Below are 55833 nucleotides of genomic sequence, written 5' to 3' on the forward strand. Positions count from 1 at the left end.
CATGATATGCGGGAAGTCTTTCTTGAAAATATAGGTGTAGTTGCTGTAGTAAGGAGTACCATATCCCTCCACCTGCCAGTTGGACGGCACACGGATGAGGTCCCATTTGCTGACATCGTAGTCGGGTTTGTAGAAGTCCACGGGCCGTTCTTCGGGCCTTGACACCCAGTGAAAACGCCACATGCCGTTCAACCGGAGCGCATAGGAAGACGCGGCCCGGTCAGCCTTCTGTGCCTCCGCGAGGTTCGCATAGGGCATCAGCGTGGCGTGGGCGGGTTCCTTGTGGATGCCCAGACACAGCGGGTCTTCGATCTCAGGGGGAAATCCGGTAGAGTCAGTCAGGGAGCCTGCAAAAGTTTTAGCATTCGCGAAGAGGAGGATGGCCAGGAGGACGGTCTTGATACTCATGGCAGCTAATTTACTACATCTGCCCTAATCTTTCCTTCTTTGCCGACTGTTTATACTGAGAGGGGGTCAAACCGGAAAGTTTTCTGAACTGAGTGGACAGATGAGCCGCGCTGCTGAAGCCGGTTTCAAAGGCTATATCGCTCAACGTTAGTTGATCATACGCCAGCAGCTGTTTTACCTTTTCCAGACGCTGCATCATAAAATACCGCTCCACGGTAGTGCCTTCGACGCTGGAGAACAGATCGCTCAGGTAGCCAAAATCATAGGACAGCCTGCCCGAAACGTAACTGGATAGTTTGTATTGCTGCGCGTCGAAGCCCAGCGCCAGATAGTCCCGGATACTTTGTCTGACCCGCCCGATCAGGAGGTGAACGCGGCTCTCGATAATTTCAAGACCCACTGCACGGAGCCTGTCGGCCAATTGCTGTTGCCGGTCGGCTTCGAGCTCCTGTTCAACAGTTATTTTCCCCAAAACGACGTCCGCATCATAGACCCCGACCGAGGCCAGGATATTCCTGACGATTAAATCAACTACAATGTCTCTTTATACGTTTTCAAAAGTCGACCATTTCCCTGCCCTCGAACCGATTCCCGGGCTGCATATCGAAGTGTCCAATGACCCTTTCCTGCTTGCTCTTACGGGCGACCTGGCGGAGGGTGAAGTGGCGAGACGGCTGGCCAGCGAGAATCTTCAGTTTATCGCTTTTGTATACGGCCAACCCGCGGCATTCGGCTGGATGGCAAGGGGAAGGCAAGGATCGGCGAATTGAAACATGAATTTACGCTGCCCGAGGGCAACCGGTATCTTTGGAATTTCCGCACCTCGGCGGGTTTTCGGTATACGGGAAAACTGTATGCAAGAGAAGACGGCCTCGCCGGGTTTGAAGCATCGGTCCTGTCTCCGGAAGAGCAGGACCTCATCCTGTCAATGGGCTTTCATCTCCCGGATGACCCTGCCGCCAGCTTGCTGGAACTGCAGTAGCCCGTGGCTCAGGATCAGGTCTGCCACCTGCTGCTGCACCGCGGCTGGGGGAACTTGTACGGCCCACAATCCGCAGGCGGCGTAGTCTATAACTTCGGCCTCGCGGTGAACATTCCCCGGTAGCAGGCGCGGTAGCCCCAGCCAAGAAGCAAATTCGGGACCAGCAGCAGAACCCCCATCAACCAGCCCGGAAGGGACAAGAAGGAGTATGGAACAGGAACACATTGACGCTGATAGGGAAGAGGACGACCGCCGAAAAAGGCGCGTACCAGTTGGCCAGCAGAGAAAGCCCCCCGACTATTTGTATCACTTTCTGCATCGGATAAAAATAGCCTGCCGCAACGAGGCCGGCTTTGAATACTCCCGCCGCACCGGGATGCAGCGGCGGCTGGTACGGGATAAACTTGAGAAAATAATCGAGCCCAAAGACCAGGTAGAGAAAACCGAGGACCAGACGTGAGACAAGCACGGTAATTTTCATGGGACAAGATAAATAATAATTCCCCATTTTAGCGCTAACTTCATCTAGAGCCATGGCAAGCGCATTCCTTCCCATATTTTATGACCATCATCAAAGTCTAAAGGCCGGCAAACCTCCGGCGGATGTAGAGGACTTCGCGAGCATCGAAGACATTTGGATGGGTATGTATGGCACTGGGGAAATTCGAGACCTATGCATTTATGTATAACGAATGCGCTGACCTGAAACATTTCGAGGAATGGATGGTCCGCTTAAAGGGCGAAAAGCAGCTGGCCGATGCGGCCGCGGCCTTCGATGAGTGGGCGAAAGGAAATGCGATCGATGCGGGCAAGCCCGAAAGCGCAATACTCAGCGAAGAACAATGGCAAAGCTGGGGAGACAAGGGCTTCCTCAAAATAAGCGGACTCGTCGATGGTAAATTATGCGACGCGGTCACCCGTCTCATCTGTTCGAGACTTGGCGCCGATCTTAGCCGGCCCGGGACCTGGTATAACAGCCACCCCGAATGGCATGGGCTAATGCTGCAGGTATACCAGGACGAGAGCATCAATGCTATCAAAACACTGCCAGCGGTCCGAAAGGTCTTTTCAGAGCTTTACGACACGACAAACATCATTCCGAATACCGAGAAAGTTAGCTTTAACCCCCTGGAATCCCCGACCTGGAAATTCGGGCACAATCAATTACACTGGGACATAGATTTTTCACGCCCGAATCTGCAATACATCCAGGGGCTGGTCTACCTCAACGATGTCCCGGAAGACCGGGGGCCTTTAACCGTGGTGCCGGGTTTTCACCAGCGGTTTGAAGAATGGATGCAGACATACCCCGACCCGGACGAGGCAATCAAAAAAATACGATCCACCGTCACCGTCACCGTCGTACCCGGAAAGAAAGGAGACCTCGTCCTCTGGCTGCAAACCTTGCCCCACGCCGCCAGCGCCAATCACTCCGACCTGCCGAGATTTGTTCAATATATCAGTTTCTCAAAATGTTGTGGAATCTGACAGCCCCCGCATCTCACGGGCTATGTCCGACAACCAAATCCGCTCCGCGCTGCGCTCTCTTACCCATCACAAGGGTTACACCGCCATAAATATCCTCGGACTGACCCTGGGTCTCTGCGCCTGCATGGTCATTTACAATGTCGTCAGCTACGAGGTTTAGTTTTGACCGGATCTACCCCCGACCGCGACCGCATCTACCGCGTCGGCGCCCGCATCCGTGAGGACCACGGCAACGGCACCATTGCCGAAGGATACGGCCGGGAGATCCCCGCACCCACGCCCGCCGCCATCCACGCAGAGATCCCTTCCGTCGAAACGATCGCTCCCTTCTATCCTTATCGCGCCGACGTCAGCATCCCGTCGGCAAACCGCAAAATTGCCGCCCCCAATACGGGCGGCGCCATTTCTCGCAACGCCAGACTATTTTGGAGTTTTGACCCATGTCTGGCTCGCGGGCAGCCCGGCGCAGTCCATGTCCCAGCCATATAGTGTAGTACTCACGGAAACCCGGGCACGGGAATATTTCGGAGACCTGCCCGCCAGCCGGTATCTGGGCAAAGCGCTTATTTATGACGACTCTTTGAATCTCCGCGTCTCCGGTGTCATAAGGACTATCCCGGCAACACCGATTTCCCTTTTACCGACTATATTTCGATGTCTACGATCAGTCATAGTTTCTTAAAAACCACCTACCGCAACGATACCTGGCATTTTGACCCCAGGATACCCGGGGTCAACGTCATTATCAAACTGGCGCCTCATGCCAATCCCCGGCGCGACGAGGCCCGGATCAACGCCATCCTCCAGCGCAATATCGGCGGCGACGCGTTTCTGCGACTGCTCAACTACTCACTGGTCCTCCAACCCCTGAGCGAGATTCACTTCGACGCACGCTATGATTTCGACGGCATCCGCAAAGCACACAAGCCCGCGCTGTACGGGCTCGTCGGAGCAGCAGTATTTATATTGTTGCTGGCCGTCGTCAATTTTATCAACCTGTCCACGGCACAAGCCCTCCAAAAAGCAAGGGACCTCAGCATCCGCCGCATCCTCGGTGCTTCCCGTCTGCGCCTTGTCAACAGGTCACTGACAGAGACGGCGATGCTGACCTCGCTCGCCGGAATCATAGCGCTGACACTGGTCCGGCCGGTGTTACGTCTTTTTCATGACTATATCCCCGAAGATCTGCCATTCAACCCGTTTAGCCCTGGCATACTCGGACGTACACTCGCTATCATCACCGGCACCACGCTACTGGCCGGTCTCTATCCCGCGGTCAACAGCACAGGCGCGCGTCCTTCCCAAAAAATCACTATCCGAAGGGTACTCGTCGTCTTCCAGTTCACCATTTCGCTGCTCTTCATCATGGCTTCCTTAACCGTTGGCAAACAGCTCGGGTATATGCTCGATGCCGATATGGGCTTCAACAGCAGCGCTATCCTGACGATCGATAATTTTTCGGCTCAGCCGCAGCAACTCGGCAGTTTTGCACAGCAGGCCCTTCATATTCCCGGAGTGGAACAATACACCCTCCAGAACAATCCGCCCGCCGGCATGCACGGCATGGAGTTTCCGATGAAGGCCGACAACCAGACGGGCTCCATGGAAGTAAGCCTGCAGACGGCGGACCAGCGATTCATACCCCTTTATCATATGCGTCTGCTTGCCGGCCGCAATATCTCCGCCGGCGACAGCCTGCGGGAGTTCCTGATCAACGATACCTATCGCAGGGCGCTTGGCTTTTCCCGCCCCGAAGACGCCGTCGGTCATTTCCTCACGTGGCAGAATAAGACCCGCCCCATCGCCGGCGTCGTGGCGGACTTCCACAACAGCTCGCTGCATGCGCCGATTCCCGCGATGGCCCTGGCGAATATATCCGACTTCGACCATAGCGTGGGCCTCCGCATCACTCTCGGAAATACGCACACACTGCCGCAGCGGCGGCTTTATGGAAGGAGAATTTTCCCGACCGCCCCTTCAGCTACAGTTTCCTCGACGAAAGCATTGCAGATCTTTACAAAAGCGACCGGAAGATGTCGTGGATGGTGAGAGTGTTCACCGGCATTACCATCTTTGTATCCAGCATAGGGCTGCTCGGGCTGATCCTATTTACCGTCGAACGCAAAAGAAGGAGATCAGCATCCGGAAGGTGCTGGGTGCAAGCGTCGCGAATATCGTCTTCTTATTAAATAAGGAATTTATGATATTGGTGGGGATCGCCCTCGTCATCGCATCGCCTATAGCGTTCCTGGGTATGCGCCGCTGGCTGCAGGACTTTGCCTATCGCGTGACCTTGTCCTGGTGGATCTTCGTGCTGGCGGGTCTGATCACCCTTGCGATCAGCCTTCTCACCATCAGCCTTCGCGTCGTCCGCGCGGCGCTGGTCAAACCAACCGACAATCTCCGGTCGGAATAGCTGGGCGGCACCGGGCAGAAATGCAGCGTTTCAAGGACCGATCCCAGCATCTCCGGTGTCGGGAAATTCCTCAGGAATTGACCATTGCGCAAAATAAACCTGTCGTTTCGATCAAATACTATCGGGTTCGTCATCATTGAATAATGCTTTTAAGGTTTGTGAAGGATAAACAGCCGAAATCGATTGACCAGCAAATACCGGTCTTCGCCGAGATAGAAAGGGTCAAGCGCGACACCGATCGCTTCTTCTGCAATTTCCTTTGTGGTGTATTCAGCGGCCTCGGCGGCAGGGGCCGTACCCATAAAACTGTCTATCCCTTCCCGGACACTATGAAATAGCATTGGGCATTCGACGGCTGAGACACTGTCCACCCGAAAGTCATGTGCCTCACAGATGGCCTCGATCGTTCCCGGTTCCGACAGGGCAAATGGACCTCTGCTGCCGGGCGGGGGTGGGAGCACCAGGGTCGCGAGAGCCTTCAGCACCTCGGATGCATCACTAAGTTCGGGCTGGTCCCAGATCGCTATAACCAGCTCGACCACCGATCCGTAATACCCGCCTGGCTTCCTTCAGGGCTTTGTCAGGGCTGGCCGCATACTGTAGCGAATTAAACGCGGTAATTGCGTCAAAACTGTCATTTCCAAAGGGTAATGACTCCGGACCGTCTGCCACACGAACGGTCGCGCCAGTCCTGGCGGCCATCATACTGAACAGACCCGGACGGTGGCCGAAATCCAGCAGGGACCGGCGTTTGGTCAGCTGCAGCTGTTCGAGCGACCGCTGGTAGACCGGAATGAAAAATTGCTCAAAATGCCTCACACAGAAAGGATTGAAATTATTTCGCAAAGGTATTGTCCCCTGCGCAGGGCGACTATGTTCAAAGGTTCATAGTATCGTCTGGAAAGTCCAAAATTGTCCCGGTCCGGATATTTTACGACCTTTAATGGGGATTCGTTGTTATTCACCCCACATATTACCAGGCATCGATCATGTTAAATCTCCTCTCTGTAATAAGATCCACCGATAGATTTCCTAAAATGGAGGTCAGTTCTCTGCTGTTTGTGGAATACACCTGTATGCAGGAAGAGACCAGGTTCGGGATCTGGTCCGACAACAACTATTTCGCTTTCATTTCGTCCGGCAAAAAGATCTGGCGGACCATCTATAATTCCTACGAGGTGTATGAGGGGGATATCCTTTTCATAAAAAAGGGCGCCAATCTGGCCCACCAGTTCTTTGACGATAAGTTTTGTGCCATATTTGTTTTTATCCCTGACGAATTTATCATGGACTTTGTCAGAAAGAATAACGCACTTTTAAATACACAAAAAGACGTTTCAGGTCAGGATGCCGTCCTTGTCGTTAAACCTGACGAGCTGCTTCAAAATTATTATCACTCCATCCAGTCCTATCTGTCGCTGTCCCAGAAGCCGAACGAGCAGCTGCTGATCCTCAAATTCGAGGAATTGTTGTTGAGTTTGTTCGCTAACAAAGACCACGAGGCGCTAACGGACTATTTTGTTTCCCTGTGTCAGGGACAGGAACACCAGATGACCCGGATAATGGAGGCGAATTTCGCTTACAATTTGAAGCTGGAGGAATATGCGGAGTTGTGCAATATGAGCCTGTCGACTTATAAACGATACTTCAAACAATATTTTAAGGTTACTCCCGCCAACTGGTTAAAGAGGAAAAGACTCGACCTGGCCTTTCACAAGCTGATGACCACGGAATCGAGCATCAGCGAGATCTCGTTTGAATGCGGTTTCGAAGACACCTCACATTTTATCAGGGTGTTCAAAGAGAGATATGACCAGCCGCCGCTGAAATATCGCCAGGCCAATTCCAACCGTCTTCCCTCCAATAGTTGAACTCCGTAGTCGATTTATAGGACTTTTCGGTCTATAGCCCGGCGCCCGCCGGGCCTACCTTTGCTGCACACTAATCAAATAATGATGAAAAATGCAGATGCGCTACTGGCGCCGCTAACCGCCGAACAAGCCACAAGGGAATTGCTGGGACGGCATTTAAGATCGTTCAAAGAGAATGACCTCGAGGCGATAGTGAGTGACTACATGGAAGAGTCGGTACTTGTCACCCAAAAACGAACTTACACCGGCATCGCGGAGATAAGGGCCTTTTTTAGCAATCTGATCGTCGATTTCCCTTCGGAGAGCACAACATTCGATCTGGACATACTTGTCGTCTACGATGAAGTGGCACTTATTGTCTGGCACGCGAAAACGCCAACGATCCAGGTCATTGTCGGTACCGACACGTTTATAGTCAGTGGCAACAAGATAAAACAACAGAGTTTTGTCGACATGATGAAATTTGTCTAAATCCACCCATCATAAAGTCCATACAGCACCTGCGCGATATCCCGTTAAAACGGCATCTTTGTTCTGAAAACTCATAACAATATGACAACCCAGGAAGTCGCCAGCCGTTACAACGAACTCGCCCAGCAGGAACAATGGTTTGAGATACAGGACGAATTATTCTCCGCCGATGTCAGGAGCATCGACCCGCCGACATCGCCCTATTTTGGATACGCCGAAGGCAAGGCAGCGGTCCGCAGGAAAGGAGAGGAATTTGTGAGCAGGATCGAGGCCGCTCACGGTGCTTCCACCGGCGATCCCATCATCTCCGGCAACCATTTCGCAGTGGCAAGATCTGTGGACATAACGGTGCGGCCCCATGGCCGGATCCAGATCAACCAGATCATGCTGTATGAAGTGAGGAACGGAGAGATCATTTCGGAACAATTCTTTTATTAATACAGCAGCCCCCGACCATTATGCGACCCGCCGGCAATCGGCGGGTTTTTTTGTTCCGGGGAGGCTCCGAAAAGAGCACAATGCGTATATTGCTGGAAATTGCCGGGTCCACATGAAAAATCTCTCCCTTGTATTTTTGGTCCTTTTCTTTGCCGGTAACGCCCACTCCCAGGCCACCACCACCGTCAACAAACAAACCCTCAGGCTTACCTGGGCGACCGGTCCGTCCACGAAGGCGACGATGATCCTCGACCTCGAAAAGAACCACCCCCTGATAAAAAGTATCAGCACCGGAACGAGAACGATAGCCACCGGCCTCGACCCGGCCTGGGTCCTGACAGTGGGCAAGCGAACCCTCAGCCCCTCCAGCGGCGGGTGGGACGTCTTCTTCGATAAGGTACCCGACAGACCGTACCAGTCCTACAGAGTGGAATTTCAAAAAACGCGCGCCAAACTCACCACCAGCGGCAGCCACACTATCATAAAGATCGGGGAGCTTCACGCCGCCAGTTTCAAAGGGGACCTGGAGATCACCATCTACAACGGCACCCCCTGTTCAATATAGCGGCGGTCATGTCGACTCCGGAGGATTCTACCGCTATCCTCTACGACGCCGGCCTGGTCACCCCCAGCCCGATATTCAAAAACATTGCATGGGCCGACGTGAGTGGAAAGGTCCGGCGAGAAGCAGTCTACCACGCCAAAGAGAGCGAAGACCTCCCAGTTAAATACCGCTCCATCATCGGCGAAAGCGAAAAAGGCAGCCTGGCGATATTCCCTGCGCCGCATCAATTCTTCTATCCCCTCGACGAAGCCTTCAATCTTAAATTTACCTGGTACGGAAAGAACTATCACCGAGCTGATTCCGGAATTTGGCCTGGGCATCCGGCAGGAACCGCTTGGCGACAAACGATACGTCCCCTGGTTCAACGCACCGCCGAATACCCGCCAGCGGCTAAATTTCTTCTGTCTCGTCAGCAGCGATGACGCGGAAAAAACGATGGAGAAGGTAAAGAAATTTACGCACGGCGACAGCTATCGCCCCCTGCCCGGCTATAAAACGATGGAAAGCCATTTCCACAACGAGTTCATATCAAAAGTTGTACTCGCCGGCAAGCCGGTCCCCGACGACCCCAGTTTTGTAAAGGTCTTCCGGGCGACGGGCGTAGATATCGTCCACCTGGCCGAATTTCACGGACCCGGACACCCGAAGGGACCCGATAGCCTTCGGCTCCCCGAACTCGACGCACTCTTCAAAGAGTGCAGGAGGCTTTCGAACAGTCAATTCCTGCTGATACCCGGCGAAGAAGCCAACAATTTTTACGGTGGCCACTGGCTGGCGCTGTTTCCAAAGCCGGTCTATTGGGTGATGTCCCGCCCCGGAACCACTCCGGTCGAAGAGCAGAACAAGACCTATGGGAATGTCTACCACATTGGCTCATCGGAAGAAATGCTCGACCTCCTGAAAAAGGAACATGGACTCGCATGGACGGCCCACGCCAGAACCAAGGCTTCCACCGGCTACCCCGATATCTACAAAAATGAACCGTTCTTCCTCTCGGAGACCTTTCTCGGCGCGGCACGGAAGGCCCTGCCCGCGGACCTGTCCATCCCTACACTCGGGCAGCGCGTGCTACGACTCATGGACGACATGAATAACTGGGGACTCCATAAACATATCATCTCTGAATGCGATATTTTCTCGATCGAACCCGAGAACGAGATGTACGCCCACCTCAACGTCAATTATCTTAGACTGGATAAGATACCCGATTTCGACGCGGGTTGGCCGCAGGTACTCGACGTGATGCGGCGCGGCGATTTCTTTTCGACGACGGGTGAGGTGCTGATCCCCTCTTTCACTGTCAATGGCAAACGCTCCGGCGAGACGATCACTCCAAACAACGCCGGCGACAACGTTACCTTCCAGCTCGACTGGACCTTTCCCATGAATTTCGCCGAGATCGTTTCCGGCGACGGCCATCAGGTATACCGTGAACATATCAAGCTCGATACCACCACGGCATTCGGCTCGCAGACCTTTACCCGGCATATCAGTCTGAAAGGCAGAAAATGGGTCCGCCTCGAAGCCTGGGACATCGCGGCCAACGGCGCCTTCACACAAACCATCTGGATAGAATAAAACCATCTGGGTATACTAAAACCAACCATATGCTCAACCAGGTACTCGCCAACTTATACGAAAAAGACCTCCGCAAGCTGATCGAAGAGGTCAACCTCTTTCAGAACGAAGAAAACCTGTGGAAAATACTGGGGACCGTCAAAAATTCGAGCGGCAACCTCACACTCCATATTGTCGGCGGCCTCAACCATTTCTTCGGCGCTATCATCTCCCGCAACGGATACGTCCGCAACCGCGACCTGGAATTCTCGGAAAAAGGCGTAGCGAGAAAAGACCTCGTAGCCAGGCTCGAGGCAGCCATCCCGATGGTCAGGGCCGCGATCGGAGCCGTTCCGACGGAACAGATGGACGCACCATATCCGATACCCTTCGACGACGCCAACAACTCCAATAGTTATGTAATAATACGCCTGCTGGCGCATCTGGACTATCATCTCGGTCAGGTCAACTACCTCCGCCGGATCCTCGAACAGGGTTAACGAGGAGGGCTAGTGGCCCGGCGTTGACCGGCCACACCGCGAACGGGATCGATCCAGGCCTGTGTGCCCAGGCGCCGCCGTGTCCGAAAGTACCGGGCGAGAGCATCGAGGCCGGGGCTCCATTAGCATAACGATTTAGTCTCCATCGGGATCGACCACATCCGTCTCCGCAACCCTCCCGATCTGCCCATCCTCCAGCCTGACCTTTATTCCACGGGAATGATAAGCCGCGGAAGTCAGAATATCCTTTACGATACCATAGGTCAGTCTGCCGCTTCGCTGGTCCTTCTTGAGAATGATAGCAACTTCGAGTCCGGGATGAATGTCTTTTCTGTTTTGGCCGTTCATACCCAAAAATATCTATTTTTTGTCATCGCCGGCCGGGAGCACCTTCTTTAAAAATTCATTCTTATATACCCTCCCGATGGGTATCGCCACGGCCCCGATCATCACCTGCTCGGCCTGAAGGCTGTTGATCTTCCCCAGCGCAACGATAAATGACTTGTGGACGCGGGCAAACTGCTTCTCCGGCAGTTTCTCCTCCATATAGCTGAGCCTTTCGGAAGCGACAAAGACCCGCTCGGCCGTATGGACCCTGATAAAATCCCGGAGCCCCTCGATATACAGGATGTCCTTCAGATAGATCTTTGTCAGCCCCTTACCCGCTTTGAGAAAGATATAGGCCGAGTCCCAGCTGCTCGCGACAGCGGGTTTCTCCGCCTGGGCGAAGGTGAATCTCGATATGGCTTTCATAAAACGCTCCTGCGTTATGGGCTTGACCAGATAGTCCATTACTTCCAGCTCAAAAGCTTCCACCGCATATTCCCTGTAGGCGGTTGTCAAAATGATCTTTGGACAGACCTTCAGCCCCCGGATGAGCTCGAGCCCCGAAACCCGCGGCATCTGGATATCCAGAAAGATCAGGTCGACGATATTCTTTTGCAGATAGCTGAACGCGTCCAGCGCGTTGTCAAAGGTGGCCACGACCTCGAAATCCCGCAGGCTGGAAAGATGCAGCAGTATCAGCTCCCTCGCGGGCTGTTCGTCATCGATTACGACCGTTCTGATCATTTGGAGGTCTTTATTTTTAATACCACCAGATAGGAGTGGGGCTCCAGGATAATTTTAAATTCGTGCGCGTCGGGATAGAGCAGCCGAAGCCGTTTTTGGACGTTTAACATCCCGATGCCTCCGTTGCCGACCTTTTCCAGACCCTCTCCCTCTTCGATGCTGTTTTCGATCTTGACCGAAAAATGGTCCTGCTGTTTCGAGACGTCCACCCTTACCCAGCCGGGGCCGACGGAATTGGCAATGCCATGTTTGATGGCGTTTTCGACCAGCGGCAGCAACAGCAGCGGCGCGATATAAAGGTCGTTTATTTCGTCGTAAATATTTACCGACGCGTCCAGCTTGTCACCATACCTGTTCCTCTGTAGCTCCAGATAGTGCCGTATATAGGCGATCTCGGCCGTCAGCGCGACGACACCCTGCCTCGATTCATAAAGGTTGTAGTTGAGGAAGCTGGACAGATGCGAAACCAGCCTCGCCGTCTCCGGACTCGTTTTCAGTGCCGTAGAATAGATATTGTTCAGTGCATTGAAAATAAAATGTGGCTGTACCTGCGACTTCAGCAACTCGAGCTCCGCGAGGGTCTTCTCCTGCAGCAGGATCTGCGCCCTCTGCCTTTCCTCATACCAGGACCGGACAAAATAGAACAGCGCATATACGCCCGTGATGAGGTACAGGTTTACCAGCTCGACGATCAGCTTGCCAAACGAGTAAAGAGGCACCCGTCGGGCAAAGGGGAAAATACCGGGGAAAAATGAGGAAGTAGTTGATATTTCGCCGGATCAGCAGCAGAATAAGGGACGTGAGGATCTGAAAGACCCAGAACTCCAGCTTCCGTCCCTTATTATAATACCGCTTTATATAAACGTTGACAGTAAGATAAGAGATCACCAGCGATAGCGGCAGAGCCATACACGCATTGATGAAATAGCTGGCATAGTCCCCCGAAAGAGCGGCAAGACCAAACCACTCGTAGAAAAAATAGAGCAGCCAGAAAATAAGGTTGAAGAGGACCTCTCTGTTGGGCTTCAGCATGATCGAATTTACAAAATAGCCCCTCAAACAAGGACATATTAGACCAACGACAGGATTTGACGACCAACCGCCGACGACGGGTAAATCCGGTGTTGGCCGAAAGCGCGGGCAGAGTTCGCATAAAGGCGATATATTTATCCAATAGCGCAGCCGCCAATGAAAAGAATCTATAGCATCGACCTGATGAGAGGCATCGTGATGATCATCATGGCTCTGGACCATGTCCGGGATATAATGCCGGCAGACTCCGTCATCCGGAAGCCGACAGACCTGACTACCACCACGGCAATGTTGTTCTTTACCCGCTGGATAACCCATTTATGCGCCCCTACATTTGTCTTTCTTTCGGGGACATCCGCATGGCTTTCCATGGAAAGGAGCGGCGATTGCAAGGCCACCCAAAATTCCTCCTCACCCGGGGCCTGTGGCTGGTCGTTCTGGAATTTACGCTTGTCAATTTCGGGATCTTTTTTGACGTCCACTTCAAGCTATTCATCTTCGAGGTGATCGCGGCCATCGGCGTCGGATTCATAATTCTTTCTCTGCTGATACGTAGCTCCGCACGAACCATTGTCGTCATCGGGCTGGCTATCCTGTTCCTTCACAATGTAGCGCCGCTCGTTCCCGGCGGTGAGAGCTCCCTGTTCAAAAGAATGCTCATGCCACTGTTCGCGCCCGCGACTTTTCCGTTAGGAGAACGGCTGTTCATCATGGGCTACCCGCCGATGCCCTGGCTGGGCATCATGCTGGTCGGCTTTGGGACGGGCCAGCTGTTCGGTCATGAACCCGCCGTACAAAAATCACTGTTCCTAAAGATCGGGCTTGCTTCGATCGGCCTGTTTTTTCTTTTACGCTTAATCAATGTCTACGGAGACTCCCTGCCATGGTCGCAACAGAAGACGGGCCTGTTGACCTTCCTGTCCTTCATCAACCTCACCAAATACCCTCCGTCCCTCGACTATTGCCTGGTGTTCCTGGGGGCGATGTTCCTGATACTTTCGGCCCTGCAGGGTGCGCAGAATAAATGGACGGACAAGGTCAGTGTATACGGCAAGACGCCGCTGTTCTATTTTTTGCTCCATCTCTACCTCATACACCTGTTGGCCCTTGCGATGCCTTTTCTTTTCCCCCTCTGGGGTATCTACCTGGTCTGGGTCGGGGTCGTTGCGATCATGTACCCGCTGTGCAAATGGTACGGTAGATACAAGCAAAGCCATAAAGAAAAGACCTGGTTGAGGTATCTTTAGAGTCATCGCCAATGCCCCCTTTAACTCACCCTGATCACCTGCCCCGTCCCGGCGCCGAAAACACCCTTGCGAAAAGCATATTCAAGATGTTTCATGCTGACGGGTATCTCCCCCGGAAAGAGGGGGAAATACTGCGGCGAGTCTTCGATCACGCCAGGGCTGACGGCATTGATCCGGATCCCCCCGCCCAGTTCGATGGCTGCCGCCCGAACAAAACCCTCGACACCTCCGTTGGCGGCCGACGCATTCGAAAAGTTCAGGACCGGATCATCCGCCAGGGCACCCGTGATCAGAGTAAATGAACCTTTGGGTTGGATATAGTGCTGCCCGATCAGGACCAGATTGATCTGCCCGAACAGCTTGCCTTCGATGCCTTTTCTGAATTCTTTATGCGTCATATTCTTCCAGGGGCCTACATAGGTGGGGCCGGCCGTACAGACCAACGCGTCGAAATCCCCGGCTTGCCTGTACATATTCTCTATCGAATCGGGTGAGGTGATGTCCACTCGAATGTCGCCGCTTTTAGATCCGGTCCGTATGATTTCGTGGTCTTTTTCCAAAGACCCGGCCAGATGTTTTCCCATGGTGCCCGACGCACCGACGATAATAATCTTCAATACTGTAGTTTAAAAATTTTCAATAATCATTTTTCTGCTGATCGCTATTCCTGCCATCGTCCCCGCCGCCACGGCATGGGCAACGGTGCGCATCCGCGAGGCATTGTCGCCGCAGGCGTAGACGCCTGGCAAACTGGTCTCCTGAACGGAATCCAGCTTTGATATACCCCTCCTCTGTCATGCCGCAACCAAGGACCGCCGGTATCGGACAGTGCTGTACGAAAGGGGCACGCGTATACAATACTTTTACCGGAGCCATAGACCCGTCGTCAAAAACAAGATGTTGAATATACCCATCGACGTGGTCGACTCGCGCCACAGCCTTGTCCACAACACCAATGCCATGCCCCGCAAGCAATGCCCCCTGTTCGCGCGTCAGGCCCGAACCATATACGGTCAGGTCCTTTGTCCAGTTGGAGATCAGCGTTGCCATTTCAAAAGCATTGTCGCCATTCGCGAGTATCCCCGTCCGGACACCCGCGACCTCGTATCCGTGACAGTAAGGGCAATGAAGGACCGATATACCCCAGCATTCAGAAAGGCCTTCGATGGATGGCAGAATATCCGAGATGCCCGTTGCAAAGACCAGTCGTCCGGCGCGAAAAACCTCACCCGATACAACGGCTATCTCCCACCCCGTCTCAAACCTTCTACCGGACACCGCGACTCCCCGAAAAAGAGTGACCGTCTTATATTCCTGTACCTGCTGTTTGGCGATCGTTGCAATTTGTCGTGGCGTCTGCCCATCCCGGGTGAGGAAATTATGGGAATAAGGGGTCTGCCTGTTGCAGGGCACCCCGCTGTCGATGACCAATACCCGAACCAGCGCCCTGCCAAGGGACATCGCCGCCGCAAGCCCGGAATAGCTGCCGCCGACGATGATCACGTCAAAGTCTTCCATAACCATTTTTTATGCAAAGTTACCGCCGGCGGCCGCCGCGGATGTAGGACAAATCCGTAGTTGAACAGGACTTATTTCAACTTATTACGGAATGCTTCCGGCGAGTAGCCGGTATGCTTCTTAAAGAAACGGATAAAATAGGAAGGATCCTCGAAGCCCAGCTGTCCCGCAATCTGGTTGATCTGACCCGAAGTCGCCAGAAGATGGCGCTTCGCCTCCAGCAGGACAAAGTCGGTGATGAGCTCCGAACAGGTCTTGCCCACGGAGGCCCTGGTGATCGCATTCAGCTGCCAGGCGGTAAGATGCATCTTATCCGCATAGTACGCCACTTGTCTGTGCTGCAATCCTTCCAGCTCTATCAGCGCCTGCAGCTGGTCAAGCCGCTCCTGCGTATAGTCGGCGGGACGATCGGGGCTGCCCTGCCTCAGCAGCTGAACAAAGAATACGTCCAAAACAGACCGGATCACGTCCTGGTATCGCACCTGTTTTTCACTGTACTCCTGGAAAATAATATTCATCAGGGTCATCAGCTTCTTCAGTTGGTCCGGCTCAAAGAGAAAATAGTTTTTGCCTGCAGATCGCACCAGCGGTGAATAGAAATCCTTCTGGAACGCCATCATATAACCGATAGTACCGTTGGCGAGCGATAGCTGGTGTACCTGCCCGGGGCGCGTGAAGAATACGCAACCATCGCCAACAGGGTAGGGGGTGAAGTCGATACTATGCTCGCCGGCCGCCTTTGACAATGCGAGGACGAAAAAAAGCTGTGGCGGTGAAGTTCCTGTACCATTTTCTTCCCGGCCAGCAGGTCCTCTACCTTCCGGATATGAAAACTGCCGGAGAACTCTGGCTCCTTTATAGTCGCGCTGATATGTCGTATCGGAATATTTTTCATCGCGGGTGGCCCGGACAGAGCCAGTCCGCTAAGTTAAGAAACCAGCGCCACGGCTGACGCAGGCCCGCAGCTATTGTTTATAGACCAGCGTGCTGTTGTCGCCGGTCTTAATAAAATAAGCGCCTTTCGGCAGGGTGGAGAGATCGAGGGTCTGTTTGGACCTGCTATCCGTGTTGACGCGAACCGCCATGCGTTGTCCGGCGGTATTGAAGACGGTGGCGGGTTGCGTCGCGCCTTCGACCACGCAACTACCGACGGTCGGATTCGGGTAGACATGCAGCGTAACGGCCTGGTCGCGATGGGTGGTGAGGGTTTTGGAGAAGGTGAAGTTGTCATCCTGATCGACTTGTTTGAGACGGTACCAGGTGAAGCCCGCGTAGGGAGCGGGGTCAGTATACGAATATTGCTGGCTTGTTTGAGTGTTGGCGGCGGCGTTGGTCCGGCCGATGGCCGTCCAGGTCTGGCCGTCGCCCGAGTGTTGGATCTCGAACCAGGCACTGCTGGTTTCCGCTGTAGTGGTCCAGTCGAGTTCTACAGTCTTGTTGGAAAGGGTCCTGGCGTCGAAGGAAATTAGTGTCACCGGGAGGGTGACCAGCGGCTTGAAGGTGGCGACCTGTGCAACCCAGTTGGTGCTGCTGACCGCGGTAAAACTAGCGTTGAAGGAGCCGGCAGTGCTGGCGGTTTTATCTTCTACGATATTGTCCTGGTCTGTTGAACGGACGTTGTAGCCTGTCCCGCCGTGTATGGCCTGGTCTTCCCCAACAGCTATGCCCCATACGAGCTCGTTGCCGGCGGTGGTTGTCACCGAGCCGGTATTGATAGCGGTACCCGTACCGGTCGCGGTCTTGTTCTTGTCCAGTGGGTCCGAGGTCGTGAGTACATTCGAATATTCGCTGATATAGATCTCGAAGAGGGCGGTGGTATTGTTGTTCAGCGTCGCGGTGACTTTTATTTTTGAGGCGTCGGCGTCAATATTGTAGGCATAGTAGAGGGCCGATCTGTATTTTGTTCCCCAGTTGGTTTCCGCGCCGATGAGATGGTAGTCATTGCCTTTGCTGTCGACGACGGAAGCAAGAGTCCGGGTTTGCCGGTCCCATGTGATCTGGGCAATGATGAGGTTGCCGGCATTGCTGGCGGCGGGGAAAGTGGCGCTGATGGTTTTGGGGCCGGTGAGAAGGATGCTGCTTTGAGTTTGCCGGTGGCTCGGCGCACAGGCGGCCGCAGGCAGGCTGAGGCCCGCAAGGAGAACGAAGGAAGCGACGAAGTTGTAAAGGTCTTTCATACGCGATATTTAGGGATAGGCCGCGTTATAACGACAAGCGTTATACCAAACGTATAGTGTTGAGAGTTAGTGCGCTGTATGATGGACATTTTCCCAAATCGGGAGAGGAGGCTGGTTTCCGGGAAACAGGCAGCGGTGGTCCGCCCAACCTTTAACCCATGAGCCTCCTGTAGCCTAGCTCGGCCCCGCCGCTGACCGGCAGGATCGTCCCCGTCACAAATCTGGCTTTCTCCGACAGCAGGAACACACAGACATCGGCTATGACGTCGCCTTCGGGGCAATAGCCCAGGGCATGGATCCCGTCCAGATATTTTTCCATATCCTTTGCGTTTTCCTGCGCCGCATTCCATTCCCGCAGCATCGGCGTCCAGACGCCCGCCGGCGCAACGGCATTCACCCGTATTCCGAAAGGCGCGTAGTCCAGCGCCATCGATCGTGTAAGGGCATTCATCGCCCCCTTGGTCGCGCTGTAGGCGGCGTGGTTCTCCTGTCCGATCTCACCCACCAGACTGCTGGTGTTCAGAATAGAGCCGCGCGACTCCCGCAGCGCCTCAAAGGCATGACGGGTCGTGTAAAGCATGCTCTTCAGATTCACGTCGAAGAGCGCGTCCCACTCCCGGCCCGTGGTCTCGTGCAGGGGCTTCGCGGGATGGGCGATCCCCGCGTTGTTGTGTACGGCGTCTATCCGGCCATATTTATTTAGAACGTACCGCACCGTGTCCCTGACGTCCTCCTGCCTCGAAACATCGCCCAGCAACACGTCTTCCAGTCCCAGCGCCATCCTGCAGCTCTCTACCGAAGCCAGGTCATTGGACACCGCGACGACAGTCGCGCCGGCAGCCTTATAGGCCTTCGCGCATTCGAACCCAATGCCCTTTGTCCCACCCGTGAGATAGACGATCTTGTCAGTCAGCAAATTCATAAATTTATCTAAAGACGTAAAATAATATGACCACCGCCACCAGCAGCGCCAGCGACAAAAACTTATAGTTCCCGATGCCCTTCCATCCCTTCCAGGACAAGGGCTCGCTCAGCGAGTTCCAGTATAGCCGCCGGAGAGGAACGATACGATCGTTTGGATAGATAAAAGAGAACGCCACCTGCATCAACAGACAGACACACAACAAATAAAAGGCCATCATCATAAAGGGAACCCTGCCCAGAAAAGTCTCCGGCCAGATCTTATTGACCGCAAACACCGCAGCCCCCAGTGCCGAGCCGATCCACAGCGTCAGCTTCGCCGAGACAGCAGATGCCCGCCGCCAGAAAACGCCCACCACAAAAACACCGGTGATAGGCGGCGCAATATGCGCGATGATCTCGTTGAGCCCGTTGAATATGCTTTCATACCGGTTTAGCAGCGGCAGCAGACAGAGCGAAAAGGCAAGCGCGATGCCGGCAGCCAGCTTGCCCGTCCTGATCAGCTGCACATCGGGCGTATGCGGGCGATATCGCTTGTAGATATCGTAGCTTACCATGGTGGAAATGGAATTCAGCGCACCCGATACCTGGCTCATGAGACCCGAGAGCAGCGCCGCGACCAAAATACCCACCAGTCCCGTGGGAAGCAGCTGCGTGATCATCAGCGTATAGATGCCCTTGCTGTTGCTTATCCCGCCGAGGTCCAGCCTGCCCGTCCGGGCAAGCGTATACGCAAACAACCCCGGCATCACGAAGATGAAGACCGGCAGGATCTTTATGAACCCGCAGAACAGCGGCCCGACTCTCGCGTGGTTCTCGTCCCCGGCGCCCAGCACCCGCTGCACGATCGTCTGGTCGGCGCACCAGTACCAGATGCCGAGAACGGGATAGCCCAGCAATACCGAATACCAGGGCATGCCGCCCGCGTCGCCCGCCGGCCGCATCATCGACAGCCTGTTCAGTCCGCCGGAATCACGCAACACCTGCACCATGGGATGCCATCCGCCCATCCGGTGCCAGGCAGATACGGTGATGATCACCGCACCCGTGACCAGCACCACCGTCTGGATCGACTCGGTGATGACGACGGCTTTCAACCCGCCCAGGATGGTATATACCGCGGTAATGAGAGAGATGATGATAACGCTCGCGTACATGTTGAAATCGAACAGGGTTTTCAGCACGATGCCGCCTGCCAGCATGGAAAACGCGATATGGATAATAATGGCGGAAACCACCGAGATCACGGTCAGCCAGTCCCGGCTTGCCCGGTCATATCGCTTCTCGAGAAAGTCCGGCAGCGTGGCCACTCCTGAGCGGATATAGAATGGCGCGAAGAACAGGGCCAGCAGGATCAGCGTAAAAGCGGCCATCCACTCGAAATCGCCGTTCAGAAGACCCGTGTCGAACCCGCTCTGCGCAAGACTTACCAGATGTACGGTGGAGATATTGGTGGCAAACAGCGCGAGACCGATCGACGGCCATTTCAGCGACCTTCCGGCCAGAAAATACTGGCTGGCGCTTCCGCCCTGCTGCTTTCTCCCTGCCCAGAGGCCCAGCAGTACGATCCCAAGGATATAGGCGACGCTAATGACGATATCAGGCAATGCAATCATAGACAGATCATAGTTTCAGGTCGCAGCTTGCTGCCGGGCTCCTGCGGGGCCTGATATACTCCGCCGCTGACGCGCGCCGGATGAATAAAGTGCTTTTTCAGATGAGGAATATGCTCGAGGAACTGCGCCTCATGCCCCATGGCGATATGATTGAACAGGACCAGATGCTGGTGCAGCTGTCCCATATCGCCGACATGCGGCACTACCGGTATCCTGTATTTGCGGCAGAGCAGACTGACGGTGATGAACTCGCTCACCCCGCCGACCCTGACGGCGTCCACCTGTATAAAGCCCGCGCAGCCGGTCTGCAGATAGTTCTTGAATATGACCCGGTTCGGCACGTGCTCGCCAAGGGCCAGTTTCACCGGCGCGATGGCCTCGGCCAGCGTCTTATGCGCAAGGATATCGTCGGGATGGGTGGGCTCTTCGATCCAGTAGGGCCGGATAGCCTGTAGCTGCCCGCACACGGCGATCGCCTGTGGAAGATTCCACTGCTGGTTGGCGTCGAGCATGACCTTTACTCCTTCGCCGGCGGCCAGCCGCACGAGATGCGCGCGGCGGATATCCCGTTCGGGGTCCGGCGCACCGACCTTCAGCTTTAGCGCGGAGAAGCCCGCGCCGACGGCCCGGCGAACATTGTCGGCCACCTGCTGGTCACTATAGTTGAACCAGCCGATGGAGGTATCATAGCCCGGATAACCCGTTTCGACGATCTTTTCCCGGGCTCCGCGGCCAACATCGTTGGCCCGCATCAGCGCGATCGCCTGATCCCGCGTCAGCTCGTCCTCGAGATAGGAGAGGTCCAGCGTATCCACCAGCGCCTCGGGTGAAAGGTCTGTCAGCAGACGCCATAGCGGCAGCCCGCGCCGCTTCGCCCACAGGTCGAAGCAGGCATTCGTTACCGACGCCAGACCCAAATGAACGACGCCCTTGTGCGGACCCAGCCAGCGAAACTGCTGCTCGTTCGACAACTCACGGAACAGGGCGCCGAAATTCCGCATCACGTCTTCGATATCCTTTCCCTTTAGCTGTTGGGCGTAGAACGCGGCTGCCTGACACACGAGCTCGTTGCCTTCTCCCAGCGTAAACGCGAGACCGGTCCCTGTCTCCCCGTCTTCGTCGATCAGCTGCGTAACGGCATAAGAGTATACCGGATCTTTATGAATGGCGTCGCTGCCGGCTCCGCCGCCCAGCGGATACCGCCGGTCTATCACACTGACTTGTTTGATCATCGTTGGCTATTTGTTCACAAGGAAATGGACGATGCGGCAGGCATGACCCTTGCTGCCGGACGGTATTTCGTCGCTGATCCTGACCTGCAGGATATGTTGTTTATTTTTGAGGCCGCCGGCAAATAATACATACCAGGGCAGATGCAGCCAGCTGCTCCATTGCGTATACAGGCGCACCTTCTGCGAGGCACCGTGATCGATGGAATATTCCACGATACCCGCATCCGGGCCTGCGACGACGGCCATGCCAATGGCAGTTCCGGTGAACCGCAGCTCCAGCGCAGCGCCGGGCGTGGAGGACTCCAGTACCGGGACATTTACAAAGCCCGCTCTGGTACGAGCGCTGTCCGCGGGTTTCCATGCCCCACTCAATCTCCAGCCACCGTCGAATTTTGCCGCGGCAACGTCGAGATATACCCCGTTCACGAAAGAAGCCTTGTCGATCGCAGCCGGCATCCGATAGGGGCCATCGCCGCGTGAACCAGCCTGTGAACCAACCCGTGAACCACCCCGTGAACCACCATCGAATTCTTTTTCCCCTTCGGTCATCAGCGCCCTGATATTCGCGAAATACAACTCCTGCCCAAAAGGCGAAGGATGTACATCCTTAAAGTCGTTCTTCCAGTCGAACTCTCCGGCCCTGATCTTGTCCCTTACCTCTTTCCCCAGATTGATGGAAGGCAGCCCATAGTGTGCCGCTATCATCTCCTGATTGGCGATCTCCACCGGTATCATCCCCTTGTCATAGTCGCTGGTCTTATCCGGATCGGCAAATGCCATCATCACGATATCCATTGCAGGATTCGCCGTTCTGGCGTGCCGCACGATCCCTTCGAGCGAGCGCACCTGCGTAATACTATCGGTCCCGTTGACCCGGTCATTGACCGCCGCCTCGAGGAAAAGCAGGTCGACGGCGCCGCTGTCCAGTACGTCCTGCTGCAGCCTGAACACATGCGGCAGGCTCCCCAGCGATGGGATTCCAGCGGCGATAAATCTGAACTCCGTCTCCGGATACCGCTCCCTCAGCCACGCGCATGTCTTGTCCCTCCACCCTGGATTGTACGTGATGGACCCGCCGAGAAAGGCTACCGTAGCCTTGTGACGAACCAGACAGGCATTGTAAAAATTCCCGAGCCCTCCGCGCAATGACAGATAATTTCTGTAAGGCAGGCGGGCCTCCGCCTGGGAAGGCCCGCCGTGAAGTCCTGTCTGGGCGAAGCCGCCGGTCGTCAGTAAACTGGCGACCGCGACCATTCCCCATCTTTTAATACCCGTCATTCTGGATAAGCGCCGGTTTATTGATATCGATCTCCTGTTGCGGAATCGGCCAAAACTCATAGTTATCTTTATAAATTGTTGTCAGCGTCGGTTGCGTCGGATTCTGTACAAACCCGTTGAGCTTCTGCTTCGCGATCCCCCATCTCCTCAGGTCGAAATAACGCAGACCCTCAAGTGCCAGTTCTACCCTTCTTTCGTGCCAGATATGCGCCCGCATATCGGTCTGGGAAAGGCCCGCGGGCAGCGCCGGCATATTGACACCCGGCCTGGCGCGAACGTCGTTGACCTGCTCGTAAACGCTGCCGTCCGGACCCACCGCCTCGTTCTGCGCCTCGGCATACATCAGCTGTATATCCGCATATCGCAATAATACATAGTCCTGGTCGTCCAGCAGACCGGGCACCGGATTTTTGACCGTGGGGTCGACAAATTTCTTCAGCGGATAGAAACCGGTCACCCATTCTGCCACACCCGGCGTGCCTACCGTTCCCGGATAGGGCCAGCCCTGCGCCACCCCGTCGCCGGGGAAGAAAAAGGTCATGGTCTTTCTCGGGTCGTTGGCCTCATATTCGTTGATCATATCCTGCGTTCCCTGCACGTCCTTCCAGCCTGGCCCGATCAGCAGCACGTTCAGCGAGTAGGAGTGGGGTACGGCCGGTTGTTTGAACTGCACCGAGAAAATGATCTCGGGACTCGAGGACTGGTCCGGCTTGTAGAAATTAGCTGCATAGCTGGGGTTCAGGGAGAACTGCTGCCCGTCGATGACGGCTTTGGACATCGCCGCGGCCTCCGGCCATCTCTTTTCGAAGAGATATAGTCTCGTCATATATCCCTGCGCCGCAGCCTTCACCGCGTGCCCGTTGGTAAATTTTACGTCCGGCAGATAAGCGATAGCAGAGTCCCAGTCCAGCTCGACCTGCTTCAGGATGTCCGCCCGCGGCGATTTGGCCTTCGAGCCGCTGTAGTCTACGGTAAAAGGATCGTCGAGGATCAGCGGGACATTGCCATAGGTCATCGCCAGATACCAGTAGCTCAGGCCGCGGAGGAACAGCGCCTCGCCGCGGTACTTCTTCAGCTGATCACCGGAAAGCACTTTATTGACGTTCGGGAGAAAATTGTTGACAGCGGCAATGGTCTTGTAGCTGCTGTAGTACGTTGAATTGGGAAAGCCGCCGCTCGTTGGGGTCAGACCCGAGATCAACGATTGCTGCGAGCCCGCCAGGCTGTGCTGGCTATAGGAGTTATCACTGAAATTGTCCCACCACATAGGCCCGTACTGGTCCACGCCGCCGCTGCCGGCGTAGAGGGTGCCGTAGATACCCGTGAGCGCGAGATCGGCGTCACTGGCCTGCTTCCAGAATACGGTGGTCGAGAGCTGGTCGGGAGGTGTCTGGTCTAATTTTTTGCAGGCAGCCAGACCGACGATAAAAAACCCAATTATAAAAAGTTGACGTTTCATTTCTTTCGTTTTGAGATGATAAGAAGCTAAACACCGGTACGGTTAAAATTGAACGCTTGCGCCAAAAGTAAATGTTCTGTTCTGGGGGTAGTTGGCAAAGCCATACCACGCGTCCGGCTTGCTGGAAATATCGAGTCTTTCGGGATCGGTTGGCTGCTTCAGCGGAGTGAACAGCGCCAGATTGTCGACGGTGAAATAGACTTTCAGGCCCTTGACCCAATTGAAAGTCTGCACCGGGATATGGTAGGCCAGCTGAACATTCTTTATACGGAGATAGCTGGCGTTGTACAGATGGAACGTGGACTGATAGTTGGTGATCTTCGGATATCCGTAGAAGCCGAGATAGAGCTTCGGCATCGTGGCGGAAGGATGCGCCGGCGTCCAGCGGTTGAGCCAGTCCTTTGTAGGAGGCGCCCCCTGCGCAAAAGGATCGACACCCCATTTGTACAGATACAGCTTGTTCCCCTCGGACCCGTACAGCTGCACGTTCAGGTCGAAGCGCCTGTAGCTGCCGCCGAACGACAGCGAATACTGGAAGTTGGGATAGGCGCCCGGAACAACCTTGCGGTCGTCGGCATTGACCACCCCGTCCCCGTTGACGTCCTTGTACCGAATATCTCCCGGCGTGGGGGCGCCACCCAGAGAAGACTGGTCGGGGGCCTTGTTTATCTGGTCCTGATTCTGGAAGATGCCGTCCGCAACATAGAGATAGAAGGAATTGATCGGCTCGCCGTTCCTCAGGATCGTCTGCCCGTCGGGCCCGGTGATCTGGTCCTTCCCGAAAGACACCAGCTTGTTGTTATACCGGGAGAAATTTGCCACGACGTAATAGTTGAAGTCTTTGTTCACCCTGTCCTGGTATTTCACCTGGAACTCGATACCGGTATTGCGAACCGCTCCGTTGTTGACATAGGGAGCGTTCAGACCGACCCATCCCGGCACCTGGAATTGCCGCAGAATGTCGTAGGTATATTTGTTGAACCAGTCGACCGAGGCGCTCAGCCTGTTATTCATCACGGACATGTCGAGCCCCAGATCGGTAGTCCTCGCAGACTCCCATGTGAGATTGGGGTCGACCAGCTGACTTGGAATAAATCCGGTGCTGACACTGCCGGCATAGGAGTAGGAGTTCTGGCTGAGTATCGGCTGATAGGGGTAGGTTGGGAGCGTGCTCTGGTTGCCGAGCTTGCCCCACGAACCACGCAGCTTCAGGTCGTTCAGCCAGCTGACGTCTTTCAGGAAGGCCTCGCGCGAGATCCTCCAGCCTCCGGAGAAGGAGTAGAACAGACCCCAGCGGTGGTCGGCCGGAAGGCGCGACGTGCCGTCATAGCGGACGCTTCCGCCAAGCAGGTATTTGTCGTCGTAGTCATAGTTGACGTTGCCATAGTAAGAGCGGATAGCCCATACCGAAGACGACCCGCTGTTGGTTACGCCATTGGTGGAACCGGCGTTCAGCTCTGCCAGGTAATTCGTAGGATATCCGATTCTGCCCGCATTGATGTAGGAATAATTGTCGGCCTCTTCCTGCGCGCCACCCAGTACGCTCAGGTTATGATCCCCGAGATGCTTCTGGAAGTTCAGCTGACTGTAGATCGTCGTGTGGACGTCGTCGTTGCTTCCCGTATTGTAGCCGAGTCCCGCGCCCGGATTGAAGTTGCCGGCGGAAGACAGATCGCTGTAGAAATAGACGGGGACCGTCGGAATAAAAGTGCTGGACTTGTTGTAGTCGAAAGTCAGACCCGCGCGGTTCTCCCACTTCAGGTCTTTGGTGATCTCCACGTCCAGCGACAGATTGCCCTGTCCGTAGTAGTCCGGGTTATGGGTCCGGGCGAGCGTAGCCGTCAGGACGGGGTTCTTGTTGCCCATCTCCGTCGAGTACGCCTTGTAGACCCAGAGGCCGTCCGATGTGCGGGCGGGGTACAGGGGAGACTGGGATAGAGCGGCGATATAGAGGTCCGTGGCGTTGTCCTCCGGATAGATGCGGTTGCCATAACGGAACTGCATATTGGCGCCGAGGAGCACCCGCTTGTTGATACGGCTGTTCAGCCCCAGACTGACGGTGTACTTCTTGTAGTCGAAGCCCAGCATCGTACCCGGCTGGTCGCTGTATCCCAGACCAAGGCTATAGTTGGTGCCTTCCTTCCCTCCGCTGAGGTTGACGTAGTGATTCTGAACAACGGCCGTCGAGAACATATCGTTCAGCCAGTTGTGGTTGGGGTATTTGACCCGGTCCGTAGCATTCTGATAGAGGTCGATCTGCTGCTGGGTGTACACCGGGGTGACTCCCGAATTGGCGGCCGCCTCGTTCAGCAGCGTCATATAGGTAGCCGAGTTGGTGATCAGATCCGGCAGCCTCGTCGCTTTGGCGATCCCCACATTGTAGTCGTAGGTCAGCGTGAGCGCGCCGCTTCTGCCTTTTTTAGTTTTGACGACGATCACGCCGTTGGCGCCGCGCGAGCCGTAGATGGCGGCGGATGCCGCGTCTTTCAGGACCGTCACCGCCTCGATATCATTGGCGTTGATGGCCGTCAGACTCCCCGGTATGCCGTCCACGATGACCAGCGGATCGGTCGAACCGCTAAATGTTCCGATGCCCCTGATCAGCAGCTTCAGGCTTTCGTTGCCTGGCTCGGCAGAGTTCTGAACGACGGAAAGACCCGGCAGCTGCCCCTGCAGCAGCGAGGTGGGGTCGACCGCCACCCTCTTTGTGATCTCGTCACCAGTGACGGCAACAACGGAAGAGATATTCTTGTGCACGCTCTGCGTGCGGTAACCCACGACTACCACGTCGTCCGACTGCACGGAGGCCGGCTGCAGGACGATAGTATAGACCTGGTCCGAACCGGCCGGGGTCAGCTGCTGCGACTGATATCCGATATAGGAGATCGTCAGTACTGCTCCCGGCTGGACCTTTAACGCAAACTTCCCGCCGGGGTCGGTTGCAGTGGCGGCACGCGCCGGCCTGCTGGCAACAACACTGGCCCCTTCGAGAGGCTTCCCCGAGGAACCGGTCACGGTCCCCGTTATGGTAATGGTGGAGGGCTGTTGTGAGTACCCGAAGAAAGAAGCTAACAACAGAAAGATCAAAATTGTCTTGCTTTTCATACAGAGCAATTAATTAGGGTGGAAAATGAATACCTGTTCTATACTATACTATTCTAATTCAAAAATATAGCTTCCATTTTATTTTCCAATAAAAATTATCGGCTCCAGACCAGGACAGACCGGCGGCGGACAGCGTCTGTATCATTTGCGGACAGCGCCACATGTCCGACAACGCAGATACCCGTGATAATGAATGTATTCCCGCACCGGCACTGAATATGCCGTCGGAAGACAGCTACCAACTAAAATCAACTAACCGCATGTTCAAGAGCTACCTAACCAGCGCCTGGCGTATGCTGGTTCGCAACCGCCTGTATACACTGATCAACACACTCGGACTCGCCCTCGGCATCTGCGCCTGCCTCGTCATCTGGGCCATCGTCCGCTATGAGTTCAGTTTCGACTGCGATCACCCCGGCGGCCAGCACGTCTACCGGATCAATTCTTACGAACGACTCCTGAAGGACGAGCCGGAGCATCTGTTGCCTGTCGTGCTGGCGGATATCCCCGGGGCGGTAAAACAGGAGATACCGGGCGTGGAGATTGTAGCCGCTTTTCATGACCTGAATAAGGACTCGGCTCTGATCGTCGTCACCGGCAAACAGACCCGCTACCCCGTCCGCTCAGTCGTCGCGGGGCCGGAATATCTTGATCTCATGGGCTATACCTGGCTGGCGGGCACTGCGCAAACGGCTCTGGCCAACCCTTTCAGCGTCGTATTGACAGAGAGCAGGGCGCGGCAATACTTTGGCGCGGGTCCGCTCGACGGGATCATCGGCAAAGAGATCGTCTACCTGGATAGTCTCCGGGTCAACGTCAGCGGCATCGTCCGCGACTGGCGGGAGAATACGGACTTTCCCTACACCGACTTTATCTCTTCTGCGACGATCGACCACAGCTTCCTCCAGCTGCAGTTTGGACTCGGGCCGACCAGGAACAAATTTCCGGCACTGACATCCACGCTGATAAAGCTGGCGCCCCCGGCAAACCCTGAGAAGGTTCAGACCGCGCTGTCCGCGATCTACCACAGGCACGGCGACGACAAAGGCCTTTATCCGCGCGTCTCGCTGCAGCCACTTGCCGACGTTCATTTCACCGCCCAGGGCTTCGACGACGGGAATATCCGGACCTCGCAGCTGTCCACCCTGTATTCGCTACTGAGCATGGCCGCATTCATACTGATACTGGCTATCATCAACTACGTCAACCTCGCTACGGCACAGTCGCTGACCCGCGAGAAGGAGATCGGCATCCGCAAGGTGATGGGCGGCGGCCGGCTCCACCTTATTCTGCAGCTTTTGACGGAGACCTTTCTGCTGACGGCCGTTGCCGGGCTTATCGCTTTCCTGGCCGCGCGTCCCGTGCTTGCTGTCTTCCACGAATTCGTTCCGAAGCAGCTGAACTTCCGACCCTTTGCGCCGGCCAACCTCCTGTTCCTGGCAGGCATCACCATTACCGTGACACTGCTTGCCGGACTCTATCCCGCGAGGATGCTCTCGGCGCATTCACCGGTAACCACCCTGAAGGGACCGGGCGCACCGCGCGGCGGCGGGAAATATTTGCTGAGGAAAGGGCTGATCGTATTTCAGTTTGCCGTCAGCCTGCTGTTCATCATCGGCACAATGGTCATCGGACGACAGGTAGGGTATATGCTGCACAAGGATTTGGGCTTCCGGTCGGACGCGATCATTCTTTTTGACACGGACGAAGGAAGGGACAGCGCCAGAAAGGTCGCGCTGTTCCAGGAACAGATCCGCCAACTGCCTGGCGTAGCCGACGTCTCACGCTCGAATATGCCGCCTTCCGGAATGGATCGGGGGATCTTTACTATCCGCTATTTCGCGCGAAGCCAGGATCCCATCCGCGTGGAAGCCATTCAGGCGGATGAACACTATATTCCCCTGTACGATATCCGGCTGCTGGCCGGCCGAAACCTTTTTCCCTCCGATACGATGAAAGAGGTCGTGATCAATGAGAGCCTTTCCAAAACGCTGGGCTTCCGGAAGCCTGACGAAGCCATCGGCAAACAGCTGTACACCTGGAACAGAAATGTTTCGATCGTCGGCGTGGTGGCGGATTTCCATAAATATTCCTACAAAGAACCCATCCGGCCGCTGCTGATCGCGGGTATGGCCTGTACCGATCTCGCGGTACGCCTCGATACAAAGGGAAAGTCGGCGCGGGAAGCCCGCGCTGCTATCGCCCGGGTCGAACGGCAATGGAAGACGGTTTACCCGCACAAGCCCTTCGAATACGCATTCTTCGACGAGGAGCTCGCAAAATTTTATAAGAGAGAACAGACGATGGAGTGGCTGCTGAACATCGCAACGGGGATCACCCTTTTGATCAGCTGTATCGGACTGTTCGGCCTGACCCTGTTCACCACCGAACGGCGGACGCGGGAGATCGGCATCCGAAAAGTGATGGGCGCAGACCTGAAGGATATACTTCTTTTGCTTGGCAGGGATTTTATCGCATTGGTACTGATCGCGGTGACGATCGCCTCGGCGGGAGGCTGGTGGCTCACGCAGCGATGGCTGCAGGACTACGCGTACAGGGTCCGCGTTGGCGCCGACGTCTACCTGCTGGCAGGAGGGGCCCTGATGGTCCTCACGGTACTGACCGTCGGGCTGCAGTCGATGAAAGCGGCGATGGTCAATCCGGTGAAGTCGCTGCGCAGCGAATAAAGCGTCAGTATTCCTTTTTGATACCGAGCTTTTTCATTTTCGATCGCAGCGTCGACGGCGGAACCTTCAGTACTTCTGCCGCGCCGCCGGCGCCCCATATCCGGCCATTACACCGTTTGAGCACCTCGATGATATAGTCCCTTTCATTCTCGTGGATCGTCTTCATGTGATAGTTGGGCGTCTCGACCGGGATCTCCTTGCGGTGAACTACGGGCAGCGGGAGGTCTTCGATGAGCGTCCCCTTCGCCAGCAGCACGCCCCTTTCGATCAGGTGCTCCAGCTCGCGGATATTGCCCGGCCAGGTATAGGCCATCATATTCTTCATGGTTTTCTCCGACAGCCCCGTGATCTTTTTGCCCGCCTTACGGTTAAATACGTTTAAAAAATACTGGACCAGGGCGGGGACGTCCTCGATCCGCTCTTCAGCGAGGGCAGTACGATCGGAAAAACATTCAGCCTGTAGTAAAGGTCCAGCCGGAAACGGCCTTCCGCAACCTCCCTCTCCAGATTCCTGTTGGTCGCTGCTATGACGCGGACATCGACCCTGATGGGTAATCTTCCGCCGACGGGCTCGATCTCTTTCTCCTGTAACACCCGAAGCAGCTTTACCTGCAGGTCGACGGGCATTTCGCCGATCTCGTCCAGAAAGATCGTCCCGCCGCTGGCCAGCTCGAACTTGCCGGTCCTTTTCTCCGTAGCGCCCGTGAACGACCCCTTCTCGTGACCGAACAGCTCGGATTCGATCAGCGTAGCGGGCAGAGTGGCGCAGTTGACTTTTACCAGCGGCTTCCGGCTCCGGTGCGAGAGGCTGTGTATCGAATCGGCGATCCTCTCCTTACCCGTTCCGGATTCCCCGAGTATCAGGACAGAGGTGTCGAAAGGCGCTACCTGCGCTATCTGATCGAAAACGCTCAGCAGTAAATGACTGCTGCCGATGATGCCTTCAAATCCGCGGCCGCCCGTATCCACACCGACAAGCGCCGGTGGTGCGGGCTTCTTCGCGGCATATTTTGCCCCGGCAACGGCGCTCCCGACCGTGGCCCGTTCGATGTTCTTCACCAGCGCAGGCTGCAAACGGAGAAGAAGGGAAATATGTTCCGTTGTATAGGTGTCCGGTCTGCGGCTGTAAAAACAAAGGCTGGATATTTCCCCACCGTCCGTCTGCAGGGGAAAGGACAACAGCGACCGCATATGGAAGGTGTTCCTTATCAGCTTTTTCACAGAAGTCCGGTTCGTGACCTTTTCAAAATCCTCGTTGTTGAAGAACGCGGCCTCCGTCTCTTTGCCGGACGCCGTAACGGTCCTGACCAGCTCGCTGTTCGTTATACCCGTGATCGTCAGCAGCTCCTTTATCCCGATGGTCTGGTATTCGTTGAAGCCGATCCTCAGAAAACTGACGGCATTCTCCGGATCCTCGATGCCGACCGTCAGAAAGTCGAAAGGTACCTCCAGCTGAAGGATCGTTCCAGTCCGCAGCATCTGTTCCTTCCAGTCTGAGCTACCGGAAACGGACCTTTCCAGCTGCTGTATCAGATCGGCCTCCCGGCGCCAGCGGGCCTCGCGGCTATGCTCATGACGGTACTGCGCAATTTCCAGCGTGATCAGCAGGTCTTTTTCCCGAAAGGGCTTTACGATAAACCCATAGGGTTCTGTCGTCTTTGCCGCGGCCAGTATCTCCTGATTCGAGTTGGCCGAAAGATAGATAAAGGCGATGTTTTCTTCCGTCAGCTGCCTGCCGAGATCGATGCCGGTGAGATCGCCTTTCAAAAAAATGTCCAGCAGCACGAGCCCTGGCTTTTCTTTTCTCAGGATCTCCTGCGCAGCGACGACCGACCTCGGCAATGCCGCAAACCTCATAGCCGGCCTTTTCCAGCATGATCTGAAGGTCGTTAGCCTCTACGAACTGATCTTCGACGATGAGTACCTTTTTGTTCATTTTTGGGTCTTAATTGGTTGAAACAAATGTTGCGGCTACCGGGCCCGACCGTTTGATACAAAGTTCGGGTATAAACGATATTTTTATTGTGGTACCACTATTATTCCCGATAAAAAATTTGCCGTCCAGGTCATCGGTCAGACCGGCCATCAATCTCATACCCAACGAACGCGTTCTCTCCCCACTGTATTCGTAGGGTATACCGACGCCGTCATCGGCAATGCCCAGCTGATAGCGCAGGGCGTCGGCCTTTTTCAGGGTAATGGTTATTACCCCATCCCTGCCATTGGGAAACGCGTACCTTATCGAATTGGTAATCGCCTCGTTCAGTATCAGCCCCACCGGAACGGCCTGGCTGACGTCCAGCTCGAGCGGATCGATATCATACACGAAGCGTATGCGTTGACCCGTAATATAAACTTCCCGAAGATAAGAGGTCAGCTCCCGGATATAGACTGGCATCTCGATGGAAGCTACGTTCTCCGAATAGTAGAGCTTCTGATGGATGAGCGACATCGCGTGCACCCGGTGCTGACTGTTCTGTATAGCCGCGAGCGCGGTCTCATTATCGATAAAGGCCGACTGCGAGTTCAGCAGGCTCATGACGATCTGAAGGTTGTTCCCGACCCGGTGATGGATCTCCCTCAGCAGCCATTCCTTTTCGTTCAGCAGCTGCTGCAGCTGATCGTTCTTTTGCGTGATCACGCGGCTGCTGCGCCTCCTGATCCTGTTCTGCCAGTACAGGAGACCCGCGATTACCACAGCCGCCGCAATGCCCGAAATGGTCACTATCCGGGTAGTCTTATTTCCAGGCCTGAGATAAGCGGCGATCCGGCCGCTGCTGTCAGGGATATTTTCCGCCGCCTGCCCCGGGAGCCCGGTCAGATAACCGATATTCGCCATTGCGCAGATCTCTCCTTCCGCGATGCCAAGGTCGCGATAGATGGCCGCGGCCTGCTGAAGATCTGCGATCTTTTCCTTAGCGGTCCCGGTCGAGTAACGCGTGTAGATCCCCCTGTATCCAAATGCCCTCGCCTCCGTCTCCTGGTCCCCCGAAGCCCTGGTGATTTCGAGCAACCGGCTGAAAACAGAATCCTTTTTCCCGTGCGCGTCCATCTGGGCATAGACCTTTACAAGCAGACACAGCGCCTGTCCCGCCGCCTTTTGGTCTTTCAGGATCCTGCTTTCCCTCTGGGCTCCGGTCAGAAAGTATTCGATGCTGTCCCTATAGCGGCTATGTCCCCCCGGCTCGAACGCATAATAGGCCGCCAGCAACAACAGTATATTCATGCGCCTTTTCCCCGAGACATGCGGAAGAAGACGAAACGCAACCCCGGGGTCCCTCCGGTCCACCCACTGCGACCGGATTAACAGCGCGGAATCGCCGATGCCTTCCGCCAGTACCGGCAGCCGGCTCAGACCAAGGGTCCGGCTGGCATCCAGCAAACAACTGTCCGGATCGGCCCGCCCATCTTTAGCGAATAAATTGAAACTGGAACCGAGTTGAAGCCTCAGCCACTGCCATGACGGCCCGTCCGCCGGTTGCGGAAATCCTTCAGTGACCAGACGAAGGCAAAGGAGGACACATGTAAGAAATGATCTTTGCATACCTTCCTTTTTATGAATGGTTCATAATAAGCCAAATTCATAAAGGGTATGCCGGAAAACCAGCCCCGAAGGGCCTCCCTAAGTTACCATTTTATTTCGTTGCAGACCGTGACGGACCACGATATTTCGTGGCAATTTTGCTAAAGAAATATGTATAATCAATTGATTGTCAATTGTAAATTCCACGGCATCCGGTTTGACCTTCCCAAAGCCTCAATAGGAGAGTATGGCAGCATCGGGAACGATCTTATTTATAACCGGGACTTTTATCGGCAACAACTGCTGGGACGAGTGGAGAGATTTTTTGAAAACAGGGGATACCGCTGTCTGGCGCCTGCCTGGCCGTATAAGATTGCGCCGTCCGAAGAGTTGCGCAACAGTCATCCGGATCCTGCCATCGCGACGACCAGACTGGTCGATCTACTTGACTATTTCACGACGATCATCAACGCTCTTCCGGAAAAACCGATACTCATCGGCCACTCGCTCGGGGGCCTCATCGTCCAGTTGCTGCTGCAGCGGGGCTTCGGCATAGCAGGGGTCGCCATGCATTCCTTTCCTCCCCTGGGCCTGGGCTACAAGCTTTCCTTCCTTAAGACTGTATGGAAGACGGCGGGGCTCTTCAGCTCCAGAAAGAGATCCTATATGATATCCTTTGAAACATGGAGGTATACGATCGCCAACGAGATGAGTTTCGAACAGCGGAAAGAATTGTACTACCTGTACGCGATACCCGAGTCCAGACAGGTCATGCTGGATATTTTCAGGTCCGTGGCCGGGATCGATTTCGGCAATGCCCACCCGCCATTGCTGTTCACCTCGGGAGGCCGGGACCGTCTTATTCCGGCCGAGCTCAACTACAGGAACTACAAAAAATACAGGATAAGAAATTCGATCGCCCACTATAAAGAATTTAAAGACCGCAACCACCTGGTCTTCGGCTATCCGGCATGGCGCGAAGACGCGGATTTTATTTTCGGCTGGCTGGAGGGGATCAACGGCAACGCATTTTTTAACATTCAATAAGAACAGACCCATGGCTGCAAATACCGTTCTGATGAGGGAGGGCACGCGGGCAAAGAGGATCCTCAGAGACCACGTCTCGAAGATCGTGTCCCTTACAGATGATCAGTTCGACTATTTCTTTTCGCATTTCAGGCCCCAGTGCTACCGGAAAGGCCAGACGATCATCCGGGAAGGCGACAAGGTCAGCTGCGAATACTTCGTGCTCGAAGGCTACCTGAAGTCGTTTTACATCAGCGAAGACCTGAAGATGTTCGTACTGCAGTTCGCCACCCCGGCCTCCTGGGCCTCCGACTACAACGCGTTGTACGATGGCACAAGGGCCACCACCAGTCTGGACTGCATCACGGACGTGGAAGTACTCTGCCTCTCCAGCGGGGACAGGGAAGAGCTGTGCAGCGAGATCAGCCAGCTGGAGCTGTTCTTCCGCTGGCGCATCAACAGGGACTATGTGGCTGCCCAGAAAAGACTGCTGTCGTTTATGAGCAACAACACCAGACACCGCTACGAAGAACTGATCGCCCAGTATCCGCAGCTGCACAACGTCGTACCCAAACACCTGATCGCAGCTTATCTGGGCGTCTCCAGAGAGACGATCAGCCGGCTATATCACGCCTGACTACACTCATAAATAAATAGTATGAACTATCAATCCACCGCAACCGAAGTCCTGCAGCCATTCGCCGGCATCGGCAAGCGAAGTTTTCTGATCTTTAAGGGGAACAAGTACATTACGGTGCCCACAGAAACCATCGCTTTTTTTACATCAAGTATGAATCGACCGTGATCGTCAGTTTCGACAAGCAGGAGCACTCGGTCAACTACTCGCTCGAACAGGTACAGCACCTCCTTTCGGAGCAGCAGTTCTTCCGGCTCAACAGAAAGTTCCTGATCAATTTCAGCGCGATCAAAGAGGTCGAGCACTATTTTGCCCGCAAACTGCTGGTAAAAGCGACCGTGCCGTTTGCAGAAAAACTGCTGGTTTCGAAGGAAAGAGCGAGGATATTTCTCGACTGGCTCGAGAATCGCTGACCCCCGCTCTTCCTATTCACCTAAAACCCGGATCCGCCGGGCCGACATCCGGCGGGATCCTCACTGTAGGTTACGGGGCCTCATTTGGCATAGCCGGCGACCTCGATGACGGCGTCGGCAAATGCCTTTGGCGCCTCCTGAGGAAGGTTATGCCCGATACCTCCCGTAATAGTCCTGTGGACATATTTCCCGGAGAAGAACTTCGCGTATGAGTTTTCGGGCGGGTGGGGCGCGCCGTTGGCATCCCCTTCCAGCGTTATCGTTGGCGCCGCGATCACGGGCAGCTGGCCGAGCTTTTTTCGAGGGCGTCATACTTTGCCTCTCCTTCCGCCAGGCCCAGCCGCCAGCGGTAATTATGGATCACGATATCCACATGGTCCGGATTGTCGAAGGATGCCGCGCTGCGCGCAAACTCCGCGTCGTCGAATTTCCACTTGCGGCGAAGCCAGCTTCCAGATCAGCTTGTTAAAGTCCCCGCGATTCTTTTCATATCCGGCCTTGCCGCGGTCTGTAGCGAAATAGAACTGATACCACCACTTGCAGTTCGGCTGCCGGCGGCAGCGGAGCCTTCGCCGCATCTCTGTTGCCGATGAGATAGCCGCTCACGGAGACCATCGCCCGCACCCGCCCGGGCCACAGCGCGGCGACCACATTGGCCGTGCGCGCACCCCAGTCGAACCCCGCCAGTATCGCCTTGTCTATCTTCAGCGCATCCATCAGATGGATCATATCTTCCCCGAGAGCCGCCGGCTGCCCGTTGCGCATCGTGTCGGCGGAAAGGAATTTCGTTGTCCCATAGCCCCGCAGCCAGGGTATGATCACCCGGTAGCCAGCCGCCGCCAGCAGCGGCGCGGCTTCCGCAAAGCTATATATATCGTAGGGCCATCCGTGCAGAAGAATTACCACGGGGCCATTAGACGGCCCGGCCTCGGCATAGCCGACATCGAGAAGACCCGCATCGATCTGTTTGATAGGACCCAGTGACCAATTGCTGTTCATATTTCCTGTATTTTTTTCCCGGACGGATGCTGCTTTTGCCGATACGGACATCGCGAGATCGGCAGCGCTGATCAACACTGCTGCTGAGCTCAAAAAATGACGGCGACTATAATTCATGTTCTTTCGGATTTTGTAGTGTAAAGTTATCCCCGCGCCAGCCGGCGGCAATGAAGAAACCCGCGGAATAGACCAATTCAGAGGCGAAACGGGCATTTCGAAAGCCGTAATTTCCCGAGACAGGCGGACGTCCTGCAGCTCGCGGAATGGACGACCCTATAAAAGGTAAGCCGCCACACCCTATCTTTATCAAAAAATAGAATGCGGCACGCACACCTGCTGGTCTTCCTGCTCGCCGGCCTCTTCGGGAGGACGCAGCCCCCCACTACAAGGTCTATGCGGTCAGATTCGCCTCCGCCGGCTACCGCTTTCCGATCGCGTCCTGGGCCCTTGGCGGCCCGGAGAACGATAGCGTCAGCATCAACTTCATGGTCTGGCTCATCCGGGGAGACAACGGCAGGAATATCCTCGTCGACGCAGGCTTCCGGCGCGATATGAAAGACTTTCCCGACGCAAAGGAGTTCGCTATCGTTTATAGAACGAGCCCCGACAGCGCTATCGGCGCGCTCGGCGTCAAAGCCGCGGACGTCACCGATATCATCCTCAGCCACCCGCACTGGGATCATATCGACGGGATCAGCCTGTTCCCCAACGCACATATCTGGATACAGAAAGAAGACTTCAGCTATTATGTCGGAGGCGCCTGGCAAAAAGGGGGCAATAGCGGCGGCTACGAGCCACGCGACGTCCGCACGCTTGTCGATCTTAATATGGCCCACCGGCTTACCCTCGTCGAGGGCGATAATAAAGAGGTCATTCCCGGTGCAACCGTCTTCACCGGATCGAGACATACTTACAACTCCCAGTACGTCCTCGTGGCAACCCCCTCCAAAAAGGTCATCCTCGCGTCCGACAATATCTGGGTGTACTATAGCCTCGAACACCTCAGCCCGCCGTCGGAAGGCGGCACACTGGACACGACCGGGTATGTCAACGCCATACGAAGAATGAAGACCCTCGCTACCAGTACCCGGTATATCATCCCCGGGCACGACGCGAAGATCTTCACCCTCTTCCCAAAGGTTACGGACGATATCGTTAGTATTGAATGACCAGCATATGAAACCCCTCTTCAAAACAGCCCTGCTACTGTTGGTCTCCTCCTGGGCCAGCGGTCAGGCCTGCGTCCACACAGACCTGTCAAAGACCCTGACGTTCGTGAGTACGGTGAAAAGGATGCACCGGAATGTCTCTTATGATACTACAGTTGTTACGATCAGGATCATCGACAAGTCAAATGGGAAGACCCTCCAGGAGATGACTTTTGTCAGTGATGAGATTTATGTCGAAGACTACTCGCACTGCCGCATGGTCAGATCGTACAGCACGCGAAAAAATATCAAAAGAGAGATCATTGACAAAGGATAAAAAATTCGTCCTTGATCGTTATCTGACCGACAGTGTATACAGTTTCCCCAGAGTGATCGACCGTCGCCGGCAAACGATCACGACATGGGTACGGGCCGGAGTGAGAAATTCCGAGACCACATAGCACCTTGATATTCGAACGAACAGGTGGTCCCGCGTCAGGCGTCGCCTCTACCAGGCCCTTTCGGCGGCACACGCGCTCTGTGAAGGAACAAACACCCTGTCCAGGTGTTCCTCATATCGCTGCATATCCCTCACGACCTGCGGGTTCTTCTCCACGTCGTGAAAATGGATCCCCTCCAGTGGCTGCATCCCCGTAAAAGCATTCATCCGGTGAAACCCGTACAGTACGCCGTCGTCGACGCTCCGCCCGTTGAAGAATTCGCCGGGCAGCGTAAATGCCGTTTCGGGGGCATTCCACGAACTCGTCACCATATACCTCCTCCCATGAAGCGAACCCCCGGTGCCATAGTTGATCGCCGGATTCTTCGACGACCGGCCGTCGCTCAGATAGATGCCCTTCCGATAGCCCGCGCTGAACACTTCGTCGATATATTTCTTCAGGCCATACGGCACCTGAAACCACCATATCGGCGTGTGATAGATGATGGTGTCGGCCCAGACATAATTTTCGACTTCCTTCTCTGCGTCATAGGGCTCGTTGATGTCGGTTGACCGGACCTCGTAGCCCGGGCGCGAGGAAAAATATTGTATAGTTGCTTCGAACAGGGTCCTGTTGAAACGGCCTCCGGAGTGTTCGAATACCTGTCCTCCGTTGATGATGAATATCCTTTCCATTGTTGATGATTTTTTGAATGACACAAAATTAGACCCTGTCCATCTAACAGTAAAATAGGATAAGTTATACATTTGCATCATAATTATAATAGATAGAAAATGGTCAATCTGGAATGGTTTCGCACCTTTAAAGCCATCTACGAGACGGGCAGCCTGACCGGCGCGGCGGAAGCGCTGTATGTTTCACAACCGGGCGTAAGCCTTCACCTGAGCTCGCTGGAGAACTACGTTGGATGCAAACTCTTCGACCGGTCTTCCCGGCGGATGGTGTCTACCGAGCGAGGTAAGATCCTCTACAACTATATACAGGAAGCCATCGGCAAGCTGGAAGAGGCGGAACAGCATTTTCACAAAAGCGCCGAGGCGGAACGGCCGACGATCAGCATCGGGATGTGCTTCGAGACCTTCCAGTTCACGCTGGAGTCCTATCTCCCGTCGCTACCTTTCAACGTCATCATAAAATTTGGGGAATATCCCGAAATGCTCGACGACCTGGACTCCGGCGTTCTCGACATGATCATTACCCCGCAAAAGGGGGATCAGAAAGGCCTCGAATACGAGCCCTTCTTTAAGGAACGGATCGTGGTCATCGGCGGCTCAAAGACCGATATCCGCACCATCCAGCGGCTCATTAAAAGCAAAGACAACTGCGCCATCCACGAATGGCTGAAAAAACAGACCTGGTACGGCACCGCCGGCGACATGGAGGGTTTACGCCGGTTTTGGCACACCAATTTCGGTATCCGTCCCGACTTCAAGCCCAATTTCATCGTTCCAAATCTGAGCTCGATCATCCGCTGCCTCAGCAAAGGATCCGGCGTGGCCGTCCTCCCGGATTTCCTTTCCAAAAGGAGATGGCCGCCGGCAATATCAGGCATATATGGGAAGGCAATAACCCCATCGAGAATACCCTCTATTTTGGCTCCCGCAAAAAGACCATGTACAGCGCAGAGATCGGAAAGATCAAAGAGATCTTTTTAAAGGAAATGATCTAGGCTGACACCGGCCTCCTGCAGGAAACACTCGTCGTGTGACACCACCACGAGCGTCCCGCGGTACTCGTTGATCGCCGCCGTGAGGATCTCAATATTCTGAATGTCGAGATTATTCGTCGGCTCGTCCAGGACGATCATATCCGGAGACTGCGCCCCTATCGTGAGGCAGCAGAGGCAAAGCCGCATCTTCTCGCCGCCGCTGAGCACTCCGCAGGGTTTTTCCCAGTGATCCGGACCGAAGAGAAACCTCGCCAGCCGGCTCTTTATCTCGTGCTCCCGCAGCCCGCTGTTGTTAAAGGCTCGTGCCTGTTCAGCGACGGTAAGCCTGTCGCCGATCAGCGAATAGTCCTGATCGATATAGACCGATGCAAACCCGGCTTTCGCGATGCTGCCTTCCGACGGCTGCAGGTCGCCAAGGACCATCCTGATCAGGGTAGTTTTGCCTGAGCCATTTGCGCCCCTGATAGCCAGACGCTGCCCGCTGACGATCTCGAGGTCCGGGGGCTGCGACCAAAGGCGGCGCCCGCCGAAGACAAAATTGACGCCGGAGATACTAACGAGCACCTTCCCCCTGTGCAGGGCTGGGTCGCCAAAGCCGAACCGCATCTTGTCCTTATCGGGCAGTTCCTTTCTCAGCTGGTCCAGCTGCCGTTCGATGGATCCTGTCTTTTCCGCATGGACATCCTTCATACGAGCCGTGCTTTTCTCCGCATTGTTGCGGAATGTATTCATGGAAATGGTGGGAAGGCCGGCCTTCTCCTGCTTCTTCTTCCCCCGGACGTCCAGCCGCTGCTGCCGCTGTATGGCTTCCCTCTCTGCCTCCTTCGCCTTTCTGAGCGCCTTCTCCCGGCCCCTGATATCCCGATCCAGCGCATCAAGGGCGATCCCTTTCTGTTCAATATAGAGATCATAGTTGCCACCGTACACCGTTATACCGCTCCTGCCGACCTCTGCGACCCTGCTCAACAGATTCAACAGCGTTCGGTCATGGCTTACCACGACAAGCGTGTTCTTCGTCGTCCGGATATAGTCGTAAAGGATAGTCCGCCCATCGGTGTCGAGATGATTGCTCGGTTCGTCCAGCAGGACGGTCTCCGCGCTATGGATCGTGATCCCCGCCAGCAGGACCCTTGTTTTCTGTCCCCCGCTGAGGCCGCTCATAGGCTGATCCGGATGCACGCCGCCGACCCCCCACTGGCCGAAGGCTTCCGGCAACGCTCCTCCAGCGTCCAGTCGTCACCGAGCAGCAGCAGATTGCCGTCGCTGACGTCGCCCGCGAGTATTCCGCGCAGGGCTTTCAGCTTCCTGTCGATTCCCATCGCTTGTGCGACGGTATGGTCATTGAACTGACCAACTATCTGCGGTACATAATATGGCCTGACAGCAGCAACCACGACGCCTTCCGAAGGCTGCAGTTCACCCGCCATTATCCTGAGCAGCGTGGACTTGCCGACGCCGTTGTTGCCTACCAGCGCCACCTGTTCCTGGCTGCCGACGACAAGATCGATACCCGTAAACAATATATCTTTATTGGGATGCGCATACGCAACGCCTTGAAGACTAAGCATAATTTCTTTTTCGATAAAGGAAAATAATGACGCTCTGCGCTGAGAGTCTGTTGATTATCTGGTAAAAAGAAATTATCTATTACATTAATGCGTTGCTTTTATAGAGGACACAAAACTAGGAATATTTCCCGGACCGTCCTAACTTTAAGAAACCTAACGCCATGCTACAATTACTCCTGACATTAATCACCTTTACCATGACATCCATAACAGCCACCAGGCTCGACGGGACCTGGATTCCCGTCAAACAGGAAATAGGAGGCACCGTCCTGCCCGCCACCGCCTTTGAGAAGCAAAGGTTGATCATCAGCGACAGCAACTACGCCTTTGTCGCCGAAAGCGTTGACAAAGGGGTCGTAAAATACCAGGACGACAAAATGGACATCTATGGAAAGGAAGGCGTAAACATCGGCAAACATTTTACCGCCCGCTACAAATACGACAAGGACGAGCTGACGGTCTGCTATAACCTCTCCGGCGACAGTTATCCCGAAAATTTCGAAACACAGGGGAAACACAACCTCTTCCTTTGCGTCTTCAAGAGGGAGACCGCAGCCAAATAGGGAGTCGGCGTACTTACAGTCCAGCCCCGAGCGGATACAGTTGTGCATACTCGGGTGGATATCCAGATTCGAATCCGAAAACGCGACAGGATTGCCGGCGATCATGAAATTCCAGAAGATGACAGGGGACGCACTACTGCAAGTCCTCCTACTTACGAGCGAAACGCCATCGGCGTCTGCTCCGTGTGCTTCTTAAAAAGCTCGAAAAATTCGCCAGGTCCTCGAACCCCAGCGTAAACGCAATCTCAGAGATATTCCAGTCCGTCTGCTTCAGCAGGATCTTCGCCTCCTGCGTCACCCGCTTGCCGATGATCTCGGTCGTAGTCTGCCCGGTGACCTCCTTCAGTACTTTGTTGAGATGGTTGACGTGGACGTTCAGCCTGTCGGCATAGTCTTTCGCGGAACGCAGCGACAGCCGCTGGTGCACCGAGTCTATCGGGAACTGTCGTTCGAGCAGCTCGATAAATAGAGACGAGATCCGCTCGGCAGCATTTTGGGTGGACTTCATCGCGGACAGGGGCTGCAGCTTCTGCCCGTAGTGGATCAGCTCCATCACCAGGTTGCGGAGAAGATCGTATTTGTAGAGATAGTCGCCCTCCAGCTCTCTAAGCATCTTCCGGAAGATATATTCCAGCTCCTCCGTCGCGGTCTTGTCCAGTTGAAAGACGGGCAGCTGGCCGGGCTGAAAGATAGGAAGTCCGTCGAGCTCGATACCCGCCTTGTTCTTCGACAAAAAATCCGCGGTGAAGATACAGAACATCCCTCCTCGGATATTGTCCTGCGGTACCCAGTGATAGGGGATCTTCGGCGTAGCAAAGAGAAGGGCGCTTTCCCTGATGTCGATGACCTTGTCCGCGAACTCCGCCTTGTTCCTGCCCTGCACCAGACTGATCTTATAATAGGACCGTCTGTTGTATGGCATGATGCGGGAGCCCGTTTCCCTGTTGAACAGTTTCTCCGTCTCGAACACATTGAAATGGCCGATCTCTTTGCTGATCCCCGGCGGGAGCGTAGCGGAGGCCTTCCGGTAAAATTCTTCCAGCGAACTGCTTTTGGGCATATTCAAATTTATGAATTTTACAGGCTCTGTCCGCCGGATACTTCGATTCGCTGGGCATTGATCCACCGCGCGTCTTCGGTACAAAGGAAGGCCACTACACCCCCGATGTCTTCGGGCAATCCGGGCCTGCCGAGCGCGGTGACCTCGCTGATATGCTTGTTCACTTCCGGATTGTCGCGCACCATTCCGCCCGAAAAATCCGTCTGTATGGCTCCCGGCGCTACCACATTGACCCTGATCCTCCTCGGCCCCAGCTCGACAGCCAGTATCTTGCTGAAATTTTCGATCGCTGCCTTAAGAGACGAATAAACGCCGAAACGCGGGAGCGTGATCCTCGTCGTTCCGCTGGATATATTGACGATCCCGCCGCCGTCGTTGAGAATCGGCAGCGTCTTCTGCGTCAGGAACAGAACGCCTTTGAAATGAATGTCTACCATCTGGTCGAACTTTTCCTCCGTCACATCGCCGATGAGTGCGTGATAGCCGGTGCCTGCGTTGTTGATCAGGAAATCTAACCTCTCCGCACCGAACTTGCTTTTCAGCACTTCTTTCAGGCTTCCGGCGAACGCGTCAAAACCCGCCACCCGGCTCGTATCCAGCTGCAATGCAGCGGCCCTGCGTCCGGCTTTTTCGATCTGCGCCACCACATCCAGCGCCTCCTCTTTCTTTGTGTGGTAGGTGAGAACTACGTCGATTCCTTTTTCGGCGAGCCTGAGCACCATGTCCTTTCCCAGTCCGCGGCTGCCGCCGGTGACCAGGGCTATCTTGCTTTTTGTTTTCCATTTTGAAGTTTTTTACACCACAAAATTGGCGACTCTTCAAATGATGCATTTATTAAATTCAATCCATTGTTTGTGAAAATCAAAGCACGGGTGTACTTTGGACGCCATGAAACGCTCCCTGGCCCTGGTAGTGCTATTTTTCTTTCTCAGCGCAAATGCAACCAATACCCTCCTGTCGCCCTTCAGCAAGGTCAGCGTTCTGACCTGCAACCCCGGTACAGAATCCTATGCCATCTTCGGACACAGCGCCGTCCGCGTACGCGACTCCGTCACCGGCGTCGACGTCGTGTTCAACTTCGGGACCTTCGACGCCGACGACCCCAAATTCTATCAGAAATTTCTTTCGGGACGTATGACCTATTCGCTTAGTGCAGGCACCTTCGCGGACTTTCTTCCGGAATATCGGGGCGGCAACCGTATCGTTTGGGAACAGGTGCTGGATATGACACCGCAGGAAAAACAGCAGATCTGGGACAGGCTGCTGGACAACCTGAAACCGCCAAACAGCCACTACAAATACGACTTTCTATACGACAACTGTTCGACGCGTATCCGCGACGGGCTTCAGAAAATATACGGCAACAGGTGGGAGATAGTCCCACAGACACCACGGAAAAGTTTCAGAGAACAGTTCGGCGCGGGGTTCGCCTATAACGCGTGGACGGGTTTTGGCATCGACATCTGCACCGGTCTCCCCGCCGACAAATACCCTGACGCCAACCAGCAGCTGTTCCTGCCCCTCAATCTGTTCGATGCACTCGCGCAGTCCAGGGCAAAGATCGTCGACACAACGATCGTTTACGATTTCAGCAAACCCGCGGCAAGGGCGTCTATCGACTGGACGGCTCCGCTGACCATCTGCTGGATACTCTTTGTTCTTTACGCCCTGACCCTCTTCGCGGAAGTCCGGTACAAGCGGCATTTCAGGGCGCCCGATAGTATCATCTTCGGCATCACCGGCCTTGCCGGCCTCGTCCTGCTCTTTCTCTGGACCATGACGGACCATAGGATCTCGCGATTCAACCTCAACCTCCTCTGGGCCTCTCCCCTGAACCTACTCCTTCTTTTCCGGCCACAGCTGAAAAAATACTATCTCCCCGTACTGGCCCTGCTGGTCGTCTATCTGCTGGTCGTCCCGCGCCTTTTCGACGCCGCGGTGCTTCCGCTGACGCTTGCTTTGCTCACAAGGATGGTACGGCGCGGCGAGCGAACGCTAGCGGATCAGGGGGCCGGCAGTCTCTCATCTACTCCGTCCTGAGGTTCTTCACCGGATTGACAGCCGCGGCCCTGAAGGCCTGAAAGCTAACGGTTGCCAGCGCCACCAGCAAAGCCAGCGCCCCTCCAAACACAAAGATCCAACCGCTGATAGAGATCCTGTAAACGTATTGCAGCAGCCACTGGTGTACAAAATACCAGGCGATAGGGGTGGAGAGAAGGAACGCAATAGCCACCAGCGCCACGAATTCTTTCGAGAACAGATAGACGATATTCGCCGCCGTTGCCCCCAGCACCTTGCGGATGCCCACCTCCTTCAGCCGTTGCGTCGCCATAAAGGACGCGAGGCCATACAGACCCAGACAGCTGAGGAAAATGGCGATCAGAGCGAAGATCTTGTAGAAGCCGGAAAGCCTGGCCTCCTCCTTATAAAAGTCCGCGATCTTTTCGTCGAGGAACTGGTATTCGTATACAAAGTCAGGGTAAGTATTCGCCCAGAGTCGTTCTATCGAATGCAGCGTGCCCGGAACATCCGACCCGGCGAGGCGGATACCCGCCGCATTGAAGCCCTTCGCAAAGTTCAGCATAAACACTGGAGACAGTGAATCCCTCAGCGAGGACTGATGAAAATCCTTCACCACGCCGACGATGGGTCCTTTGGCAAAGCCGTTCCACAGATTGATCTCCTTGTTGAGTACGTCGTGGGGATTGGAGAACCCCAGCTTTCTGACCAGCGTCTCGTTCACCAGGAACTCCTTTACCGAATCCGTGGCGGTGATATTCCGGCCCGCCACCAGCGGCAGACCATAGGTAGGAACATAATTCGCGTCCACCCATTTGCTGATCGACGCGAATTTGGTATCCTTTTCGGCGTGATCGAACCGGAAACCCGTCCACCAGTTGTCCTGGTCGGCGGGCGAAGTATTGTTAAAGCTGACCTGCCGGACGCCTTTGATCGCGACCAGCTGGTCCCGCAGGTAGTGGATCCTGCTCCGGCTGGCGCTGTCACCGGGGAAGGGAACCGTTACCAGCGCTTCCTTGTTGAAACCCATGGGTATGCTCTGGAAATAGTCCATCTGCCGGATCATCAGTAGCGTTCCGATGATGAGCGCCTGGGCGATGACGAACTGAAGCACGACCAGTCCCCTTCTGAGCGTGATCCCGCCGGCGCTTCTTGCGGCCAGTTTCGTTTTCAGTGCGGTGATGGGGTTAAAGGAAGACAGAACCAGCGCGGGATAGAACCCTGCCAGCAGCGTGACAGCTACGGTGACGGCGACAAGGAACAACAGGACCGGCGCCTCCCTGAGCACGCCGAAATTGACCGGAATATCGAGCATCTTGCTGATCGGAGTGAGTAATCCGCCCGTCAGTACCGAAGCAAGCAATACGCTGCTCGTGACCAGCAGGAATGCCTCGAGAATGAACTGAAGGGTCAGTTGCCCGCGTCTGCCTCCCAGCACTTTGCGAACGCCTACTTCTTTGGCTCTGTTGACGGCCTGTGCGGTCGAGATATTGATGAAGTTGACGCAGGCGATCAGCAGGATAAAACCCGCTATCATCCACAGCGTACGAATGCGGTCCGCGGTAATGGTCTTGCCGCTGTAGTTGCCCGCAACAGCGTCGAAATGTACCTCGGCGATCGACTGCAGGACCTGGATATTCTTGTTGTCGGGAGTCCGGTATTTTTTTGACAGGGTCTTCAGCTGCTGGTTGGCTTTGTCTACGCTAAGACCGTTCGGCAGGAGCACGTAAGTCCCGTGCGAGCCGTTGATCGTCCACCAGTCCTTGTTGGACGAGAAATTGCCAGAGGCGTAGGGGAGCGCCGCTTTTATCCGGATATCGGTATTCGCCGGAAAATCTTCCAGTATGCCGGTGACGTTGAACAGGGCGTTGGCCCCAAATCGTACCGTACGGCCCATCGCCTTCTGCCATTCCCCGAAATATTTATTAGCCATCGACCGGGTAAGGACGATCGAATTCCGGTCTGAAAGCGACTTCACCGGATCTCCCGCCAGCCGGGGGTAGTCGAAGATTGTAAAGAACGAAGGCTCGACCATATAGACGCCATCTTTTTCCTTGAATTTCTTCTCGGGCCGGCCGTCCTTACCCATTGCCGCGAACTGTACGTTGTCCAGGAAAAATATTCCTGTCGTCTTCCAGTCCGGAAGGTCGTTCTCCATTGCGGTCGGCAAAGGGAAGGGGACCGCGGCGGTGGGATTCTCGTTTTCACCCGTCTTGTCGCCGCGCGTCAGGATCCGGTAGATCCTCTCGCTGCTGCGATGAAAATTATCGTAGCTCTGCTCATAACGGATAAAGATAAAGATGACCAGACACACGGCGATGCCTACACCGAGACCTGCTACCGTGATGATGGAATAGACCTTATTGGCCAGTAGATTGCGGATGGCTGTTTTGAAATAATTGCGGAACATGAGGGGAAGATTTCGGAAGATAAGTCCACCATTTGGGTGCCGGATTATCAGCGGGCTGATAGTCAACTGGTTAAACCCCGGAATGACAAAATAACTGTCCAGTTGTGATACGGTCGATGTTCGGTTGTACCTTAGATAGCATGAAAAAAGCACTCTTCTGGACCGCGCTGGTCCTCGGCCTTTGGCTGCGGCTCACCCGAACGAGGACCGGCCTCCGGCTCAACATCGGAGGCGAAAGGCAACAAGCCCCTGGGCAAGGTCATCCTCTATGACAGCGGCGCTACCAACGTGATAGACACCAACGCACAGCTGTCCATCATCGGTCGTCACTACAAGCTGGTGCGAGGGTCCCGTCTGGGTGCCGGCGCAGAAAATGCTGCTGTTCTCCGCGGTGAAGGAGAACAAAGTGTATAAATGGGACGGGAAGGACAGCCCCACGGTCTATCTCAGTCCATCCGGGTATACGGATACTGCTTTCCGTGATGGCGAGAACGGCAGCAACGGCCTTACGCTGGACAAGGATGGACGACTGCTGCTCTGTCAGTCGGGCAACCGGCAGGTGGTCAGGCTCGCTACCGGCCTCGATTCGCCAAGACCGGAATACATCATACTGGCGCCCACCTGGCAGGGTAAGAAATTCAACAGCCCGAATGACCTCGTTGCCGACAGCCACAACAATATCTACTTTACCGATCCCATCTACGGCCTGCCCAAAGGCGCAGCCGACCCGACAAGAGAGCTGAATTTCGAGGGAGTCTACAGGATCGACAGCGCGGGCAAACTCACCCTGCTGATCGATTCGATCTCCCGTCCCAACGGCATTGCGTTGTCTCCGGACCAGAAGACGCTGTATGTCGGCAGCAGCGACGACCGGCATACGGGCTGGTACGCTTACCACCTGGGTGCGAACGGCGCCATCATCAGCGGCGGCATATTGTTCGACGGAACGGCGCTGAAGGAAAAGGCCGCGGTCAGGCAGGGCGCGGACGGATTTAAGGTCGACAAACACGGCAATCTCTTCGCTTCCGGTCCGGACGGCGTCAATATCATTTCTTCCGCGGGTAAGCTGCTGGGGCTGATACAGGTGTATGACCGCAGGACGTCCAACTGTGCGTTCAACGAGACAAAGGACGTTCTCTATGTCACAGCGGATGACGTAGTGCTGAGGATCAGGCTGACGGGGAAGGACTGACGGCGGGTCGCGTGGTGAAGGGTCCCTGAGGACTGACACCTATTTTTCCCTCGTGATCGGCGGGTGAACCGCCGGCGATACTATGATCGGATAGTTCTCGACGGTAACATTGCTGCGATCCAGTCCGAAGTTCACCGACTCTTTTACGCTGATGTATCTGAGATTGAAATAGCTGCGCATGATAAAGCGCTTTCCGAAGGCCAGATCGTTCTCGAAGGACAGGAAGGGTTCCATCAGTAAGAACCGGAAATCGCCGGTCTTGCTTTGCTGATAGTGCCGCTCTTCCCTGTCGGAAAGATTTACCTCGCCACTCCTGATCAGGTCCTTGATGACCTCCGCAAAATAATAGTCGAGCCTGGGCTCGATCCTGAACCCGAAGTTGAAGGTGATGAAATAGACGTCATTCGGGCAAAGACAGTCTGTGCTGTAGGTGAGGGCATAGGGCTCGTCGACGACGTTGACGTGCAGAAACCAATAGATATCGGCCCTCTTGGGAAACCGCGACAGGATCGAATCGATCGCCGTCTTTTCTACCTTGCGCGCGGAACCCGAAGCCGTCAGATAGGCAAGGTTGGTGGAATACTTCGGGATATTGGTATCCGCGCTCAGCCGTTTGAGCAGATCGGTATAGTCGTCGATCCTTACGAGACTGATCAACGACCGCTTCATAGCCTTTCCCCGGTTCCAGATGAACATGATGGCTATAAGGCCGGCTCCGATGAGCAGGGTGATCCAGCCGCCGTCCCTGATCTTCCGGAAATTGGCGGTCAGAAATGACAGTTCAATGGCCGGGAATAACCCGGTGACCAGCGTCACGATGAGAAAGTTTACCTTTTTCGAGGCTAGATAGAAATTGATCAGCACGGTGCTCATCAGCATGGTCAGCGTGATACTGAGCCCATAGGCCGCTTCCATGCGGGTCGATTCGCGGAAATAGAGCACCATGAAGATAGAGCCGGCCATCAGCATCCAGTTCGCGAACGGGATATAGATCTGCCCCTTGATATTGCTCGGGAACAACACCCGGTGCCTTGGCCAGATATCCAGACGGATCGCTTCATTGATCAGGGTAAAACAACCGCTGATCAGCGCCTGGCTGGCGATGATGGTAGCCATCGTCGCTATGACGACGGCAGGCACATAAATGGCGGACGGGACGATTTGGTAGAATGGGCTGATGATGCCGACCGTCTGACCCTGGTGCTGTAAGAGCCAGGCCGTCTGTCCGGCATAGCTAAGGATCAGGGTTATCTTGACGTAAACCCAGCTGACCCGGATATTGTTCCTGCCCGTATGCCCCATATCGCTGTACAGTGCCTCGGCGCCTGTGGTACAAAGAAAAATGCTTCCCAGCAGCCAGAATCCGCCCGGCGCCTGACGCAACATCTCATACGCATACCAGGGGTTGAGGGCCCTGAGGATACCGGGGCTGTCCTTTAGCGCCATGACGCCAAGCACTCCAATAAATGTAAACCACAGCACCATCACCGGTCCGAAGACCTTGCCGATCCTTTCCGTACCGAACTGCTGGAAGAGAAAGAGCACGACCAGAATGCCGATCACGAGTCCCTCGGTCTTCATGTGCGGATACAGCCCCTGCAGGCCTTCCACTGCCGAGGCTACCGATATCGGCGGGGTGATGATCCCGTCCGCCATGAGAAAGGCGCCCCCGGCCATTGCGGGGAACAAAAGCCATTTACCCGAGAACCGGCGGATCAGCGCGTACAGGGAGAAGATGCCTCCCTCACCCTTATTGTCGGCCTGCAGGGTAATAATGACATACTTCAGCGTGGTCTGAAATGTCAGCGTCCAGAAGATCGCCGACAGCGAGCCGAGTGCGATATCGGCGGTTATCAGACGGTTGTGAAACACGGCGTTCAGCGTGTACAGGGGTGAGGTGCCGATATCCCCGAAGACGATACCCGTGGCGATCAGTATACCGGCAGCGGTTACGCGCCGGTGGAATGTTTCAGAGGATGTGGAACTTGAATTCATCAAAAACAGCTTTTCCAAATTTATGCCATTGCGGCCAGTTTACCATTGCGGAAAATAAGCGTAGCTTTATAGCTGACCATGAATATCCAGCGTTACCGTCCTTCTGCCGTGCTTGCTCCATATATTAAGGAGTTCTTCATCATCGAGAGCGATGGGGTGATGGACAGCAGGATATTGCCGGATACCTCGCTGGTCATGGCCATTCGCTTCAGGGGAATTATACAGAGGATCGGGACATCCACCACAGAAATGATACTTGCGGATCCCGCGGGGACCTCCACGACCGTTGGCCCCGGCGTCATCACGGGGCTTCGAAGGTCACACCGCCTCATGCGCTATTTCCCCGGCACGGGCAATGTCCTTATCCTGTTCAAGGAAGGCGGACTGGCCGCATTCTCCCGCACACCGGCCAACGAACTCTTCGACGTAACCATACCCGCAGAGAACTTCTTCACAAAAACCGCGGCGCGGGACCTCGTCGACGCTATATCCGAGGCAAACGACAACTCCACCCGCATCCGCAGGACCGAGGCATTCCTGACACAGCAGCTAAGAGGTAATGGCCCCGACCCCCTCGTCAACGAGGCCGTCCGGCTCATTAAGGAAAGCAGGGGTCTCATAAAGATCAAAGACCTCGCACACGCGCTCTACATCAGTCAGGACCCGCTGGAGAAGCGGTTCCGCACACAGATAGGCTCGACCCCCAAACAGTATTCCTCCATCATCCGCCTGAGAAATATCATCGATAACTGGTCTTCCTATCCCTCGCTGACCAGCGCGTCGTACGATGCCGGCTACTTCGACCAGTCCCATTTTATAAAGGACTTCCGGACCTTTACCGGCGAGTCACCAAAGGATTTCTTCCGTTCCGCGCGGTTCTGGTAAACCCGCAGCGGCGGCCCCGCGCAAATCCGCGGCGGCCCCGCGCAAATCCGCGGCGTCCCCGTGCAGATCCGCGGCCCCCCGCGCAGATCAATGATTTTTTACAATTCCGGCGGGCGGCGTTCTGATACCTTTACTGAAAAATAAAATATGACGAACAAGGAAACAGTCGCCAGGCTCTACACAGAAGGACTCAACAAAAGAAACTGGCAGCTCATCAACGAGCTTATTGCACCTGAATACGAAGGGGTGCGCGGGATAAAAGGCGGAGAAGGATTTTCAGCCGCGATCATTCCCCTGGTAAAGGCATTTCCCGACATGCAGTGGCGGATCGACGACCTTTTCGGAGAAGAAGATAAAGTTGTCATACGATTTCACTGGGACGGTACCCACCAGGATACATTCAGCGTCTATCCGGCAACGGGAAAACACATCACCAATGGCGGCATAGCCACCTTCACCGTCAAAGACGGCAGGATCACCGAAGGACAGCTGCAGACCGACAGACAGGGGTTTGTTCAGCAGGTCGCCGCCCCCGCCAGCGAACAGACCTGTCTTATCGACAAGTTCTTCATACCCGCCGATGCTAAGGAGGAATTCTACGAGCGCATGAAGATCAACCGGGACTTTATAAAGAAGCTACCCGGCTTTATCGGGGATGACGCCTACACGTACTTTGACGATAACGACAACCTGATCTGCGTTACGGTCGCCCGCTGGCGGAACATGGACTTCATCAATATGGCCAAAGAGGCCGTACAGGCGGAGTACAAAAGGGAGAACTTCGACATGCCCGCCATGCTGAAGCGGCTGAACATCTCGATCGACCGCGGCGTCTACAGGCCATTCATAACTGAATAAGCTCATGGGGCGGCGCTTGCTGCCCCAAACTTATTTCTTCCCCTTTTGCATCGGGCCGAACGGTCCGTATTTATGGCGGGCCTCGGAATAACTATCCGCGTATGGCCCGAAGGGATGGTCATATGGTTTCAGCTTTATATCGGGCCAGTCGGCGGGGAAGGACTTCTGCGGTCTGGGCTGCGAGTTGACAAAGGCCGCGACATCCCAGGCCTGCTCGTCGGTCAGCGTTGCAGTCCTGTAGTCGACCCCGAACGGCATATTGTTCCTCACGAAGCCTGCAAATCGGGACAGGCGATACAAACCCGCCCCCGTATTATAGCTGTGTTCGCCCCATAGCGGCGGGTATACATAACCGGTACTGTCGGCGGCCGGCTGCCCGGCGCCTTCCGGGCCATGACAACGCCGACACGTCGATAGATAGATCGCTCTCCCCTTGCCGTATCCGCCGCGCGGTCGGGGAAGGGCAGCGTCGGAAGGCCGCTGCCTTCAGGCTTCTTTCCTTTTGGAACCCCGCGACCCATCCACCGGAAATAGGCAACAAATGCCTTCATCTCCACTGAATTGCTGTCCGGCGAACGGCCGTTGAGACTCTGTTCGAAACAGTCGATGACGCGCTGGGAGATACTCTCTACCGCCCCCCGCCTCTCCCTGAACCTCGGATAGGTGGAATAGACGGCCCCGAAATTATTCCCCCAGGGCTGCGTCCCCGCCTTTAGATGACAGTTCTGACAGGTCATACCATTGGAGCCCCTGTCCAGCGCACCCCGCGGACCGAAATAAGCCGACGTCTTGGCGATCAGCCGCTGCCCGTACCGGATAAGATCGCCTTCTTCGGTAGAAGGAATGGAAGAAGAGTCCGGGGCGGTCCAGGCACTGACGACTGGCCTGGATTCGCGCCCGCAGAAAGCCAGCAGGCACGAACCCAGTACAATCCATTTGCGAACCATAAATTGAAATTAACCTGCGAAGCAATAGGTGCACCCGTGCTCCTGTGCGCGGCCCACCGCCCATACGCCTGACGGCATCGGTTGTACGCCCGGAAGCACACCCGCCAGCCATTCGTTCTTGACGGCCTGCGCATCCTGGTTGCTGCCCATAGCGGCCACAGCGGAATAGACGGTCATTGCCATATCGCAGACACAGAACATTACCCCGCTGTTTTGCAGATTATCGATGCCGATGTCTACCGCGCCGATACCCGGTATCTTGTAGTCATCGGGTTTGCATTTCCAGAAGGGATTGCGCGTTGCCGGAGCCTTGGTCCTGACGTCGTTAATTTTGAACATCTCCCCGAATTTGTATTTTGCCCAGAGATCGTCACCCATCGCATAAGGGATCGCCTCATGCCGCAGGACTACGACTACATTGCAGTCGGTCTCGGGCGTGCCCGTGCCGCTGTTGGTCAGCAGGAATACCTTGGGCCACGCGAATGTCATTAGCTCTTTGGGAGCGGGGCAGTCGAATACTATGCGGTGCTTGCCCTTCATATTCTTGAACCAGGCGTCCGGATCGGCGTATGCATCGGCAAGACCGACGCCCGTATGATCCGGGGTATTTGCGTGTGCGGCTAACGGGAAGGCTGCTGCGCCGCCACCGACGAGCGCGGCGGTCCCGGCGAGTTTGCCAAAGAACTCGCGGCGGGTGGTGTTTGGAACGTCCATAGTTTCTAATTTTTTAGAAATGTATATAAATTTTTCATATGGGTCAAGTCAAATTACCCAACGGTTTATGCATATATTTCAATAAATCACTAGGTAGGAGCCGACATTTTGGGCCAGCGGAGGGGTGCCCTGGTTAAGGGTTCGGCCGGTTTATTTTTTTGCCACGGGTAAGGGTAAACCGAACTTCGGTCATCTTATTCATAAACAACACCGTGTTACCGACTGCGATCACAATGGCTTCACAAAAGGACAAGGCGATTGTAAGTTTTGAAGACCTGTTCAGGACCTATTTTCAAAGCCTTTATGCCTATGCCTTTCTGACGGTCAGGGACGGGAAGGTGGCGGAGGAGATCGTCCAGCAGGTATTCTGCCGGCTCTGGGAAAAATGGTCGTCGATCGCCGTTCACACGTCCTTCAATGCTTACCTATATAAGGCAGTACACAACGAATGTCTGCAGCACCAACGGCGGAAAAAGCACCAGTCCCGCTATCAGTCCCATATGGTCTGGCAGGAAAAACACGCGCGAACAGGCGACCCGTCCTCCGAACGGTTGCAGCAGAAAGAGCTGGAAAGACGTTTTTATCAGGCGCTGGAGCAGCTGCCTGGTCAGTGCCGGCTGGTCTTTCAGCTCCACCGTTTCACCGGCATGAAATATCCCGAGATCGCCCATCAGCTGAACATTTCGCTAAAGACCGTAGAGAGTCAGATGGCAAAAGCGCTTAAAAGACTGCGCCAGTCACTGGCCGAATTCCTTCCACTCCTAATATTATTCTTATGGCACAAGTAAACAGATATGAGGACATCCTCCAGCTCACGGAGTTCACCGACTGGATCGAGGTCCCCGAGGTCGATACAGAGGACGCCTGGACAAGACTGCAGACCCGGATACAGACCGTTGCAGCGGGACGAACGGCCGGCCGGCGACACGCCGCAGGCGGGAGACAAGCAGCATTCGGTAGACAAGCAGCAGGCGGGAGACAAGCAGCGAGGCCACTCCGGCGCATCTGGTGGGCGGCGGCAGCCTCTGTCGTCCTCGTGCTGACCGGCTGGTTTTTAGTCCGCAATTCCCGAAAAACCTCCCCGTCCGCCAAAGCGCCGGCGCTCGTCCAGCTGGTCGCCAACGAGGTACACGCGCCATCTTCAAATACCCTCCCGGACGGCTCCACCGTACGCCTGTATAGCAATTCCAGTCTCTCGTATCCGGCAGGATTTCCCGACAGCCAGCGCAGGGTAACGCTCCGCGGCGCGGCTATGTTCAATATCACTCCCAACGCGCAGAAGCCATTCGTCGTCGCGGTCAGGGATATTCAAATCACCGTCCTGGGCACGTCCTTTACTATCAGCAGCGACGACGGTCAGACGGAGATCCGCGTGCTCTCAGGCCTCGTACAGGTGGCCAGCCCGCGATTCGACCTCCCGCTGAAAGCCCGGGAAAGACTGGTCATTACGGATAGCTTCTGGGCAAAGGAAGCCGATACCGCCGCGCCAAAGCAGATTAAGGGACCGCCCAGGGAACCGACGGGCCCGGTCAAACAGCCCACCGGCCCGGTCAAACAGCCCACCGGCCCCGTCAAACAGCCCACCGGCCCCGTCAAGCAGCCCACCGGTCCCGTCAAACCCAGTGGTCGTCGCCATCAAACCCGTCCTTTCCGACAACGTCGCACACCAGCGCCAGCTGCTGCACGCCATCGTCCGATCATTCCTCG

Annotated in this window: 61 protein-coding genes and 3 pseudogenes (2 of these 64 cut by a window edge); 30 read left to right on the forward strand and 34 right to left on the reverse strand. The window is 55.2% G+C overall.

What is annotated here, in order from left to right:
- Both ACQ86N_RS46660 and ACQ86N_RS46665 read right to left on the reverse strand, forming a co-directional pair.
- Positions 1–408 carry the beginning of a glycoside hydrolase family 2 TIM barrel-domain containing protein gene (locus tag ACQ86N_RS46660; protein ID WP_431213039.1) on the reverse strand. It extends 1794 nt beyond the left edge of the window, so the window shows 408 of its 2202 coding nt (coding positions 1–408); its start codon is at positions 406–408; its stop codon lies off the left edge, out of view.
- Positions 409–421: 13 nt separating this feature from the next.
- The gene (locus ACQ86N_RS46665; RefSeq protein WP_431213040.1) at positions 422–880 is read right to left on the reverse strand and encodes a helix-turn-helix domain-containing protein; all 459 of its coding nucleotides are present in this window, start codon (positions 878–880) and stop codon (positions 422–424) included.
- Positions 881–944: 64 nt separating this feature from the next.
- Here ACQ86N_RS46665 and ACQ86N_RS46670 point away from each other — a divergent pair, with 64 nt between their 5' ends.
- Positions 945–1178, forward strand: a complete 234-nt coding sequence (locus tag ACQ86N_RS46670; protein WP_431213041.1) for a hypothetical protein — start codon at positions 945–947, stop codon at positions 1176–1178.
- Positions 1175–1390, forward strand: coding sequence for a hypothetical protein (locus tag ACQ86N_RS46675; RefSeq protein ID WP_431213042.1), 216 nt, complete (start codon positions 1175–1177; stop codon positions 1388–1390). Before ACQ86N_RS46670 ends, ACQ86N_RS46675 begins: the two co-directional genes overlap by 4 nt.
- 178 nt (positions 1391–1568) lie before the next feature.
- On the opposite strand, the gene ACQ86N_RS46680 is transcribed toward ACQ86N_RS46675, so the two are convergent.
- Positions 1569–1871: a DoxX family membrane protein gene (locus ACQ86N_RS46680; RefSeq protein WP_431213043.1), complete on the reverse strand. Its 303-nt coding sequence runs from the start codon at positions 1869–1871 to the stop codon at positions 1569–1571.
- A gap of 167 nt (positions 1872–2038) precedes the next feature.
- Between ACQ86N_RS46680 and ACQ86N_RS46685 the strand changes: the two genes are divergently transcribed.
- From ACQ86N_RS46685 to ACQ86N_RS46705, 5 genes are all read left to right on the forward strand, one after another.
- Positions 2039–2878 carry a phytanoyl-CoA dioxygenase family protein gene (locus ACQ86N_RS46685; protein ID WP_431213044.1) on the forward strand — a complete coding sequence of 280 codons (840 nt, stop codon included), beginning with the start codon at positions 2039–2041 and terminating at the stop codon, positions 2876–2878.
- Between the two features lie 22 nt (positions 2879–2900).
- Positions 2901–3038 carry a hypothetical protein gene (locus ACQ86N_RS46690; protein ID WP_431213045.1) on the forward strand — a complete coding sequence of 46 codons (138 nt, stop codon included), beginning with the start codon at positions 2901–2903 and terminating at the stop codon, positions 3036–3038.
- 2 nt (positions 3039–3040) lie between these two features.
- Positions 3041–3367, forward strand: coding sequence for a hypothetical protein (locus ACQ86N_RS46695; protein WP_431213046.1), 327 nt, complete (start codon positions 3041–3043; stop codon positions 3365–3367).
- A gap of 165 nt (positions 3368–3532) precedes the next feature.
- Positions 3533–4927 (forward strand): FtsX-like permease family protein, encoded by a 1395-nt coding sequence (locus ACQ86N_RS46700; protein WP_431213047.1) that lies wholly within the window; start codon positions 3533–3535, stop codon positions 4925–4927.
- Positions 4917–5294: an ABC transporter permease gene (locus ACQ86N_RS46705; protein WP_431213048.1), complete on the forward strand. Its 378-nt coding sequence runs from the start codon at positions 4917–4919 to the stop codon at positions 5292–5294. The genes ACQ86N_RS46700 and ACQ86N_RS46705 overlap by 11 nt, the downstream gene beginning before the upstream one ends.
- Before the next feature lie 149 nt (positions 5295–5443).
- Here ACQ86N_RS46705 and ACQ86N_RS46710 read toward each other — a convergent pair whose 3' ends face one another.
- Together ACQ86N_RS46710 and ACQ86N_RS46715 are read right to left on the reverse strand one after the other, a co-directional pair.
- Positions 5444–5836, reverse strand: coding sequence for a hypothetical protein (locus ACQ86N_RS46710; RefSeq protein ID WP_431213049.1), 393 nt, complete (start codon positions 5834–5836; stop codon positions 5444–5446).
- On the reverse strand, positions 5793–6113 hold the full coding sequence (locus ACQ86N_RS46715) for a class I SAM-dependent methyltransferase (RefSeq protein WP_431213050.1): 321 nt from the start codon (positions 6111–6113) through the stop codon (positions 5793–5795). The genes ACQ86N_RS46710 and ACQ86N_RS46715 overlap by 44 nt, the downstream gene beginning before the upstream one ends.
- Positions 6114–6331: 218 nt before the next feature.
- Between ACQ86N_RS46715 and ACQ86N_RS46720 the strand changes: the two genes are divergently transcribed.
- The 6 genes from ACQ86N_RS46720 to ACQ86N_RS46745 all read left to right on the forward strand — a co-directional run bounded on the left by ACQ86N_RS46720 (position 6332) and on the right by ACQ86N_RS46745 (position 10696).
- Positions 6332–7165, forward strand: coding sequence for a helix-turn-helix domain-containing protein (locus ACQ86N_RS46720; protein ID WP_431213051.1), 834 nt, complete (start codon positions 6332–6334; stop codon positions 7163–7165).
- 81 nt (positions 7166–7246) lie between these two features.
- Entirely contained in the window at positions 7247–7636 is a 390-nt protein-coding gene (locus tag ACQ86N_RS46725) for a hypothetical protein (RefSeq protein ID WP_431213052.1), read from the forward strand.
- 81 nt (positions 7637–7717) lie between these two features.
- A complete protein-coding gene (locus tag ACQ86N_RS46730) occupies positions 7718–8074 on the forward strand; it encodes a SnoaL-like domain-containing protein (protein ID WP_431213053.1) in 357 nt (118 codons plus the stop codon).
- 112 nt (positions 8075–8186) lie between these two features.
- Positions 8187–8639, forward strand: coding sequence for a hypothetical protein (locus ACQ86N_RS46735; RefSeq protein WP_431213054.1), 453 nt, complete (start codon positions 8187–8189; stop codon positions 8637–8639).
- A gap of 102 nt (positions 8640–8741) precedes the next feature.
- Positions 8742–10217 (forward strand): hypothetical protein, encoded by a 1476-nt coding sequence (locus ACQ86N_RS46740; protein ID WP_431213055.1) that lies wholly within the window; start codon positions 8742–8744, stop codon positions 10215–10217.
- A 29-nt stretch (positions 10218–10246) separates the two neighbouring features.
- Positions 10247–10696: a DUF1572 family protein gene (locus tag ACQ86N_RS46745; RefSeq protein WP_431213056.1), complete on the forward strand. Its 450-nt coding sequence runs from the start codon at positions 10247–10249 to the stop codon at positions 10694–10696.
- A gap of 135 nt (positions 10697–10831) precedes the next feature.
- Here ACQ86N_RS46745 and ACQ86N_RS46750 read toward each other — a convergent pair whose 3' ends face one another.
- Genes ACQ86N_RS46750 through ACQ86N_RS46765 form a run of 4 tightly spaced genes read right to left on the reverse strand, consistent with a single transcriptional unit; the run spans position 10832 to position 12826 of the window.
- A complete protein-coding gene (locus tag ACQ86N_RS46750; RefSeq protein WP_431213057.1) occupies positions 10832–11044 on the reverse strand; it encodes a YwbE family protein in 213 nt (70 codons plus the stop codon).
- A gap of 12 nt (positions 11045–11056) precedes the next feature.
- Positions 11057–11767 (reverse strand): LytR/AlgR family response regulator transcription factor, encoded by a 711-nt coding sequence (locus tag ACQ86N_RS46755; RefSeq protein WP_431213058.1) that lies wholly within the window; start codon positions 11765–11767, stop codon positions 11057–11059.
- A complete protein-coding gene (locus ACQ86N_RS46760; protein WP_431213059.1) occupies positions 11764–12486 on the reverse strand; it encodes a sensor histidine kinase in 723 nt (240 codons plus the stop codon). Before ACQ86N_RS46760 ends, ACQ86N_RS46755 begins: the two co-directional genes overlap by 4 nt.
- Positions 12386–12826, reverse strand: coding sequence for a hypothetical protein (locus tag ACQ86N_RS46765; protein WP_431213060.1), 441 nt, complete (start codon positions 12824–12826; stop codon positions 12386–12388). The genes ACQ86N_RS46760 and ACQ86N_RS46765 overlap by 101 nt, the downstream gene beginning before the upstream one ends.
- 180 nt (positions 12827–13006) lie before the next feature.
- On the opposite strand from ACQ86N_RS46765, the pseudogene ACQ86N_RS46770 reads away from it, so the two are divergent.
- Both ACQ86N_RS46770 and ACQ86N_RS46775 read left to right on the forward strand, forming a co-directional pair.
- A pseudogene (locus ACQ86N_RS46770) lies at positions 13007–13123 on the forward strand (hypothetical protein); the annotation flags it as partial.
- A 62-nt stretch (positions 13124–13185) separates the two neighbouring features.
- On the forward strand, positions 13186–14046 hold the full coding sequence (locus tag ACQ86N_RS46775; RefSeq protein WP_431213061.1) for a hypothetical protein: 861 nt from the start codon (positions 13186–13188) through the stop codon (positions 14044–14046).
- Between the two features lie 20 nt (positions 14047–14066).
- On the opposite strand, the gene ACQ86N_RS46780 is transcribed toward ACQ86N_RS46775, so the two are convergent.
- The 10 genes from ACQ86N_RS46780 to ACQ86N_RS46825 all read right to left on the reverse strand — a co-directional run bounded on the left by ACQ86N_RS46780 (position 14067) and on the right by ACQ86N_RS46825 (position 27352).
- Complete coding sequence (locus ACQ86N_RS46780) at positions 14067–14663, reverse strand: short chain dehydrogenase (protein WP_431213062.1); 597 nt, start codon at positions 14661–14663, stop codon at positions 14067–14069.
- A gap of 19 nt (positions 14664–14682) precedes the next feature.
- On the reverse strand, positions 14683–15564 hold the full coding sequence (locus ACQ86N_RS46785) for an NAD(P)/FAD-dependent oxidoreductase (protein WP_431213063.1): 882 nt from the start codon (positions 15562–15564) through the stop codon (positions 14683–14685).
- A 71-nt stretch (positions 15565–15635) separates the two neighbouring features.
- Entirely contained in the window at positions 15636–16310 is a 675-nt protein-coding gene (locus ACQ86N_RS46790) for a helix-turn-helix domain-containing protein (protein WP_431213064.1), read from the reverse strand.
- A gap of 219 nt (positions 16311–16529) precedes the next feature.
- A complete protein-coding gene (locus ACQ86N_RS46795) occupies positions 16530–17741 on the reverse strand; it encodes a T9SS type A sorting domain-containing protein (protein WP_431213065.1) in 1212 nt (403 codons plus the stop codon).
- A gap of 151 nt (positions 17742–17892) precedes the next feature.
- A complete protein-coding gene (locus tag ACQ86N_RS46800; protein WP_431213066.1) occupies positions 17893–18663 on the reverse strand; it encodes an SDR family NAD(P)-dependent oxidoreductase in 771 nt (256 codons plus the stop codon).
- Positions 18664–18667: 4 nt separating this feature from the next.
- Positions 18668–20278 (reverse strand): sodium:solute symporter, encoded by a 1611-nt coding sequence (locus tag ACQ86N_RS46805; protein ID WP_431213067.1) that lies wholly within the window; start codon positions 20276–20278, stop codon positions 18668–18670.
- On the reverse strand, positions 20275–21510 hold the full coding sequence (locus ACQ86N_RS46810; RefSeq protein ID WP_431213068.1) for an enolase C-terminal domain-like protein: 1236 nt from the start codon (positions 21508–21510) through the stop codon (positions 20275–20277). Before ACQ86N_RS46810 ends, ACQ86N_RS46805 begins: the two co-directional genes overlap by 4 nt.
- A 6-nt stretch (positions 21511–21516) precedes the next feature.
- A complete protein-coding gene (locus ACQ86N_RS46815; protein ID WP_431213069.1) occupies positions 21517–22764 on the reverse strand; it encodes an SGNH/GDSL hydrolase family protein in 1248 nt (415 codons plus the stop codon).
- Between the two features lie 10 nt (positions 22765–22774).
- The gene (locus ACQ86N_RS46820) at positions 22775–24247 is read right to left on the reverse strand and encodes a RagB/SusD family nutrient uptake outer membrane protein (RefSeq protein WP_431213070.1); all 1473 of its coding nucleotides are present in this window, start codon (positions 24245–24247) and stop codon (positions 22775–22777) included.
- A 42-nt stretch (positions 24248–24289) separates the two neighbouring features.
- On the reverse strand, positions 24290–27352 hold the full coding sequence (locus ACQ86N_RS46825; protein WP_431213071.1) for a SusC/RagA family TonB-linked outer membrane protein: 3063 nt from the start codon (positions 27350–27352) through the stop codon (positions 24290–24292).
- Positions 27353–27612: 260 nt separating this feature from the next.
- Here ACQ86N_RS46825 and ACQ86N_RS46830 point away from each other — a divergent pair, with 260 nt between their 5' ends.
- Positions 27613–30039: an ABC transporter permease gene (locus ACQ86N_RS46830; protein WP_431213072.1), complete on the forward strand. Its 2427-nt coding sequence runs from the start codon at positions 27613–27615 to the stop codon at positions 30037–30039.
- Positions 30040–30043: 4 nt separating this feature from the next.
- Here the strand turns inward: ACQ86N_RS46830 and ACQ86N_RS46835 are convergent, their stop codons facing one another.
- Both ACQ86N_RS46835 and ACQ86N_RS46840 read right to left on the reverse strand, forming a co-directional pair.
- A complete protein-coding gene (locus ACQ86N_RS46835; RefSeq protein ID WP_431213073.1) occupies positions 30044–30364 on the reverse strand; it encodes a helix-turn-helix domain-containing protein in 321 nt (106 codons plus the stop codon).
- Positions 30365–30417: 53 nt separating this feature from the next.
- The gene (locus tag ACQ86N_RS46840) at positions 30418–31824 is read right to left on the reverse strand and encodes a sigma 54-interacting transcriptional regulator (protein WP_431213074.1); all 1407 of its coding nucleotides are present in this window, start codon (positions 31822–31824) and stop codon (positions 30418–30420) included.
- On the opposite strand from ACQ86N_RS46840, the gene ACQ86N_RS46845 reads away from it, so the two are divergent.
- Positions 31811–31996, forward strand: a complete 186-nt coding sequence (locus ACQ86N_RS46845; protein WP_431213075.1) for a hypothetical protein — start codon at positions 31811–31813, stop codon at positions 31994–31996. The genes ACQ86N_RS46840 and ACQ86N_RS46845 overlap by 14 nt on opposite strands.
- Here ACQ86N_RS46845 and ACQ86N_RS46850 read toward each other — a convergent pair.
- The gene (locus ACQ86N_RS46850; RefSeq protein ID WP_431213076.1) at positions 31985–33583 is read right to left on the reverse strand and encodes a sensor histidine kinase; all 1599 of its coding nucleotides are present in this window, start codon (positions 33581–33583) and stop codon (positions 31985–31987) included. The two genes, ACQ86N_RS46845 and ACQ86N_RS46850, sit on opposite strands and share 12 nt — an antisense overlap.
- A gap of 150 nt (positions 33584–33733) precedes the next feature.
- On the opposite strand from ACQ86N_RS46850, the gene ACQ86N_RS46855 reads away from it, so the two are divergent.
- The 3 genes from ACQ86N_RS46855 (at position 33734) to ACQ86N_RS46865 (ending at position 35638) form a co-directional block, all read left to right on the forward strand.
- Positions 33734–34609 carry an alpha/beta hydrolase gene (locus ACQ86N_RS46855; RefSeq protein WP_431213077.1) on the forward strand — a complete coding sequence of 292 codons (876 nt, stop codon included), beginning with the start codon at positions 33734–33736 and terminating at the stop codon, positions 34607–34609.
- Positions 34610–34640: 31 nt separating this feature from the next.
- Entirely contained in the window at positions 34641–35225 is a 585-nt protein-coding gene (locus ACQ86N_RS46860) for a Crp/Fnr family transcriptional regulator (protein WP_431213078.1), read from the forward strand.
- Positions 35226–35389: 164 nt separating this feature from the next.
- Positions 35390–35638 (forward strand): LytTR family transcriptional regulator DNA-binding domain-containing protein, encoded by a 249-nt coding sequence (locus tag ACQ86N_RS46865; protein ID WP_431213079.1) that lies wholly within the window; start codon positions 35390–35392, stop codon positions 35636–35638.
- 80 nt (positions 35639–35718) lie between these two features.
- Here ACQ86N_RS46865 and ACQ86N_RS46870 read toward each other — a convergent pair whose 3' ends face one another.
- Positions 35719–35916: a hypothetical protein gene (locus ACQ86N_RS46870; RefSeq protein ID WP_431213080.1), complete on the reverse strand. Its 198-nt coding sequence runs from the start codon at positions 35914–35916 to the stop codon at positions 35719–35721.
- Positions 35917–36124: 208 nt separating this feature from the next.
- Entirely contained in the window at positions 36125–36637 is a 513-nt protein-coding gene (locus tag ACQ86N_RS46875; protein ID WP_431213081.1) for an alpha/beta fold hydrolase, read from the reverse strand.
- Positions 36638–37122: 485 nt separating this feature from the next.
- On the opposite strand from ACQ86N_RS46875, the gene ACQ86N_RS46880 reads away from it, so the two are divergent.
- Complete coding sequence (locus ACQ86N_RS46880; protein ID WP_431213082.1) at positions 37123–37806, forward strand: N-acyl homoserine lactonase family protein; 684 nt, start codon at positions 37123–37125, stop codon at positions 37804–37806.
- Positions 37807–37813: 7 nt separating this feature from the next.
- Positions 37814–38122, forward strand: a complete 309-nt coding sequence (locus ACQ86N_RS46885; RefSeq protein ID WP_431213083.1) for a hypothetical protein — start codon at positions 37814–37816, stop codon at positions 38120–38122.
- 171 nt (positions 38123–38293) lie between these two features.
- Here ACQ86N_RS46885 and ACQ86N_RS46890 read toward each other — a convergent pair whose 3' ends face one another.
- Positions 38294–38920 (reverse strand): NAD(P)H-dependent oxidoreductase, encoded by a 627-nt coding sequence (locus tag ACQ86N_RS46890; RefSeq protein WP_431213084.1) that lies wholly within the window; start codon positions 38918–38920, stop codon positions 38294–38296.
- A 99-nt stretch (positions 38921–39019) separates the two neighbouring features.
- Between ACQ86N_RS46890 and ACQ86N_RS46895 the strand changes: the two genes are divergently transcribed.
- Complete coding sequence (locus ACQ86N_RS46895; protein WP_431213085.1) at positions 39020–39901, forward strand: LysR family transcriptional regulator; 882 nt, start codon at positions 39020–39022, stop codon at positions 39899–39901.
- Here ACQ86N_RS46895 and ACQ86N_RS46900 read toward each other — a convergent pair.
- Positions 39898–41130 (reverse strand): ATP-binding cassette domain-containing protein, encoded by a 1233-nt coding sequence (locus tag ACQ86N_RS46900; RefSeq protein WP_431213086.1) that lies wholly within the window; start codon positions 41128–41130, stop codon positions 39898–39900. The genes ACQ86N_RS46895 and ACQ86N_RS46900 overlap by 4 nt on opposite strands.
- Positions 41073–41483 (reverse strand): ATP-binding cassette domain-containing protein, encoded by a 411-nt coding sequence (locus tag ACQ86N_RS46905; RefSeq protein WP_431213087.1) that lies wholly within the window; start codon positions 41481–41483, stop codon positions 41073–41075. Before ACQ86N_RS46905 ends, ACQ86N_RS46900 begins: the two co-directional genes overlap by 58 nt.
- A 161-nt stretch (positions 41484–41644) precedes the next feature.
- On the opposite strand from ACQ86N_RS46905, the gene ACQ86N_RS46910 reads away from it, so the two are divergent.
- Positions 41645–42046: a hypothetical protein gene (locus ACQ86N_RS46910; protein WP_431213088.1), complete on the forward strand. Its 402-nt coding sequence runs from the start codon at positions 41645–41647 to the stop codon at positions 42044–42046.
- Positions 42047–42194: 148 nt separating this feature from the next.
- Here ACQ86N_RS46910 and ACQ86N_RS46915 read toward each other — a convergent pair whose 3' ends face one another.
- Together ACQ86N_RS46915 and ACQ86N_RS46920 are read right to left on the reverse strand one after the other, a co-directional pair.
- Entirely contained in the window at positions 42195–43106 is a 912-nt protein-coding gene (locus ACQ86N_RS46915) for a helix-turn-helix domain-containing protein (RefSeq protein WP_431217879.1), read from the reverse strand.
- Between the two features lie 17 nt (positions 43107–43123).
- The gene (locus tag ACQ86N_RS46920; RefSeq protein WP_431217880.1) at positions 43124–43870 is read right to left on the reverse strand and encodes an SDR family oxidoreductase; all 747 of its coding nucleotides are present in this window, start codon (positions 43868–43870) and stop codon (positions 43124–43126) included.
- A 124-nt stretch (positions 43871–43994) separates the two neighbouring features.
- On the opposite strand from ACQ86N_RS46920, the gene ACQ86N_RS46925 reads away from it, so the two are divergent.
- Positions 43995–45146, forward strand: coding sequence for a DUF4105 domain-containing protein (locus tag ACQ86N_RS46925; RefSeq protein WP_431213089.1), 1152 nt, complete (start codon positions 43995–43997; stop codon positions 45144–45146).
- On the opposite strand, the gene ACQ86N_RS46930 is transcribed toward ACQ86N_RS46925, so the two are convergent.
- Positions 45133–47535 carry an ABC transporter permease gene (locus ACQ86N_RS46930; RefSeq protein ID WP_431213090.1) on the reverse strand — a complete coding sequence of 801 codons (2403 nt, stop codon included), beginning with the start codon at positions 47533–47535 and terminating at the stop codon, positions 45133–45135. The genes ACQ86N_RS46925 and ACQ86N_RS46930 overlap by 14 nt on opposite strands.
- Before the next feature lie 349 nt (positions 47536–47884).
- Here ACQ86N_RS46930 and ACQ86N_RS46935 point away from each other — a divergent pair.
- Positions 47885–48727: pseudogene (locus ACQ86N_RS46935) on the forward strand (SMP-30/gluconolactonase/LRE family protein); the annotation flags it as partial.
- A 39-nt stretch (positions 48728–48766) separates the two neighbouring features.
- Here ACQ86N_RS46935 and ACQ86N_RS46940 read toward each other — a convergent pair.
- Entirely contained in the window at positions 48767–50722 is a 1956-nt protein-coding gene (locus ACQ86N_RS46940; RefSeq protein WP_431213091.1) for a KUP/HAK/KT family potassium transporter, read from the reverse strand.
- Between the two features lie 78 nt (positions 50723–50800).
- On the opposite strand from ACQ86N_RS46940, the gene ACQ86N_RS46945 reads away from it, so the two are divergent.
- Positions 50801–51607 (forward strand): helix-turn-helix domain-containing protein, encoded by an 807-nt coding sequence (locus ACQ86N_RS46945; protein ID WP_431213092.1) that lies wholly within the window; start codon positions 50801–50803, stop codon positions 51605–51607.
- A 147-nt stretch (positions 51608–51754) separates the two neighbouring features.
- Positions 51755–52465, forward strand: coding sequence for an ester cyclase (locus ACQ86N_RS46950; protein ID WP_431213093.1), 711 nt, complete (start codon positions 51755–51757; stop codon positions 52463–52465).
- A 30-nt stretch (positions 52466–52495) separates the two neighbouring features.
- Here ACQ86N_RS46950 and ACQ86N_RS46955 read toward each other — a convergent pair whose 3' ends face one another.
- The 3 genes and pseudogenes from ACQ86N_RS46955 to ACQ86N_RS46965 form a co-directional block, all read right to left on the reverse strand.
- The gene (locus tag ACQ86N_RS46955; RefSeq protein ID WP_431217881.1) at positions 52496–52888 is read right to left on the reverse strand and encodes a c-type cytochrome; all 393 of its coding nucleotides are present in this window, start codon (positions 52886–52888) and stop codon (positions 52496–52498) included.
- 140 nt (positions 52889–53028) lie between these two features.
- A pseudogene (locus ACQ86N_RS46960) lies at positions 53029–53412 on the reverse strand (c-type cytochrome); the annotation flags it as partial.
- A gap of 9 nt (positions 53413–53421) precedes the next feature.
- Complete coding sequence (locus ACQ86N_RS46965) at positions 53422–54126, reverse strand: hypothetical protein (protein ID WP_431213094.1); 705 nt, start codon at positions 54124–54126, stop codon at positions 53422–53424.
- Positions 54127–54359: 233 nt separating this feature from the next.
- Here ACQ86N_RS46965 and ACQ86N_RS46970 point away from each other — a divergent pair, with 233 nt between their 5' ends.
- Positions 54360–54914, forward strand: coding sequence for an RNA polymerase sigma-70 factor (locus ACQ86N_RS46970; RefSeq protein WP_431213095.1), 555 nt, complete (start codon positions 54360–54362; stop codon positions 54912–54914).
- Positions 54902–55833: the 5' portion of a FecR domain-containing protein gene (locus ACQ86N_RS46975; protein ID WP_431213096.1), read on the forward strand. Its footprint extends 64 nt past the window's final position; 932 of the gene's 996 nt are visible here — the first part of the coding sequence; its start codon is at positions 54902–54904; its stop codon lies off the right edge, out of view. The genes ACQ86N_RS46970 and ACQ86N_RS46975 overlap by 13 nt, the downstream gene beginning before the upstream one ends.

Source organism: Puia sp. P3, from assembly GCF_050632245.1.
Lineage (GTDB): Bacteria > Bacteroidota > Bacteroidia > Chitinophagales > Chitinophagaceae > Puia.

Coding starts and splice junctions, on each gene's coding strand:
- ACQ86N_RS46670 (WP_431213041.1), top strand. CDS start 945: ATGTCTCTTTATACGTTTTCAAAAGTCGACCATTTCCCTGCCCTCGAA.
- ACQ86N_RS46680 (WP_431213043.1), bottom strand. CDS start 1,871: ATGAAAATTACCGTGCTTGTCTCACGTCTGGTCCTCGGTTTTCTCTAC.
- ACQ86N_RS46685 (WP_431213044.1), top strand. CDS start 2,039: ATGGCACTGGGGAAATTCGAGACCTATGCATTTATGTATAACGAATGC.
- ACQ86N_RS46690 (WP_431213045.1), top strand. CDS start 2,901: ATGTCCGACAACCAAATCCGCTCCGCGCTGCGCTCTCTTACCCATCAC.
- ACQ86N_RS46700 (WP_431213047.1), top strand. CDS start 3,533: ATGTCTACGATCAGTCATAGTTTCTTAAAAACCACCTACCGCAACGAT.
- ACQ86N_RS46720 (WP_431213051.1), top strand. CDS start 6,332: ATGGAGGTCAGTTCTCTGCTGTTTGTGGAATACACCTGTATGCAGGAA.
- ACQ86N_RS46725 (WP_431213052.1), top strand. CDS start 7,247: ATGATGAAAAATGCAGATGCGCTACTGGCGCCGCTAACCGCCGAACAA.
- ACQ86N_RS46730 (WP_431213053.1), top strand. CDS start 7,718: ATGACAACCCAGGAAGTCGCCAGCCGTTACAACGAACTCGCCCAGCAG.
- ACQ86N_RS46735 (WP_431213054.1), top strand. CDS start 8,187: ATGAAAAATCTCTCCCTTGTATTTTTGGTCCTTTTCTTTGCCGGTAAC.
- ACQ86N_RS46745 (WP_431213056.1), top strand. CDS start 10,247: ATGCTCAACCAGGTACTCGCCAACTTATACGAAAAAGACCTCCGCAAG.
- ACQ86N_RS46750 (WP_431213057.1), bottom strand. CDS start 11,044: ATGAACGGCCAAAACAGAAAAGACATTCATCCCGGACTCGAAGTTGCT.
- ACQ86N_RS46755 (WP_431213058.1), bottom strand. CDS start 11,767: ATGATCAGAACGGTCGTAATCGATGACGAACAGCCCGCGAGGGAGCTG.
- ACQ86N_RS46785 (WP_431213063.1), bottom strand. CDS start 15,564: ATGGAAGACTTTGACGTGATCATCGTCGGCGGCAGCTATTCCGGGCTT.
- ACQ86N_RS46795 (WP_431213065.1), bottom strand. CDS start 17,741: ATGAAAGACCTTTACAACTTCGTCGCTTCCTTCGTTCTCCTTGCGGGC.
- ACQ86N_RS46800 (WP_431213066.1), bottom strand. CDS start 18,663: ATGAATTTGCTGACTGACAAGATCGTCTATCTCACGGGTGGGACAAAG.
- ACQ86N_RS46805 (WP_431213067.1), bottom strand. CDS start 20,278: ATGATTGCATTGCCTGATATCGTCATTAGCGTCGCCTATATCCTTGGG.
- ACQ86N_RS46810 (WP_431213068.1), bottom strand. CDS start 21,510: ATGATCAAACAAGTCAGTGTGATAGACCGGCGGTATCCGCTGGGCGGC.
- ACQ86N_RS46815 (WP_431213069.1), bottom strand. CDS start 22,764: ATGGTCGCGGTCGCCAGTTTACTGACGACCGGCGGCTTCGCCCAGACA.
- ACQ86N_RS46820 (WP_431213070.1), bottom strand. CDS start 24,247: ATGAAACGTCAACTTTTTATAATTGGGTTTTTTATCGTCGGTCTGGCT.
- ACQ86N_RS46825 (WP_431213071.1), bottom strand. CDS start 27,352: ATGAAAAGCAAGACAATTTTGATCTTTCTGTTGTTAGCTTCTTTCTTC.
- ACQ86N_RS46830 (WP_431213072.1), top strand. CDS start 27,613: ATGTTCAAGAGCTACCTAACCAGCGCCTGGCGTATGCTGGTTCGCAAC.
- ACQ86N_RS46835 (WP_431213073.1), bottom strand. CDS start 30,364: ATGAAGAATATGATGGCCTATACCTGGCCGGGCAATATCCGCGAGCTG.
- ACQ86N_RS46845 (WP_431213075.1), top strand. CDS start 31,811: ATGTCCAGCAGCACGAGCCCTGGCTTTTCTTTTCTCAGGATCTCCTGC.
- ACQ86N_RS46850 (WP_431213076.1), bottom strand. CDS start 33,583: ATGCAAAGATCATTTCTTACATGTGTCCTCCTTTGCCTTCGTCTGGTC.
- ACQ86N_RS46855 (WP_431213077.1), top strand. CDS start 33,734: ATGTATAATCAATTGATTGTCAATTGTAAATTCCACGGCATCCGGTTT.
- ACQ86N_RS46860 (WP_431213078.1), top strand. CDS start 34,641: ATGAGGGAGGGCACGCGGGCAAAGAGGATCCTCAGAGACCACGTCTCG.
- ACQ86N_RS46875 (WP_431213081.1), bottom strand. CDS start 36,637: ATGAACAGCAATTGGTCACTGGGTCCTATCAAACAGATCGATGCGGGT.
- ACQ86N_RS46880 (WP_431213082.1), top strand. CDS start 37,123: ATGGTCTGGCTCATCCGGGGAGACAACGGCAGGAATATCCTCGTCGAC.
- ACQ86N_RS46885 (WP_431213083.1), top strand. CDS start 37,814: ATGAAACCCCTCTTCAAAACAGCCCTGCTACTGTTGGTCTCCTCCTGG.
- ACQ86N_RS46890 (WP_431213084.1), bottom strand. CDS start 38,920: ATGGAAAGGATATTCATCATCAACGGAGGACAGGTATTCGAACACTCC.
- ACQ86N_RS46895 (WP_431213085.1), top strand. CDS start 39,020: ATGGTCAATCTGGAATGGTTTCGCACCTTTAAAGCCATCTACGAGACG.
- ACQ86N_RS46905 (WP_431213087.1), bottom strand. CDS start 41,483: ATGCTTAGTCTTCAAGGCGTTGCGTATGCGCATCCCAATAAAGATATA.
- ACQ86N_RS46910 (WP_431213088.1), top strand. CDS start 41,645: ATGCTACAATTACTCCTGACATTAATCACCTTTACCATGACATCCATA.
- ACQ86N_RS46915 (WP_431217879.1), bottom strand. CDS start 43,106: ATGCCCAAAAGCAGTTCGCTGGAAGAATTTTACCGGAAGGCCTCCGCT.
- ACQ86N_RS46925 (WP_431213089.1), top strand. CDS start 43,995: ATGAAACGCTCCCTGGCCCTGGTAGTGCTATTTTTCTTTCTCAGCGCA.
- ACQ86N_RS46930 (WP_431213090.1), bottom strand. CDS start 47,535: ATGTTCCGCAATTATTTCAAAACAGCCATCCGCAATCTACTGGCCAAT.
- ACQ86N_RS46940 (WP_431213091.1), bottom strand. CDS start 50,722: ATGAATTCAAGTTCCACATCCTCTGAAACATTCCACCGGCGCGTAACC.
- ACQ86N_RS46945 (WP_431213092.1), top strand. CDS start 50,801: ATGAATATCCAGCGTTACCGTCCTTCTGCCGTGCTTGCTCCATATATT.
- ACQ86N_RS46950 (WP_431213093.1), top strand. CDS start 51,755: ATGACGAACAAGGAAACAGTCGCCAGGCTCTACACAGAAGGACTCAAC.
- ACQ86N_RS46965 (WP_431213094.1), bottom strand. CDS start 54,126: ATGGACGTTCCAAACACCACCCGCCGCGAGTTCTTTGGCAAACTCGCC.
- ACQ86N_RS46970 (WP_431213095.1), top strand. CDS start 54,360: ATGGCTTCACAAAAGGACAAGGCGATTGTAAGTTTTGAAGACCTGTTC.